Genomic DNA, 51242 nt, shown 5'->3' on the forward strand with positions numbered 1-51242 from the left:
CAGTTCCCGGGCGATGGCCAGTGGCTTCTCGTGCATATCCACTGCGATGATCTCGCTGGCACCGGCACGCTTGAGCACTGCCACCGCGAGCGCGCCGATGGGGCCGGCGCCAATGACCAGGGCCTTTTTGCCTGAGACATCTCCGGCACGCGAGACTGCATGCCACGCCACCGCTGCCGGTTCGGCCAGTGCGGCGTCGCGCAGCGAGAGTCCCCCAGGCAGTTCGCGCAGCATGCGCGTTGGCAGGTTCACTTCACGGGCAAAAGCGCCTTCGGTATGCGGGTAGCGGGCGGCCGAGCCGAGGTAGGTGCAGCCCGGGGAAAGGTTCGGGCGATCTGCCGGGTATGGTTCCCCGGTGTCCACGGGGGTTGCCGGGTATGGTTCCCCGGTGTCCCCGGGGGTTGCCGGGTGCACGGCGATCTTGGTTCCGGCCGCTGGTCCGCTGCCATCGGCGGCGGCTTCGATGACGGTTCCCACAATCTCGTGTCCGAGCACCATGGGCGCCTTGAGGATGGATTCCCCGGCGGCGCCATGGCTCCAGTAGTGCAGGTCCGATCCGCAGATGCCGCCGTAGGCGATGGCGATGCGCGCTTGGTCGGTCTTCGGAGCTGGCACATCGATCTGCTCGATGCGCAGGTCCCCGGCGGCGTGGGCGACCACGGCCAGGGCCTTGGTGGAAAGGCTGCTAGACGACAACGCTCATGCCTCCGTCGATGAAAATGGTTTGCCCGTTCACATAGTTGGACCCGTCGGATGCCAGCCAGACGGCCGGGCCGGCCAGGTCCTCGACGGTGCCCCAGCGGGCGGCCGGCGTGCGTCCGAGGATCCACGAGTTGAACTTCTCGTCGTCCACCAGGTTCTGGGTCATCTCGGTGTGGATGTAGCCCGGGGCGATGCCGTTGATCTGCAGACCTGCGCCAGCCCACTCGGCGGTCATGGCGCGGGTGAGGTTGCGCAGGCCACCCTTGGCTGCGGTGTAGGCGGAGATGGTCGGGCGGGCCAGGTCTGTTTGCACCGAGCAGATGTTGATGATCTTGCCTTCGCCGCGTTGCACCATGCCGCGGGCAACTTCGCGCCCCACCAGGAAGGCGCTGGTCAGGTTGGTATCGATCACGCGCTGCCAGTCGGCAACTTCTAGCTCCAGCATGGGAACTCGGTGCTGGATGCCGGCGTTGTTCACCAGGATTCGGATGGCGCCAATATTCTTTTCGATGGCTGCGATGTTCTCGCGTACGGAGGCGTCATCGGTGACGTCAAAGCAGACGCTGTGGATTTTTTCGGCGCCGTAGCGGGTGGCGAATTCAGCGGCGGTTTCGGCCAGACGCTGCTCATCGCGGCCATGCAGGATGATCGTGGCGCCGGCATCGGCCAGGGCGCGGGCAAGTTCGCGGCCGATGCCGCGGGAGGACCCGGTGACCAGGGCCAGTCGTCCGGACAGGTCAAAAAGTTGGCTCATGAATTCCCTCGCATGAAAAGTCGATGGTACATCGACGGGAACTCATCACCGGTGAAAACCAGCTGTGGTATCCGAATTTCAGCCCCGTCGCTTCTCCAAAACATATCAGATATATGGGGTGCAATGGGCAATAAAGTCCGACTTATTATGTTGTTACTTCTACTTCTGCTTCTATATCTACCGGGTCTGCGAGTAGAACCAGGTGATGTGCTCTTCGAGCAGCTGGGCGGCGCGCTCGCGCTGCCCCGTGGCAAAGGCATGGTGGATGGCCTTGTGCTGGCGGCGCAGCACCTTGACCACCGGTTGCCAGGATTCGTCGTCCGGGATCGACGCGGCAACATATTCGCTAATCGAGTTGCGCAGGGATTCCATCATGGATTCGACCACCGCGTTGCCCGCCATGGATGCAAGCAAAACGTGGAATTCGGCATCGATGCGGTGGAAGGATTCGCGGGAGAGCTGCGCATCATCCATGCGCATGATCAGCACCGCGGTCCGGTCAATGACCTGCTGGGCATGGATGGGGTCACGCGGCGTCATCTGGGCCGCCCAGGTTTCCAGCAGGATGCGGGATTCGACAATCTCGCGGACGTTGATGCCCTTGGCCGCCAGGTGCAGGCGCAGCGCCTGGGAAATCCCGGCCGAGGGGTTGGAGATGATCACGGCCCCGGAGTTGGGTCCGGAGCCCGTGGAGGTCTTGATAATGCCCATCACGTCAAGGATGCGGATGGCATCGCGCACCGAGGCGCGGGAAATCCCATGCTGCTCCGCGAGCGCACGTTCGCCGGGAAGCTGGTCCCCCACGGACAACTTCTCGGTACGCAGATCTTCCTCAATGGCCTGAAGCACGATCTGGTACGCACGCGGAGCTGGGTTAATTGGCATCGGAACTATTTTAGCTGTTTAGCACCCTATGGAAGCATCCATGAAAGCACCGGGGTGGACTGCAGGTAGACCAGGGCGCACAGCACCAGCAGCATGCCCACCGACCATCCGGCGACCTTCTTCAGGATCACCGACTCCTGGCCTTCCATCTTCACGCTGGTTGCGGCGATGGCCAGGTTCTGCGGGGAAATCAGCTTGCCGACCACGCCACCAGAGGTATTGGCGGCCACCAGCAAATTGGGATCGATTCCGGCATTCACCCCGGCGGTCTGCTGCAGCTTGGCGAACAGCGCGTTGGCCGAGGTATCCGAACCGGTCACCGCGGTGCCGATCCAGCCGAGGATTGGCGAGAGGAAAGCGAAGAACCCTCCGGTGCCAGCCAGCCAGGTTCCCACGGTGATGGTCTGGCCAGACAGGTTCATCACATAGGCCAGGCCGAGCACCGAGAGGATGGTCAGCGCGGCGAAGCGCATGCTGTAGATGGTCTTGCCGACCTCGGACAGGCCCTCGCTGAAGGTCATCGCGTACTTGCCGCCGGCGGTGTTGCGCGAGTAGACGAAGGCCACGATCACGCCGGTGATCAACAGCAAGGTGCCCGGCGAGGACAGCCAGGAGAAGGTGTACATGGTCGAGGAAACGGCCTTGCCGCTGGCATCCACCACCTGCCCGTGCAGGCCGGGCCACCCGAACTTGATGTCGGTGCTCGCCAGCCATGCCGGGATATCAATGCCCAGCTTCCACAGCTTGGCCAGGCCGAAGATCAGGATCACCAGCAGGTAAGGGAACAGCGCCATCCAGGTGTTGGCCTTGTCCAGCTTGGTACCGGTCTCGACCGGCAATGCGGCGGCTTCGGCGGTCAGCACGCGTTTGCGGGCCTCGGCAGCGCCCTTGGGAGTCCAGAAGCGCAGCAGTATCACGGCGGCGGCCAGGCCAACCAGCGAAGCGACGATGTCGGTGAGTTCGTAGGAGAAGTAGGTGGAGCACAGCCACTGGGCAATACCGAAGGAAATGCCGATGGTCACCGTAGCCGGCAGCACCTGGCGCACACCGCGCCAGCCATCGAGGATCAGCACCAGGATGGTGGGAACGAACAAGGCCAACAGCGGGGACTGGTGGCCGACCACGGCGCCGATTTCCTTGGCAGGGATGCCGGTCAGCGCGCCTGCGGTGGTGATCGGGATGGCCACTGCGCCAAACGCTACCGGTGCGGTATTGGCAATCAGCACGGCGCAGGCCGCGCGCAGCGGCGAGAGGCCCAGGGCCAAAAGCATGGTCGCGGTAATGGCTACCGGAGCGCCGAATCCAGCCAGCGCCTCGAGCAGCCCGCCGAAGCAGAACGCAATCAAGACGGCCTGGATGCGCACGTCTCCGCCGCCGATCACGTCGAAGACGCGGCGCAGGTCTTCAAAGCGTCCGGACTTGACGGTGACCTGGTAGAGGAAGATGGCCATCACCACGATCCAGACGATCGGGAAGGCACCAAAAACCATGCCCATGGCCCCGGCGTTCAGGGCCATGGCCACCGGCATCTTCCAGCCGAGAATGGCGACAATGATGGCTACTGCCAGCGATCCCAACCCGGCCCAGTGGGCCTTGGTCTTGATCACTGCCAGCAGCACAAAAAAGGTGACAAGAGGAATGAGCGCGATCAGCGCAGAGATCGCAACACTTCCTGCTATCGGTTCAGTAGAGGGAGTAAACACGGTGTGGGCGTCCTTGCTCGAGTATTGGTCTGACCATATGTGGTCCGACCACCAAGGGTACAAGGGTGAGTGGCATCACAACAAGTCTTGACTATTGCAAAATTTTTCGCATAGTATGGTCAGACCACACATGAAAGAGTCTTTTATCATGCGAATCGCCCTCTTTGCCACGTGCATAGTCGATGCCATGTATCCGGAAACGGCCAAGTCGACAGTGAGAATCCTGGAACGCTTGGGCCACGAGGTCATTTTCCCCAAGGCGCAAGCCTGCTGCGGGCAAATGCACATGAATTCCGGCTATATGCCAGAAGCGCTGCCCGTCGTCGAAAACCACATCAATGCCTTCGACACCGACGACTACGACGTCGCGGTCGCCCCTTCCGGCTCCTGCGTCGCGTCCATCAAGCACCAGCACCCATACCTGGCGCAGCGCCTGGGCAAACCGGAATTGAAGAACCGCGCCAAGGCTGTTGGCGCCCGCACCTATGAGCTGACCCAGCTGCTGGTGGACGTTCTGGGCATCAGCAACGCGGCCGAGCAGCTGGGCAGCTACTTCCCCGAAACCATCACCTACCATCCCTCCTGCCACGGCATGCGCTCGCTGGGCCTGGGCGACCGCCACCTGGATCTGCTCAAAACCGTCGGCGGCATCACCGTCAACGAGCTTCCCGAAGCAGACCAGTGCTGCGGTTTCGGCGGCACCTTCTCGATCAAGAACGCAGACGTCTCCTCGGCCATGCTCGAAGACAAGGTCAAGAACATCTGCTCCACCGGCGCCTCGGCCTGCTCCGGCGGGGATGCCTCCTGCCTGATGCACATCGGCGGCGGCCTCTCGCGCACCGGCGCCAAGCCGAAAACCCTGCACCTGGCCGACATCCTGGCCAGCACCATGGAAGAGACGGTGTCACTGTGACCCAGGTATTCCTCGGCATGCCCGCCGGAGGACAGGGCAACCTGTTCGAGACCGAGCCCTTCCCCCAGGCGGCGCACCGCGAGCTGGGCAACACCCAGATGCGCAAGAACCTGCGCCATGCCACCCACACCATCCGAGACAAGCGCTTGAAGGTCGTGGGTGAGCTTCCCGACTGGGAGGCGCTGCGCGATGCCGGCAGCGCCATCAAGAACAATTCCATGGCCACCCTTGCAGAGCGGCTCGAAGAGTTCGAGAAGAACTTCACCGCCCGCGGAGGCGTGGTCCACTGGGCCCGCGACGCTGGCGAAGCGAACAGGATCGTCACCGATCTGGTCAAGGCCACCGGGTCGACAGAGGTGGTCAAGGTCAAGTCCATGGCCACCCAGGAGATCGGCCTGAACGAGCACCTGGAAACCGAGGGCATCGATGCCTTCGAAACCGACCTCGCCGAGCTGATCGTCCAGCTGGGCCATGACAAGCCAAGCCACATCCTGGTTCCTGCCATCCACAAGAACCGCACCGAGGTGCGCGACATTTTCCTCAGCCAAATGCCGGTCGTGGATCCGAACCTCACCGATGAGCCGGCCAAGCTGGCCGAAGCGGCCCGTTCCCACCTGCGCAAGAAGTTCCTGGCCGCCAAGGTCGCGATCTCCGGAGCAAACTTCGCCCTGGCCGATACCGGCACCCTGGGCGTGGTGGAATCCGAAGGCAACGGCCGGATGTGCCTGACCCTGCCCGAAACCCTGATCACCGTCATGGGCATCGAGAAGGTTCTGCCGCACTGGGAGGACATCGAGGTTTTCATGCAGCTGCTTCCCCGCTCCTCCACCGGCGAGCGCATGAACCCGTACACCTCCTTGTGGACCGGTGTCACCGAGGACGATGGCCCGCAGAACGTGCACATCGTCCTGCTGGATAACGGGCGCACCCGCGCGCTGGCCGACCGCTTCGGGCGCACCGCGCTGAATTGCATTCGCTGCTCGGCCTGCATGAACGTCTGCCCGGTCTACGAGCGCACCGGCGGCCATGCCTACGGCTCCACCTACCCGGGCCCGATCGGCGCGATCCTCTCCCCGCTGCTCACCGGCATCGAGGTCGAGGAAAACGGCTCCCTTCCCTACGCCTCCTCGCTGTGCGGGGCTTGCTATGAAGCTTGCCCGGTGAAGATCAACATCCCGGAAATCCTCGTGCACCTGCGTGGCGAAGATGTGGATGCCAAGCGCGCCAAGCACAAGCTGCCAACCCAGATGGACCTGCTGATGAAGGGCGGCTCCTGGGCCTTGGGCAAAGGAAAGAACCTTGGCCTGCTCGAAAAGGCGCTGCCGCTGGGCCGGCTGGCTGCGGGCAAGGACAAGAAGATCAAGAAGCTGCCGGGCATCGCTGCCGGGTGGACCCAGAGCCGCGACATTCCAGCCCCGCCGCAAAAGTCCTTCCGCGACTGGTGGAGCGACGAAAAGGAGTCCAAGTGAGCGCGAAAGAAGAAATCCTCTCCCGCATCCGTTCGGCCCTGGCCGATACCCCGGCGACCGAAGAGGTTCCCCGCGGCTACCGCACGGCCTCGACGCTGGGCGAAGAGCAGCTCATCGAATTGCTGGTGGACCGCTTGGTGGACTACAAGGCAGGCGTTGAGGTGATCGAGGCGGGGCAGATTCCGCAATTCGTTGCCGCCAAGCTCAAGGATGCCTCCAGCGTGGTCTACCCGCAGGGACTGGATGCCAACTGGCTTTCGGCGCTGGGCCAGAACGTGGAACAGCGCGTTGATGCCCCCGGCGCCCGGTTGAGCGTCGCCGAATTGGATGCCACCAGTGCCGTGGTGACTTCTTCGGCGGTTTCCGTCGCCGAATCGGGAACGATCATCCTTAATGGCCAGCCCGACCAGGGGCGCCGCGCCATTTCGCTGGTTCCCGATCACCACGTGTGCATTGTGCCGATCTCCACGATCGTGCAACTGCTGCCCGAGGCCATGCCGCGCCTGTCCATCACCCGGCCGCTGACCTGGATCTCCGGCCCTTCGGCGACCAGCGACATCGAGCTGGAACGTGTTGAAGGGGTGCACGGGCCGCGCACCTTGGATGTTCTGATGGTTCGCGGCCTGTAGCAACTCGCGCATGGCATTATGGCCGGTTCCCCACCTGGAAAAGCCCGGGGAACCGGCCACAAGTTTTCATCAGGCTGGCGCTACTTGGTAGTCACGGCCATTTCGTTGTGCTCGGCATCCAGGAGCACGGAGGCGGTCTTCTTGCCGGACTCCAGGTCGATGGCGTAAACCGACTTCTTGGCTGGCTCGCTAACGTAGGCGGTGTTGCCGTCGATCCGCAAGGACGGGTGGGTTTCCTTCCACTGGCCAGGTCCTTCCCACACGTCGATAGCATCGAGATCCCGGGTGATCTTGCCGGTGCCCGGGTCAATAACATGGATCTTGCCGCCGGTGCCCGACAGGGAGCCAAGGTCTTCAGGTGCGCGAAGTGGCATCTCCATTGGTGGTCAACAAGGACCCATTTTCCAGGGCCGCAGATGCCCCGTGGCAGGCCGGCGATTCAAGGGTTTCAAGCTCCGGCAATTTCCCATCGGCCTCTGCCAGCGTGCGGAACCAACCGTCCAGCAGCGACGGCGGCAAAGGCAGTTTCGGGTAATTCCGGGGTGTGCAGCATCGGAGGTCCAGCGGAACCACGGAGGTGCAGCGCAACCATCAGATCGCCGCGTGCGTTTGGCTCAAGGCCCAGCCCCGCTCTACCTCCCACAAGTCCTGCTCTATGCGCCGGGTACTGCCGTCATCGATAACAGCACATTCGGGATGAGTCTGCTTACATGAGTGGATAGGCTGAAGCATTTTCCGAAAGACATCCATGGCTGAGCAGCACCCACCAGTGCCGGCGCACTCCGTTCCCGATTCCGCCCTGCGCTTCATCGGATTCCTTTCGTTTTTTGACCGCTACGGCACTCCGCCGATGCTGCTGGCGCTCTCGCTGAGCACGTCTTTGGACTTCTCCCAAGCGGTTCAGCTTGTCGCCGCCTACTCGTTGTTCTACGCCATCGGGCAACCGCTGTGGGGACTAGCCAGCGATCGCTTCGGACGACTTCTCGTCCTGCGTTCAGCGCTCATTGGTGCCGGGGCCGGCGCCCTGGCAAGTGTCATGTTCAGTGAATATGCACCTTTGCTCATTGCACGAAGCTTCACCCGACTGATGTTCGGCGCGCTCTATCCGACGCTCCTGACCTTGCTCGGCGACACTCGCCACGGTGTTGAACGGGCACGCGGGCTATCGGATCTTCAGATCTATTCTTCCTTGGGCACCACCTTGGCCACGCTCTCGGCAGGAGCGCTCGCTACCTATCTGGATTGGCGCCTGGTCTTCGCGCTTCCAGCGCTAGGGAGTCTCGCAGCGCTGTATTCCTTGCGTCGTTTGCGAGAGCCACAGCACTCGCGCAGCAGTTTTAGCCTTGCAGCGGCATTGCGTCCAATGAATTTAGCCTTGTACACCATCGTCTTCCTGGAAGGCGCGCTGCTGATGGGCCTGCTGACCTACGTTGTACCCGCCTTGCAGCGCTCGGGTGCATCCATTGAAGTAGCGGGCGTCTTGGGGTGCGGCTTTGCAGTGGGAGTAATTTTGGGTGCCCGGCTAATGCGACGGCTGTTGGCGCGATTCTCGCGGACCTGGCTTATCGGTGTCGGCGGATTGCTGCTCTGTGGAGCTTTCCTGCCATCCGCGCTCTGGCCTTCAGCCGGTTCCTATGCCGCCACTGCCCTGCTCCTGGGGGCCACGAATGCCATCATGCACTCTTCGATGCAGGGCTGGGCCACCGACATCGCACCGGATGCACGGGCAACCACGGTATCGTTCTTCGTATTTTCGCTTTTCGGCGGCGCCTCGGTGGCCACTTATGTCAGTGCCGCCACCGCAGAACAGGGACGCTACGCGCAGATTTTCGGCTACGGCCTGGTCTTCAGCCTCGTGTTAACTGCTCTCGCGACCATTACCCATGCGCTATGGCGCAAGAAGACCCCAGGCAACTAAACTGTCCGCGACTTGGCAGCACAAACGGCCTCTGAATGGGCAACGCCTTACTGCACTTTGAGCGGAGCCTATTTGAACGCGCTGATGATCACGCCTGCACCCATCAGGAACAGCGCCGCACAAGCCGCCCACTCCAAACGCAGAGCGATCTCTGGTCGCTTGAACCAGTGCATTGCCTTGGACGCAGCAGTACTCAAAATCAGCATGTAGCTGAAGCCTACGGAAGCGAAAATTGCACCTAGCCCCATCCCCCAGAGGAAAGTATTGGAATCTTTCGGGATGAAACTTGGCATCATGGCGAGAAACAGCAAGCCCAGCTTTGGATTTAATGCAGCAGAAAGCATGCCAGCGGCAAAGGTCTTTCCCAATGAGTGAACCTCTCGACGATGCCCCTCACGAGTTTCAGTGCGAGCGATCGCGCTATCGGCCTTGGCAACCGCTCGCGATTTCAGGAAGCCGCTGAGCCCCAGATACGCCAGATACAGTCCGCCGAGAATGGCGATAATGGTTTCGACCATGGGAAACCGTTGAATTACCGAAGCCGCGCCAGCTCCCGCCAAGGTAGCCCAAGCGAAAATGGCGACCATCATTCCCAGCGCTGCAATAATTCCGTGCATCTGCCGCACTAGCGAATAGCGCAGCACGAGGAAAGTATCTGGTCCAGGTGAAAGTGTCACCATCACGCACACGCCAAGGTATGCGCAGAACGAAGCCCAAGTCATAATGCACCAGTTTAGAAACGAAATGGCTTCATCGGCTAAACGGTGACGATGGCATCAACCAGTTTCACGGTTGGCAGCCGCCCTTGTCCACAAGGGCTTCTGGGGCTCGAGCAGAACATTTTCGCCAGTTTGTACGAGAATTGACCCAAGCATTGATTTAATAGACTCACCATCAAGTTTGAAAGCAGGCGGCAATGTCTACTCCGAATGGCGAACCGCAGAATCCATACACTGCGGGGCAGCCAAACCAGGGCCAGAATCAGCGGTTCGGGCAGCAAGGGCAATACCAGCAGTCGCAGTATCAACAGTCCCAGTACCAGCAGTCTCCATACCAGCAGACTCCTTACCAGGCTGGCTATCCGGGATATCCAACGCAGGCTCAGTTCGAGGGAAGCCAGCTGGCCCAGACCTCCATGATCCTTGGCATTCTTTCGATCTTTATCTTGAATGTCATTTTGGGTCCCATAGCAATCGTCAAGGCCAACCGGGCCGAGCGCGAATTTAATACCGCGGCAACCGTGGGCAAGGTGACTGGCTGGATTGGCACCATTATCGGCTTGTTCTGGGTTCTTGGCTTCGTGGGCATGATGGCTCTGGCAATCTTCGCGCCAGAAATGTCCTACGACACCTACGACAACGGCTTCTAGGCTCACTAGAAAATCCGCTTAACGACAAAAGCCTCCGAACCATAACTGGTTCGGAGGCTTTGCCGGTATCGGCCCTCATACCGCCAACCCCATGGCGGTTCTCGGGAAGCTATTTAGGCTGCGGCAGGCAGTACGAAAGAAGCATCGAGCTCGATCTTGACCTTGTCGCTGACCAGAACGCCACCGGCTTCCAGTGCTGCGTTCCAGGTGATACCGAATTCCTTGCGGGAGATGGTGGTGGAGGCGAAGAAGCCAGCGCGGGTAGCACTGAAGGCGTCGACAGCCTGGCCGCCAACCTCAACTTCGAATTCAACTTCCTTGGATACGCCACGGATGGTCAGGTCGCCAACCAAGATGAACTCGTCGGCGCCGCCCTTGAGGCCGGTCGACTTGAAGGTCATGGTTGGGAACTGCTCGGCGTCGAAGAAGTCAGCGCTCTTAAGGTGGCCGTCGCGGTTTGCATCCTTGGTGTTGACCGAGCTGATCTGAACGGAGGCTTCAACGCTGGAGGCTTCCAGGGTTTCTGCGATGTTCAGGGTGGCATCGAATTCGGTGAAGCTACCGCGCACCTTGGAGATGCCAGCGTGGCGGACCGAGAAGCCAACCTCTGAGTGCGATGCGTCGAGGTTCCAGGTACCAGCGGTCAATGCAGTTGCAGTCATGTCTAAATCCCTTCGTTACGCCAACAAGTAGTTGACGTTTCAATTTGTTTCGATGACACCAGTATTGCACCAATTAAGTTGAAGCGTCAATGAGTTTTCTCAAAAATCTCCCCAGAGCGCACGAATGAGACCAGGATTCGCATGTTGACCTCAATCTTTAGGCTACAAAATTCTTTTTGAACTACTTGCGCTCTCGATCGATTTTGACTCAATCCGGCGAATTGGGTGCAACCTAGCTCATTCATTCTGCAACCACGGCGGAACCGGGGAAACCAACCCGGGATGAACCTTCAATGGCAAAAGCTGGACCCCGACTTCCAAAGAAGTCGAAGCCCAGCTTGCGAGGTCATCCACTATCGAACGCTATATCAAGGGTTGGAAACCAGCCCTTGATCAACCATCCATTCAAAGGCAACATCTGCTGGCTCGCGGCCAACGACATCCACCTGGTAGTTCAGTTCCATCAGGACTTCATCGGTGAGCAGTGGAGCGATCTGAGCCATGATGCCTTCGACTTCCGGATGCTCTTTCAAGAATTCGCCATTAAAAGCTGGAGCGGCATTGTAGCTCGGGAAGTACTTCTTGTCGTCTTCCAATACCGTCAAGTTCAAAGCCTTGATTCGGCCATCGGTGGTGAACACTTCGCCGAAGTTGCAAGCACCGTCGGCTGTTGCCTGATAGATAGCGCCAACGTCATAGAGGCCAATATTGCTCTCTGGAACTTCAGCCCCGCGGTCAATGCCATAGTGCTCCAGCATTGGCGTCAGGCCATCCCGGCGCGAATTGAATTCAGGGTCGACGCAGAAGGTCAGATCCTTCGGATCCACATCCTTCAGCTCTGAAAGCTTGGTAACCCCCAGGCGTTTTGCCGTCTCTTCATTCATTGCCATGGCATAGGTGTTATTCAGTGGTGCCGGGTCGCCCCAGTCGATGCCATTGGGAATGTCGTCATTTTTCACCGCTTCCCATTGTGCTTGTTCCCCATCGACCGGTTCTTCATGGCCAAGATAGGTCAGCCAAGCGGTGCCGGTGTATTCCCAAAGCACACTAGCGTCCCCGGAGAGCAATAGCTGCCGGGCTGGCTGAGAACCTGGCACGTTGGTCAAGTCGGTGACGTCGTAGCCGGCGGCTTCCAGAGCGATCACGGTGATCTTGCCCAAGAGCAACTGCTCGGTGAACGACTTGGAAGTCACCGTCACCTTCGACTTTTCCTGTCCATCGGCGACCGGCTGGATTTTCCCGGGCCCCACCGCGGGGACGGTACCCGTTGACGGGCTCAGGCCGCAACCGGCTAAACCGATCACCGCAGCGATCGAGACCAGGGACAGTTTCATTGCGTTTTTCATGACAGTCCCTTCGGCCGTGCAACCTGTTCGACGACGCGTCCCAGCCAATCAATGGTCAAGGCCAGCAGCGCAACCAGAAGCGAACCGGTAATCAGTACGACGTTGAGGTTGAGGTTCACCCCGGTGGTGATCAAGATGCCCAATCCGCCACCGTTGATGAAGGTCGCCAAAGTGGCAGTACCCACCAGGAGAACCAGCGCGGTGCGAATGCCGGAAAGCATCACGGGCACGGCCAAGGGCAGCTCCACCTTGAACAGCACTGCCATCAAGCTCATGCCAATGCCTCGCCCGGCCTCTACGATGCGCTGGTCTACCTGTTGCAAGCCCACGATGGTATTGGACAGCACCGGCAGAATGGCATAGATCACCAAAGAGACGATGGCGGTCTTGGCGCCGAATCCAAGCCAGAACGCCAACAGCACGACAACGCCAATTGCTGGAGCTGCCTGGCCGAAGTTGGCAATGGCCCGCACGACCGGCGCCGCACGGCGCAAGCCCGGACGGGTCAGCACAATGCCCAGGGGAATGGCGATGATCAGGACGATCACCGTGGAAGTCACCGTCAGCTTCAGGTGCTCCAGGGTGTACCCCCAGATCGTGGCCGGATCCAATGTCTGGCGTTCGGTCTCGGTCAGGTCAGCGGTCAGCAGCCACGCCATGAGCACCGCGAAAGCCGCGGCGATGGCCACGATTTGCCATATAAGAGTTCGTTTTTCTGCGCTCATACAGGTTCACCATCCGGATTGGCGGCCCCGCTATCGATGTCCACGATGTTGATAGCTCCAGAATTCAACCCGACCGGTGCCGAGCGGTCCCCGTCTTGGGCGCCATTGGCCGCTGCGATCGCTTCCATCACCGTCTGGACGGTGATGGTGCCCAGCAGCACGTCGCGCCGGCCGGTGACCAGCGCCGATTCGGAACTGGCCACCAGCATCGTGTCCAGGGCATCGTTGAGCGTTGCCTGCTCGCCAACGACCGGAAGGCTCTGGTCAAAGGTGCCGTCGATGATCTCCGCACGCGAGAGCTGCCGTCGATCCAACCGGCGCAAGGGACGCCCGCGTGAATCCAAGACCACGGCGTACTTGCGGCCAGCGCCTTGCACTTGCGAGAGCACATCGGAAGCCCGCTTGCCCGGCGATGTCGTGATCGCTTCTTCCAGGTCCACCTCGTTGACCCGGGTCAGCGTCAGCTGCTTCAAACCTGCGCCGGAGCCAATGAAGTTCTCCACGAATTCGCTGGCCGGATTGGCCAGGATCCTTTCGGGAGAATCGTATTGCTCCAGCTGCGCGCCTTCGTTGAAGATGGCGATCCAGTCCCCCAGCTTCACCGCTTCGTCAAAGTCGTGGGTGACGCAGACAATGGTCTTCTGGACCTCGGACTGGATGTTGAGCAGCTCATCTTGCAAGCGCTGGCGGGTGATCGGATCAACCGCGCCGAAGGGCTCGTCCATGAGCAAAACCGGAGGGTCAGCCGCCAAGGCACGGGCCACTCCAACGCGCTGCTGCTGGCCACCGGAAAGCTCCTTCGGGAAGCGGTCCCGGTACAGCTCGGGATCCAGTGATACCAGCTCCAGCAGCTCATCGACACGTGCCGCGATCTTTTCCTTGGACCACCCCAGCATCTTGGGAACCATGGCGATATTGGTTGCCACGGTCATATGCGGGAAGAGCCCGCCAGCCTGGATGACGTAGCCAATACGCCGGCGCAGCTCGTCGCCATTCATGCCGGTGACGTCTTCACCGTTGATCACAATTTTTCCGCTGGTAGGCTCGATCAGCCGGTTGATCATTTTCAGGGTCGTCGTCTTGCCGCAGCCCGACGGGCCAACGAACATCACGATGGATCCGGCGGGGATTTCCAAAGTGAGGCCGCCAACTGCGGATTTCTTCTGCCCGGGGTACGTCTTGGTCACTTCTTCGAGCATGATCGACGCGCCAGTGACATCCTGTGCGGTCATGGTTTCGGAATTCTTATTTTCAGACACGGATACCTCGCGGGGTAGTCAGTCGGCCGATGCCGAGCAAAATCAAGTCAAGAATGAGCGCAAGAATCACGACGCCGGCCACGCCGGTCACGACAGATTCCAGGGAGTTGGCTCCGCCAAGGCGGGAAAGGCCCTGGAAAATGAAGCCACCGAGGCCCGGGCCCAGCGCATAGGAGACGACCGCGGCTACGCCCATGACCATTTGGGCCGAAACTCGCACGCCGGTCAGGATGACGGGCCAGGCGATGGGCAGTTCCACGGCGATGAGGGTTTTGAGCCGGCTCATTCCGATGCCCTTGGCGGATTCGACGATGGACGGTTCGATATTATTCAGGCCCACGATGGCATTGCGCAGAATTGGCAGTGCCGCGAAGAATGTCACCACGATCACCGCTGGTGCAACACCAAAGCCAAAGGGAACAATCAGCAAGCCGATCAACGCGAAGGACGGGATGGTCAGCCCGATGGCGCTGACGGAGTTGGCGATGCCGGAAAGGGGCTTATTGCGGTACACCAGTACGGCAATAAGAACAGCAATGATAGTTGCCAGGATCAGGCACTGAGCTACCAGCGAAAAGTGCTGCCACGAGGCGAAGAAAATATGGCGATATCGCTCGCCAAAATAGTCACCCACATTAAAACCTACTTCACTTTAGTTACGTATCCAGATCGATCTCGGGGCAGCAAGACTGCCCCGTTCATGCCTAGAGCTTACCGGGGGTAACTCAGGTCACCAAGATTATTGGGGCGGGGCAGGGCGTCCCGCACCATGATTTACTGGGCACAACAATCCTTGTGGGGAGCTGAAACAGGGTGTGAATTCGACCCGAAATGTAGTGAGATAGGAACATGAAACTTGCTACGCTCCGCCTCGCCAGCGAACCCGGCCATACCACGGCAGCTCTCATCGACGATGGCAGGGCCTACTATCTGGACAATCTAGACACCGTGCAGCGTTTCCTTCGGCTCGATCCCGAAACCCAGCAGGAAGTCATCGCCCGCGCGCTAGTCGGCGAGTCCATTGCAGAGGGCGAAGCCGACTACGCCCCCTTGATTCCCCAGCCGTCGAAGATCTATTGCATCGGCTTGAACTACAAGTCGCATGCGGCAGAGGTCGGCGAGGAATTGCCCAAGTACCCCACCGTATTTGCCAAGTTTGCCTCATCGCTCTGCGGTGCCAACGACGCGGTGGAGATCCCGGTAGAAGACCATCGAGTTGATTATGAGGCCGAATTGGCCATCATCATCGGTGCACCGGGCCGCCGAATCAGCGAGGAGTCCGCCCCGGAACATATTGCCGGCTATGCCGTTTCCAGCGACGTTTCCATGCGCGGATACCAGGGGCGCACGCAGGAGTGGTTGCAGGGAAAGATCTGGGATCGTTCCACACCCCTTGGTCCGTGGCTGGTGACTCCGGACGAATTGGATCCAGCAGCAAAAATCACCAGTTCCGTCAACGGCATGGTAGTCCAGGAGGCCCGGATCGACGATTTGATCTTCTCCGCGAGCGAGCTGGTCTCCTACCTCTCGACCTTCAACGAGCTGCAGCCCGGTGATGTCATTCTGACCGGCACCCCTGCAGGTGTAGCCCTGGGACGACGCGACGAAAATGGGCGTCACCCGTGGCTCAAGCACGGCGATGTGCTGGAGACCCGGATTGAGGGTCTTGGAATGGCCCGGACAACGTTCCACGCACCACAGAACTAGCCATTTAGCTGCAATGGGTCTGCCGGTTGGTCCGGTGGGCCCTTTGCCTTGCGATCGCCTCTACGCTTGTTATTGAGAACGATTCTCATATAAGCTGAATGGTGTGAAAGTCATAGTTCTCTCTTCCCTCGACACTTCCTGCCGTGATGCAGGGCTTAAACACCTGCTGGGCCACCATCCGCAGGCCGTGGTGCTTTCCTACGACTTCGTCGAAGGCAACCGCCTGGTGCGCACCGTCTCAGGAAATGCCTCCGCAGAATACGGCGAGGCAGTTCTCGAGCATCCGTGCATCGGCTGCGCGGTCAAATACGAGATTTTCCCTGCCATCCAGCGGCTGGCACCACGACATGCCGACGCCACAATGCTCCTGGGACTGCCAGCAACTTGGCACAGCGGATCCGTGCTTGAAACCCTTGCCGAAAAGCTGGAGCTGGCAGGCATCAGCGTGGGCAGCAATGTCCTGTCTTTGGATCCGGTCGAACTTGAAGACCAGATGTGGGATCGGCACACGCTCTGGGAATCGGGTTTCAGCTCCATGCAGCAAGACCAGCGGACCCCCGGGGAGTATTTCTTCACCGAGCTCATGCAAGCTGACACCCTGGTTCCGGTGGAGGGGATGCAGACTCAGCTTCTTGAAGCACCGGACAGCCCCCGCCGCGATGGCGGAAAAGACTTCATCGCAGGGTTAGAGCTTGCCCAGCATCTGGCCCCGCATGCCGCGTTGTGCCGCCATGGCAGCGAACTCGGCTCCTTCAGCTACGAGGCCGTCCAATGGCGAACCCGGGCAGGCCACGTTCCGATGGCCCGCCACCTCGCCCCTTCTGGCCGGACTCCCCTTCACTTGCACGCTGAACGCCCGTTGCACCCGCAGCGATTCCGCGAAGCGCTCTCCGAGCTTGCCGCGTCCTGCACTTGCCTTCGGGGCCGGCTTTGGGTGGCCAGCGCGCTCAGTGAGCGAGTGGCTATTGGCGGCGCCGGGCCACGCATCTGGATGGAAAATACAGGTTCATGGTCGACAGAAATTGCCGCCTCTGAACTGATGCTCTATGGCTCGGAACATGAAGCCGGACAGATCTCCAAGATCTTCGAGAACTGCCAAGTCACCGAGGACGAGCTCCAAGACCTGCTGGCAACTGCTCCTGCTCCGGCCAACAACCCTGATCTGCAAGGAGGTGAATGAAATGAAGGTTCGCAACTCACTGCGCTCGCTGAAAAACGAGCCAGGTTCCCAAGTTGTCCGCCGCCGCGGACGCGTCTTTGTCATCAACAAGAAAAATCCTCGGCTCAAGGCCCGCCAAGGATAGCGGCTTGTCCTGCCAGCAAGTCCGTGCAACTTGCTGGCAGGAGGACCGCCCAACGCGTGATTCACGCCACTCACCTGCGCATTCAGTGACATGGGTCGCACTCTGGCCTAGGATGTGAGCTATGAAAGCTTGGGCTTTCGTGTCATCACCCACTCGCGCAAAGGATTGTTGAGCTTATGGAAGCGCTGGGAACACTCTTCGGAGATATTTCCTCATTTATTTGGGGGCCTTTTTGCCTCATTCCGCTATTGCTGGGCACCGGCCTGTACCTGACCATCAGGCTCGGCGGACTGCAATTCGTCAAACTTGCAGCTTCCCTTCGCCTCGGGCTGCTCAAGCGCAAGGACGACGGCGCTGAAGGCGACGTCTCCCAGTTCCAGGCCCTAACCACTGCACTGGCTGCCACCGTGGGAACAGGCAACATTGTCGGTGTTGCCACCGCTATTGGCATCGGCGGCCCCGGCGCCCTGTTCTGGATGTGGGTAACCGGCCTGCTGGGCATGGCTTCGAAGTATTCTGAAGCATTCCTCGGAGTCCGGTATCGCGGCACCGACGCGGCCGGCGAAAAATCCGGCGGCCCGCAGTACTACCTGCAACGCGGTATCCGCGGCCCGCTGGGCAAGTTCCTTGCCCTGTTCTTTGCCATCGCCGCCACCCTGGCCAGCTTCGGCATCGGAAACATGACCCAGGGCAATTCCATCGCGGCCAACCTGGACAACTCCTTCGGGGTCACGCCTTGGGTTACCGGCCTCGTCTTGACCGTCCTGTCCTTGGCCGTGCTTGTTGGCGGCATCAAGTCCATCGGCAAGGTCACCGCAGGCTTCGTGCCAGTCATGATCGTTTTCTACGTTGCAGCTTCGATCTTCATCCTGGTCTCCAACGTTGCTGGCATTCCGGCAGCCTTCGCCGAGATCTTCTCCGATGCCTTCACCGGCACCTCGGCAGTTGGCGGATTCACCGGCTCGGCCATTATCATCGCCGTTCAGTACGGTGTGGCTCGCGGTATTTTCTCCAATGAATCCGGCATGGGCTCGGCAGCTATCGCAGCGGCCGCAGCGCGGACCACCCACCCGGTTCGCCAGGGCCTGGTATCGATGACCCAGACCTTCATCGACACCATCATCGTTGTTACCTGCACCGGCCTGGTCATCATCACCACCGGCACATGGAACAAGATTGATGAAGCCACCGGCGAGCAGGTTTCGGCCGCGCTGATGACCGGCGAAGCCTTCACCCACGGCCTGCCCGGCCAGTGGGGCCACTGGATTGTCACCATCGGACTGGTGATGTTCGCCTTCTCGACCATCCTGGGCTGGTGCTACTACGGTGAACGCAATATCGAGCGCCTGATCGGCCGCAAGGCAGTCATGCCGTTCCGCGTGCTGTTCTCGCTGATCGTGTACGTAGGTTGCACCACCGAGCTGACCGCCGTATGGAACTTCTCCGACATGATGAATGGCTTGATGGCCCTACCGAACCTGATCGGCTTGCTGATCATGTCCGGCCTGATCGCCCGCGAAACACGCTGGTACCTGAAGAACGATCCCCAGCTGGAAGCCGGCAAGGCCCAGATCGAGGACTTCATGAGAGACCGCGATGGCTGGAGCGAATGGAAGTCCGGCGATGTCGTGGGTTCGTCCCACAGGCGCTAGGACTTCAGCGCACCCCTCATAAAAATCATCCCAGCGAGACCCTTGATTCAGGGTTTCGCTGGGATGATTTCTATGTTCAGCGCAGTGCGGTATCTACCGCGCTGCGGCTACGCGTTCCACAGGCCGTAGGAGTCTGCCAAATCCGCGATCTTCTGTGCACGGGCCAGGCGCGGCAAGTACGAGCCATCGCCCACCGAGGCGCCAGCTGCGTGGGCTTCGAGCAGTTCCATTGCCCAGGACAGCTCGTCCTCGCTGGGAGCCAGGGCGGCATTGATGCCATCAACGTGATCTGGTGAGAGCGAGAGCTTGCCGGTCATGCCCATGGATGCGGTGACCCGGGTTTCCTCGGTGACCTTGGCAGCATCGGAACCTGCTGGCGGCGGGCCGTCAATGGCGCCGGGCAGCTTTCCGACGCGGGATGCGATGACCAGCTTGCCCCGGGCATAGGCCAAGGCCAGCGGGTCGTCGGAGACACCGGTGTCCTTGCGGAAGTCGTTGACACCGAAGGCCAGGCGGAAGGTGCCCGGGGCTGAAGCGATGGACGTCGCATTCTCGATGCCCAGTGCGGTTTCAATCAAGGCAAGGACCGGAGTACCTGCGCGCAGGCGCATGGCGCTGTAGGTCACCTGCTCTGGCTGCTCGGTCATGGCGAGCATGATTCCGCGAAGGCCCGGAGCCTCGGACAGAGCTGCGAGATCGTCAGCCCAGAAGTCGGTATCAATTCCATTAACACGCACCCATGCGGTCATGCCATTGGACAGCGCGCGGACGACATTGTCGCGGGCTTGAAGCTTCTTGTCATCCGGAACGGCAGCTTCCATATCGAAGATGACCGAGTCCGCTTCACAGGCAAGAGCCGGAGCGAAATCCTCCTCTTTTGCTGCGTTCACCAAAAGCCAGGAACGGGACAGTTTTGCTGGGAGAGCCGCTGCTCGACGATTTCGAAATGCCATAGTTCCCAGACTACTCACTCGTGCCATGGTGCTTCCACTAGGCATGTACACTATTTGCCTCAAATCGGCTGGAATTGACTCCCAGTGTGAGAGCAATTACAAGTTGTCGGCGCATTTCCGGTAATGTCACACGACGGCGGTCTTTTGTGACCGTTCACCATCGAGTTTTACGCTTCAGTGGAAGCCGCACGACAAAGGACCTGCGTGGAAACAAAAGAATCAATTGCCCCCGCAGAGACTGGACCCAAGCTGAAAAGGGCATTGTCCAATCGACATATCCAGCTCCTAGCCATCGGCGGTGCCATTGGCACTGGCCTGTTCATGGGCTCGGGAAAAACCATCTCTGTTGCAGGACCATCGGTCATCCTGGTCTACATGGTCATCGGATTCATGCTCTACTTCGTGATGCGAGCTATGGGCGAATTGCTGCTTAGCCGTACCGATTACCGCAACTTCTCCGATTTTGCCGGGGATATCCTTGGCCCCTGGGCCTCCTTCTTTACCGGCTGGACTTACTGGTTCTGCTGGATCGTGACCGGCGTTGCCGATGTCATCGTCATCGCCTCGGTGTATGTCACCTATTGGCTGCCGCTCATCCCGCTGTGGATTCCGGCCTTGGCCGTCATTGTGCTGCTGGTCCTGCTTAATCTCCCGTCAGTGCGCGGATTTGGCGAGACCGAGTTCTGGTTCGCGCTGATCAAGATCGTCGCTATCGTGCTCTTGATTGTCATTGGGCTGATCCTGATTTTCACCGGCTTCGAACATGACGGCGCCCAGGCGTCGTTCCTGAACTTGTTCAACGTCGAGGGCGGGTTCTTTGGCGGCGGAGTCATGGGCTTTGTCATGGGCTTCCAAATTGCCGTATTCGCCTTTGTCGGCATCGAGCTCGTGGGCACGGCTGCTGCCGAAACCAAGAACCCGGAGCACAACCTGCCGAAGGCCATCAACGCCATCCCGGTCCGCATCCTGTTGTTCTATGTCGGCTCGCTGGCCATCTTGATGGCCGTCGTTCCATGGAATCGCTTCACTGCTGACGAATCGCCGTTCGTGATGCTGTTCTCGCTCGCCGGCTTGGGAGCCGCTGCCCATCTGGTCAACGCGGTTGTGCTCACGTCAGCCACCTCGTCGGCAAATTCGGGAATCTACTCGACTTCGCGCATGATCTTCGGACTGTCCACCGAGGGCAATGCGCCGAAAATCTTCAGCAAGCTCACGAGCCGACAGGTTCCCCGCAACGCGCTATTCCTCTCCGGAGTGGTGTTGCTCAGCTCGATTGTCCTGCTGATTTTTGGTCTGGATAAGTCGACCGGATTCTCGATTGTTACGACGATTTCCTCGCTGTGCTTCATGTTCGTCTGGACGATCATTCTGGTGAGCTACCTGGTGTATCGCAAGCGACGCCCAGAAGCGCACGATCAGTCGGTGTTCAAAATGCCTGGCGGCACCTTCATGCCGTACGTGGTGATGGCGTTCTTCATGTTCCTGCTTTGGGCATTCACCCGCGATGCAGACACCTTGGCGGGCTTGATCGCGACGCCTATCTGGTTTGTCATTGTAGGCATTGGATACCTGTTGCTGCGCAACAATCCCCAGCACCACAAGCTGCGCCAAGCGCATGAGGCACGTGTAGCCGAAGAGAAGCGCGAGGCGGCTGCCTACCTGGCTTCCAAGCAGGGCTAAGAGCTGCCTGCATCTGTACGCCGGCAAACCGGGGCGATCCATCAATATGAAGATCGCCCCGGTTTTCTGCACCCCGGCCGGCTCTTCAGTTAATGCGCCGCGACAGGCAGCTGTAGGGAAGGTCCCTGCCAAGAAAAAGTACTTCCAGCAAGCTCATGCTCTCGCCGTAGCGGCTGTAGGCCCACGGTGCCTCGTGGCCAATCCGGGATGAGATCTTCGCGAAATGCAAGATCGTATCCTCATCCCAGCGGCATGTATGCCCATGGGCAAACACTTCGTTGTGCTCCAGCACTGCTCCGGAGAGCCCGTTCAGCATTTGCACGCTTTCCTGGTTGTCCAACCCCCGAACCAGGAATTCCGGATGTCCTACGAGGCTTAGCCCGATGGTGTACGCGAAGGGCTGGTCATATCGGCCAGGCTCCACGAACAGCACCTGCCGCCCGTAGTCCCGGATGCATTGATCGGTTCTCGCATCGGCTTCTTCGATGCTCATCCCGTCACAGATATCGCACATGGTCCGTCTCCTCTCCCTGGCCCGCGACTGCCGAAAGCCGCTAGGCGGCGCTGCGGAAATCCTGGTCTTGCTCATTGGCATTTATCGAACCCACGTTCACCGGTGCCTCGCAAAGGATCCATTCCGGATCCAGGCCCTGAAGCGCCTGATCGAAAAAGCCCAAAAAGTTCAGGTCCAAGTCCAATTCGCGGAAATTCAGTTCCTTGAAAAAGGGCGTTTCACCCCGCCCTATGTCGAAGGACTGCTGATGGGCGGTCACCTGTTCCGCCAAGTGCCGCAAGAGCGCGAGCACCTCTTCCACCGTGCCGGTCGTGCTGGCAATTTCAGGATGGCCCAGCCAGCTCAATCCCAGCGTTGTCCCGATGACTCGCTGGGAGTGCGGCAAGCGAAAAGCGGTCAGAGCATAGCCATTTTGCTCGATTTCAGCGTTGAGGCTCAGAGCAATTCGATCCTCAGCAGATAGAGTCCACTTGATCCAGAACTCCATGTTCTCGAAGTCTTCCACGGCATTCCTCCTAGGATGCTTTGCTATGGGCTAGTCTCACGGCAAATCAACTCATCGGAGTCTCGGATTCAGCGAAGTGTGGAAAACAAAGAACGCGCCGCCTGCAACCACAATTGGTTGCAGGCAGCGCGTTCAGTGCAACACCGCCAAGCGGTGCGCCGGAAGCTACTGGGCGGACTGCGCCTCAGCAGCCACGGCAGCAGCCACAGCTGGCATCACTCGCTCATCGAGAGCAGAAGGCACGATGTAATCTTCTCCAAGATCCTCACCGACCAGATCAGCAATAGCGTGAGCAGCAGCGATCTTCATGCCTTCGGTGATCTTCGTGGCACCCGAGTCCAAAGCGCCGCGGAAAATGCCCGGGAAAGCCAGAACATTGTTGATCTGGTTGGGGAAGTCGCTACGTCCGGTAGCAACCACCGCAGCGAACTTCTTCGCATCCTCCGGCATGATCTCAGGAGTTGGGTTGGACAGCGCAAAGATGATCGCGTCCTTGTTCATCTTTGCCACGGCTGCCTCGTCAAACTTCGACGAGGACAAGCCAACAACCACGTCAGCTCCGTCCAAGGCCTCAGCCAGTCCGCCCATGACGTCGTCGCGGTTGGTGCGGCCGGCAAGTTCAGCCTTGATCGGGTTCAAATCATCACGTTCGCGGTTGATGGTTCCCCGCGAGTCGAGCACAATCACATCGGCGACGCCGGCCTTGAGCAACAAGTTCGTGACCGCAACCCCGGCCGATCCTGCGCCGGAAACTACAACCTTCAGCGAGCTGATATCGCGCTTGGTCTGGCGTGCAGCACCAATCAGCGCTGCCAGCACCACAACTGCGGTGCCATGCTGATCATCGTGCATCACTGGGATATCCAGCGCTTCGATCAGCTTCTGCTCAATTTCAAAGCATCGCGGCGCTGAGATATCTTCAAGGTTTACCGCGCCAAAGCTTGGGCGCAATCGCACAATCGTCTCAACGATTTCATCAACATCAGTCGTGTCCAGCACCAGCGGGATGGAATCCAGCCCGCCAAACTCCTTGAACAGTGCGCACTTGCCTTCCATCACGGGCAGCGACGCTGCTGCCCCGATGTTTCCCAGGCCCAGGACTGCAGTTCCGTCCGAAACTACGGCTACCAGGCGCGATGCCCAGGTGTGGGTGGAGTGCTTGGCTGGATCATCGGCGATCGCTTGGGAAACCTTGGCTACTCCGGGGGTGTACGCAATCGACAGATCGCGCTTGGTGTTCAGGGGCATCTGCGACTGGACAGTGAGCTTGCCGCCAATGTGGGCGTCAAAAATTTCTGCGTCGGTGATGGTGGACAGGTCTTTGGTGGATTCAACAGACATTGAATAGCTCTTCTTTCAAGAAAGTTCTGAATGACGAAAACGCAGTACCCACGAATTGGGTGGCAGAGCGTAGGAACGCGCATGACCATTCATCCGACCGCAATGGAGCTTGACCCGCACGCAATTAAGGAGGGCATCAGGCTTCCATGTACACAGTTCCCAGATGGGCTCCGCCGGGTAAGGCTGAAGACTCCCTCGTGGTGTGCCGGAAGATGGCTGGTCAGTACTTTCTTTAGACCTACAATTTCCACCATACGGGAAATGTTTGTCGCAAATCAACCCCTTTTCTTCCATTTGGGCCAATATGACCTCCGTAGCAATGCATCCAGATCACCAGCGTTATGTGCGGTTATCCTCCATCTCGGGCAAAATAAACCTCATGGCATCACCGACTTCAGCTCTGGGCAGGGTCCGTACCTTCGAAGCGCTCGACGACAAGACCACAGCACGGTTGCGGCGCGCGCTGGATGAATCGAATGACACCACTGTATTTGTGAACGGAACTGCACTGCAGCTGCCAGAGGAAGCGCACGAAGCGCTGATCGAGGTGCTCTCGCGCTTTGCCGATGGAGAATCAGTCAGCATCGGCACCCCGGAATTGCTTCTGAACACTTCCCAAGCGGCCCAGATGGCTGGCATCTCCAACAGCTACCTGCGCAAGCTCGCCGATGCAGGAACCATTCCAGTGGAATACCGCGGAACGCACCGCCGAATTCGTCCCAGCGCCATCCAGGCTTGGCTAGATTCCCGAGCCGATAACAGCTAAGAGCCAACAGGATGAGTAGGACTGCGGGCGTTCCACAAGAAATAGCCTGGTGGGATCGAATGCTCATCCGGTTCCCCGGCTATTCGCTGATCGCTTGGGCAGGGTGCTACGGGCTTCATCAGCAGGGGCTGCCCCTGAAATCAGCGGTGCTGATTTTCTTCCTGCTCGCCGTGCCGCTGTTGGCTGCATGGCAAATTCTCCATGTTTGGCAAAGCCGCAAACGCCTGCGCGCTTGGCGCAAGGAACAAGTGCTGTCCCAGCCAGAGCTGGGTGTTCCATATATTCCGCAGATCCGCGGAAAACTCGCTCAAATTGCCGCGGAGAAGACGCTGAGCCCGGAGCCGAAGAAGCCCCGCTTTGGAGCATGGAGCATCTTCCTCCTGGCAACGCTCATCGCTGCCATAGCCATCGCTGCCGGAATTTTCCTTGCCAAAGCGGGGGCGCCGAAGATCGCCGCCTTCGCCATCATTACGCTGCTCTTGGGCGGGCTGGGCCCCTTGCAGATCATGGGCGTGCAAAACCGTGCCTACCGCGCCATAGCCAGGATGCCCAAGAAGCTATCGGAGATTCAGGATTTGGTGACTGCTGAGCGGCATATGCCCAGTTCCCAGCGCTCCACGCAATCCACCGACAGCACTTTGGATGCCGCGGTGCTGATCATCAATGAAGCGCTCGGCCACGCTCAAGATGGTTGCCAACGGGCCGCCGTCGATTGCATCGACCTCTTGGCAGTGCTGGCCAGGGACAGCTGGCCGGCGTCAAGCAAACCCCGGACCTTGGCCGAGAACCTGCATCGGCGGATCAATGGTGCACTGGCCCAGCTCAGTGTTGAAGAGCGTAAATCGAGGAAACGGGGCATGAGGTTCTGAGGCTGGGAACATTGGTTCTTGCCAAGCACTGGATTTCCTGTTGGAATACCAAAGTATTCTATTTGAAAACATGCCTTCACGCGGAGCCTGAACGCGAGGAGCACGCTCCGGCAACGCCTGGAGCCTTGGCCAAGGAGGACCATGACCACCGCACCGCAATCCCTCGCCACCGCCCACGAGGCACTGCTCTCCGACCGCGCTTCCGGCATCAAGCAGTCCGCCGTCCGCGATGTCTTCGAGCTCTCCTTGGATCCATCCCTGGTCTCCTTGGCCGGCGGCAACCCGTACTTGCAATTGCTTCCCCTGGAAAAAATCGGTGAAATCAGCCGGCGCATCATTACCGAGCATGGGCCCGAGGCCTTGCAATACGGTTCCGGCCTGGGCACCGTGGAATTGCGCGAGCAAATCATCGATGTCATGGCAGCCGAGGGAATCAACAACGTCAAGGTAGAAGACGTCGTGGTCACCAACGGATCCCAATCCGCGCAGGACATGGCCTGCAAGGTGTTCTGCAACCCCGGCGATACCGTGCTGTGCGAAGACCCCACCTATGTGGGCGCGCTGAACACTTTCGAAGCCTACCAAGTCACTGCACAGCCAGTGGGCACCGACGAAAAAGGGCTTATTCCCGGAGCCTTGCGCGAGCGCATCAGGCAGCTTCGCGCGGCCGGAGAGCGCATCAAATTCCTCTACACCATCCCGAACTTCAATAATCCGTCGGGCATCACGCTGGCGGCTGAGCGACGCCAGGAAATCGTGGATATTTGCCGCGAAGAAGGCATCCTGATCCTGGAAGACAATCCCTACGGGATGCTGCGCTATGAGGGCCAGGCAGCACCGACCCTGCGCAGCCTGGATCCGGAGAATGTCATCTACATGGGCTCCTTCTCCAAGATCTTCGCCCCGGGATTGCGCATCGGCTGGGCGGCAGTCCCCACGCATCTCTTCCGCCGTTTCTATTTGGCTGGCGAAGCTGTGGCGCTGTGCCCGCCCACCTTGAACCAGATGATCATCAGCGCCTACCTCAATGAGCATGATTGGAAGGGGCAGATCGCTAAGTACAACGACCTCTACCGCTCTCGTCGCGACGCGATGCTCGAAGCGCTGGCGACGTACCTGCCCGCTGAGGTCAGCTACACGCGGCCCGAAGGCGGCTTCTTCATCTGGCTGACGCTGCCGGCGGGAATCGACACCTACAAGCTGCTGCAGCTCGGAGTGAAGGCTGGAGTCATCTTCATCCCTGGCGCGGCCTTCAGCCCTGGCGGACAAGCCGATAACAAGCTCCGGTTGGCCTTCTGCTCCGTCGACGAGGCAACCATCAGCGAAGGCGTCCAGCGCCTGTCGGGATTACTGGCGACCGCCATCGAGTCCAACGGCGCCTAGGTTGCCGCTGGCTGCTTAGCCCAGGCGTCCGCCAAAGTCATCGGCGATGGCTTTGGCGGCGCCTTGAAGCTTCGGCAGGAGCTGATCATGGATATATGCGGGATTATTCCTGCTGGTCTGCACCGAGACGTTCAAGGCGCCCAGCAGCTTGCCGCCACGGATCACCGGAACCGCCAAGCCGCGTAGCCCTTCGTCCAGTTCCTGGTTGACCAGGGACCATTCCTGCTGGCGCACCGTCGCCAATTCCTTTTTCAATTCCTCGATGCTCGATACCGTGTGCTCGGTGTACTTCTGCAGCTCAACGCGCTGCAGGAAGGCTTCCTGCTCGGCGGGCTCCAGGTAGGCGATGAGCACGCGGCCCATAGAGGTCACCCAGGCCGGAAGCCTGTTTCCAATGGACACATTCAACGCATGCAGTCGTGGCGCGGCGACGCGTTCCACGTACAAAATGTCCTGGCCTTCGAGCACGCACAAGGACGCAGTCTCTTCCAACTCGCGCGCCAATGACTGCAGGTGGCCCACGGCCGCCTGTGGAAGGGTCAGACCCGACAGGTAGGCAGCCCCGACATCCAGGACCCGCGGAGTCATCCGGTAGGCATTGCCATGGGCCTGCAGATACCCGAGGTCAACGAGCGTGAGCAGGAATCGGCGCGCCGAGGCCCTGGTTTGATCTGTCGCCGCAGCAACCTGGGATACCGTCAGCTCGGAATTGCCTGCCGAAAATGCCAGCAGCACGGCCAAGGTCTTTTCCGCTGACTTAACGAAATAATCCGGCCGCTCTGCCACTGTTTGCTCTCCCAGCTTTACAAGTTTCTGCTCCAGCGATTGCTCTCGAATTGAGAGGCAAGCCTGACCGGCGCATTGGGCGCCCCATACCCATCGTAGCCAGAACGCCGTTCAACTACCTCCAAGAACATGTTGCCAAGGGTCTTGGTGTAGAAATGCAAGAACTCGCCGGCCTCATCGCGGTCGTACAACAGCTGCAGTTCCTTGAGGGTATCGAGCAATTGCGCCTCAAGGTCGAAGCGGGCCGCCAGGTCCTCGTAGTAGTTGTCGGGGACCTGCAGGAACTCCATGCCGCGTGCGCGCGCATTGCATGCCACCTCGATGATGTCGTCGGCCCGCAGGGCCACATGTTCCGGGTACTCGTGGTTGCGCTCGATGATGCTTTCCAGTCCCTGCGGAACAATGTTCAGCGCCAGCCGAACACCGGAATCCGCCGTGGACAGAACCTGTGAACGCACCAGTCCCATCGGGCTGGGGACCTCTGTTCCGGGTCGTGCCTTAAGGTTCAGGACACTGCTGTAGAACAGTACGGATTCGTCGAAGCATTGCCATGGCTGGGCGATGTTGATGTGGTCGATGCCCAGGATCGGCCCGCTCGGCACCGCGGATGCCGCAGGCCCGGCATCTTCGAATTCCAGGACCCAGTTCCGGGTATTGGCCGGTGAGCTGAAGAATACTTCGGTGCTATCGGGCGCCACGAAGCCAGGCAGGTCTTGTTCATTGTTGGTTTGCTGGCGGGGCACTCGCGTCGCGAGCAGGGCCCCACCGCGTTCGCCGCTGGCCACCGGGTCCGGCACCAGCACCCCGAAGCCGGAGACGGCGGCTTCCACTCCTCGGCTTCGCTGCGAATTGATGATGATCTTCGCCTCGCCCGAGCTCCACAGCTGCACCGGCTTGCGGCGGTGCTGCCCGCTGAAGCTGAAACCGAGTTGTGCCAGCATCCCTGCCACGCGCTCTGGGTCCTCGGTCCGGATCTCGGCAAAGTCGAACCCGGTGGCGTCTTGGTCTCCGGGCAGGGCCTTGAGGTCCAAGGCGTATTGCTCCCCTGTCGAGCTCAACAGCTGTGCCGTTTTGGACTGCAGCCATTGCAAGGACCGCAGCCCGTCGATGGCGGTGCGTTCCACGTTTGATTGGCGGAAAACATCATTGAAGATTTCCAAGGAAATGATGCCGTCGTAGCCTGAGCGCACGAGTTCTGCCAGGAATTGGTCCAGCGCGAAGCCGCCCTGTCCCGGGAAGAGCCGATAGTGGCGGGACCAGGAAAGGATGTCCATGGAGAGCACCGGCGCATCGGCCAGCTGGACAAAGAAGATCTTCTCTCCGGGAATTGCGGCAATCTCCGAGGGATCATCGCCGCGCGAGAGGATGTGGAAGCTGTCGATGCACAATCCCACGTTGGCTCGGTCTACCCGCTTCACGATCTCCCACGAATGCTGGTAGGTATCAACATACTTGCCCCAAGCCAACGCTTCATAAGCAATGCGCACATCGTATTGGGCGGCAAGATCCGAAAGCTGCCGGATTTGATCCACAAACAGGCCATCGTCGTTGATGGTGGCGGTGCCGACATTCGAGCACAGCAGCATCAGGTCCATGCCCAGCCGCTGCATGAGCTGGAACTTGGCTTCTGCGCGGTGCAGGTTGGCCGGCAGCTGTTCTTCGGTGACGCCTTCAAAATCGCGGAAGGGCTGGAACAAATCCAAGGTCAGCCCCAGCCGATGTGCCATGGCCTTGACTTCCTCGGGCGACATCGGGCTCACCAGGAGATCCTGCTCAAAGATCTCGATGCCGTCAAAGCCGGCTTTGGCGCAGGCCAGCAGTTTTTCTTCCAGGGTTCCGGACAGGCATACCGTAGCGATAGAGGTGCGCATTACAGTCCTTTTTCCAGCAGTTCCAGCAAGTGTCCACGCACCTGCTGTGTTTCCGGCCTGATGCCGGTGATGATTTCGAAGGCGTCCACCGCTTGGCCAACGGCCATGTATCCGCCGTCCAGCACCTGGCATCCAAGGTTGCGGGCGGCAACGATCAGTTCGGTGTCCACCGGGCGGTAGATGCAGTCCGCGACCCAGTGCCGTGATTCCAGTGCTGCGATATCCAGCGGAACACCGGGATGGTGGTGCATGCCGATCGGGGTGGCATTCAATAATCCATCGACCTCGCCCAAAAGCTGCGGAACCTGGGCAGGGGTTGCGGCATGGACCAGGACTTGCGGGAAGTTCTTGCGCAGCTCTTGGACCCGGTGGTTGACTCGATCCTCGTCGAGATCAACGATGTGCAGCTGCTCGGTCCCGGAAGCCAGCAAGGCGTAGGCCACCGCGGCGCCGGCGCCGCCAGCGCCCAGCTGGAGCACTTTCTGCTTCTTGGCTCCGGGAAGCCCCTCGGCCAGGCCGCGGGAGAATCCGGAAGCGTCGGTGTTGTGCCCGATGAATTTCCCGTCCTGGATCACCACGGTGTTCACCGCGCCAATGGCCCTCGCCGTTGGCGAGATGTCATCTAGGTGGTCCAGAACAAGTTGTTTGCAAGGATGGGTTACATTGAAGGCGTTAAATCCCAGCTTGGCTCCTGCTTGGAGCAATTCCCCGATGCCGCTTGCCGGAAGTTCCAGTTCGGTGAGGTCAATCGGCCGATACAGGTAGCGCAGCCCGTGCACCTCGGCGGCGCGTTCGTGCATCGGCGGGGTCAGCGATGGCATGACGCCGTCACCGATCAGACCGACCAGATAAGACTCAGCACGTGTACTCATGTTCTCCCGCAGCTCTTCTTGATGACGTCAGGTATTGCCTGAGTTGTGATTTACATCTACTGTAATCCAATGAACACATTCCGAACAAGTGTACGCATAGCGAACATCTAGGGCGGATTGTCACCTTCAAAACACTCGACGAGGAGTCACCCGATGCCATCGCCACACAACTCCGACACATCTGGCGGCACTGCCAGCACAGGACGAACACCGGTCAAGGCGGCCGTCGCCAGCTTCATGGGCAGCGCTGTTGAATACTACGATTTCTTCATCTTCGGCTCAGCTGCGGCCCTGATTTTTCCGCATATCTTCTTCCCCGACACCGATGCCAACGCTGCGGTCATGTCGCTGGCCACCTTCGGCTTTGCCTACGTAGCCCGCCCCGTGGGAGCCATCTTCGTGGGGCACTTTGGCGACCGCATCGGCCGGCAAAAAGTCCTGATGTTCACTTTGATCCTGATGGGCGCATCCACCTTCCTCATCGGTTGCCTGCCCACCTTCGAGCAGGTAGGCTGGCTGGCCCCGATCCTGCTGGTCCTGGCCCGGCTATGCCAGGGACTCTCGGCGGCCGGCGAGCAGGCCGGAGCCTCATCGATGTCGCTGGAGCATGCCCCGGATCACCGCCGCAGCTTTTTCACCTCGTGGACGCTCACCGGCACCCAGGGCGGCCAGATTCTTGCCGCGATGATCTTCATTCCAGTGGTTGCCCTTCCGGATGAGATCAAGTTCGGCATCGGCTGGCGCATCCCGTTCTGGCTCTCGGCAGTCGTAGTGGTTGTCACCTTCTTCATCCGCCGTTCGCTGCACGAAACCCCGGAGTTCGAAGAAGCCAAGAAGAACAATGAGATTGCAAAGCTGCCGCTGGCAGTTCTGCTGCGCTTCCATTGGAAGGACGTGCTGCGCGTAGTGCTGTGCGCATTCATCGCCGCCGTCTCCACGGTGTACGGAACCCTGGCGATCTCCTACGGCAAGGTCATTGGAAACATGGATGAGTCGATCACCCTTTGGCTTGTTGTTGCCGGCAACATCGGCGCTTTGATCTCGCAGCCGCTCTTCGGCATGCTGGCTGACAAGATCGGCCGCAAGCCGGTCTTCATCTACGGCGCGCTGGGCTCGGCGGCCATCATGCCGTTCTATCTGCGGTCCATGGAATCCAGCAACGCGTTGCTGCAATTCACCCTGTCGGTCCTGGTCTTCTCCTGCGCCTACGCCGCGGCGAACGCCGTTTGGCCAAGCTTCTACGCTGAAATGTTCTCCTCGCAGGTGCGCTTCTCCGGCTTGGCCATCGGCACCCAGCTTGGCTTCCTCATGGCAGGTTTTGCCCCGTCCATCGTGGCCGCTTTGGGCGGGCTAGAAGCCAACGGCTGGGTCCAGATCAGCCTCTTCACAGCGGTGATCGCGGTCATCGCTTCGCTCTCGGCACTGACCGCACGCGAAACCTATCGTGTCCCGACCAAGCAGCTGGGCCACGCCGTCGAGAAGGTCTCCTAGCCGGCCTCGCAAGCATCCCGGCCCGTTTGGCCTGCCTTCCCTTCAAGGAAAGCCAAACGTGCCGGGATTTCGCTTTTAAGAGGACGCAAGAGTGCCGCTCGGGACCGCCTGGATCTCAAGCGCTGGGCGACTGGATGATGGCGATGCCAAGGAGCATCCGCTCATTGGCATTCAGCGCACGCTCTTCACGCCAAATGGCGCGCAGCTCGCGCATTAGCGCCGGGCCGGCAAACGGTACTTCAACCAACGACCCTTGCTTGAGCTGGCTCTCCACCGCCAGCTGGCTGAGTACTGCCGGCCCCATGCCTCCGGCTACCAGCTGGCAGATGGTCGCATTGCTATTGAATTCTGCAATCGGCTTGGCCCGCTCGACGGCGGACAAGGAGTTCAAAAAGGCCCTGGTCCCCGAGCCTTCCTCGCGCTCGATGAGCGCGGTTTCCTGCAGCTCTTCCAAGGTCACCGGGTCCTTCCGCGCGGCCCAGGGGTGGGCAGGCGAAACCACGACCAGCATTTCATCGCGGAACACTTCACGGCTCCTGAGCGACGCGGGCAGCTGTGGCGTTTCAACAAATCCGAAGCTGAGCTGTTCCTGTTCCACCGCCTGGATCACGTCGTGGGAATTCATGATCCTCATTCGCGGAATGACGCTGGGCAGCTTCTCATGCAGCTGCCCGATCCATGACGGGGCCAGGTATTCTGCCACCGTCATGCTGGCCCCGAATTCCAGCTCCTTGTTGCCATGTTCGGCCAGCGAGCGCACACCGGCGGAAAATGCGTTCAACCCGGCGAGCGCCTCACGCGCCCACTGGACGGTCAAGACTCCTTCTGCGGTCAGAGTTGATCCGCTGGTTTTCCTGGTCACCAGCGCATATCCCAATCGGCGCTCGAGGGTTTTCAGCGCCCGCGAGGCGTTGGATTGCGCCATGCCGGCCGCCCGGGCGCCTGCGCTGAGGCTCCCGTGATCGGCAATGCCAACCAGCAACTCCAATGATGAGAATTGCAGCCAATGAGACAGGCTCTGCCCTGCTGGCGAATCGCTATCCATATCATGATCATATGCCCGCGATAGCCAGGAGGCGAATACCGCTGGCTAGCGCATCGGCGGAGAATGGTGAGCATGAACCACCTCTCGGGCTCGACCAGCACTGCTTCTGCTTCCGATGCCGGCATGGCCAGCAGAACGCCGCTGGCCACCCGGCTGCTCTCCGGCCCGGTCCCTGGAGTGCTGCTGTGCCTGGCCGTCGGCGTGCTGTGCATTCTCGCCAGCCATTTCACCCGTTCCGTGAGCGCGTTGCTCATCGCCATTGTGCTTGGCGCCCTGTGGCGCAACCTGGCGCCCGTGCCTCATGTTGTTGATTCCGGGGTAGCCCTTTCGGCAAAGAAGCTGTTGCGGTGGGGAATCGTCTTTCTGGGATTCCAATTGTCCTTGGAATCCATCCTTGCTCTTGGTCCTGGCGTGCTGCTGGTGGTGGTTTCATCGGTGACCGTCACGTTCCTGCTCACCGCCTGGATCGGCAAGCTGATGGGCATGGACCTGGAGCAACGGCTGTTGATTGCCATTGGCTTTTCCATCTGCGGTGCGGCAGCTGTGGCTGGGGCTGAAGGAACAATCAAGGCCAAGGAGCATCAAGTAGCCACAGCAGTTGGCCTGGTGGTGCTTTTCGGAACACTGATGATTCCGGCCATGCCCGCGCTGGGTCTGCTTTTGGGTTTGGATGAACGCGGCATCGGCATGCTCGTGGGCGCTTCGACCCACGAGGTGGCACAGGTTGTTGCCGGTGCTGGCTCGGTGTCGGCAGCCGCCTTGGCCGTGGCCGTCACCGTGAAACTGGCCAGGGTTCTCCTGCTCGCTCCGGTGGTTGCCGGAGTCGGAATCTATATGCGGCGCAAGCACAGCGTTCGCGGCGACAAGAATCCGCCGCTGGTGCCCCTGTTCATTATTGGTTTCCTGGCCACCATGCTGGTGCGCACCACCATGGATCTCCCAGAGGTGTTCATCGACGGCGCTTCCACCATGCAAACCCTGCTCTTGTCTGCGGCCATGTTTGCCCTGGGGCTCGGGGTCCACCTGCGCAGCATCTTCACCTCCGGGATCAAGGCATTGCTCTTGGGACTGGTTGCAACGCTGATCATCGCAGCCGTGGCCGCCAGCGGAACAGTTCTTTTCCCTCCTGCATAGTGCCCGGCGGTGGCTACCGCGCGCTCCAGCCTCCATCCATGGTGTACGAGGCACCGGTGACCATTCCCGCCGATGATGAGCTGAGCCAGGCCACGAGGGAGGCGACTTCTTCTGGCTCAACCAGCCGCTTGATGGCCGCCTCGGTCAGCATGATCTTTTGCACTACCTGTGATTCGGGGATCTGATGCAGCTTGGCCTGATCGGCAATCTGCTGTTCCACCAATGCCGTACGGACATATCCCGGGTTGATGCAATTGCTTGTGATTCCGTGCTCAGCACCCTCCAGCGCGGTGACCTTGGACAGGCCTTCCAGCCCGTGCTTGGCCGAGACGTAGGCGCTCTTGAAGGCGCTGGCGCGCAAGCCGTGGATCGAGGAAATATTGATGATCCGACCGAAGCCGCGTTCGCGCATGCCGGGCAGGGCAGCACGGATGAGCAGAAATGGCGCTTCCAGCATGAGCCGGTGGATCAGCCGCCACGCCTCGGGATCAAATTCATCGATGGCTGCCACCCTCTGGATGCCGGCATTGTTGACCAGGATGTCGGTGTCGACGCTGCACTGTTCAAGGGCCTTGGTCTGCGAAAGATCCACCGCCCAGGCGCTCCCGTCCAGGCGGGCCGCGGCCTCGCGGGCAGCCTGCTCATCCCTGTCCGCGATCGTGACTGCGGCACCTGCCTGGGCCAGTGCTTGCGCGCAGGCGAATCCAATTCCGCTGGCACCCCCGGTGACCAATGCGCGCCGGCCGCGCAAGCCGTCATTGCTGGTGGCCGGCAATTCTGTTTCCTGGGTCATGGCCCGTGATATCCCTTCTTGCGCACCGTTGCGGCAAGGGCCCGAATCTCGGATGCCCACTGCCAAGCTATGGCCAATTTCCAACTCGGGTCAACGATTCGCGCTGTGCAGATTCCGCAGGTCAATGTGCGTTCATGCACAACTCCCGGAGGATGCTGGCACGCGCTGGGCAGGCGCTGGCAGTTATGCTGGCAGAAGATCCACCATTCCTTTCCGCTAGCCACCAGGGCGGCAGCCAATGGCGCAACAATCAAGGACCCGGAAGACAATGACGACTTCACCGATCAGCAATGCCCCACTTGACGTCCCGATCCGCCGTGCGGCCAGCGTGCTGATGCTGCGCGAAAACAATGGCGGCTTCGAAGTCTTCGTCCAGCATCGGGTGTCCACCATGGACTTCGCGGCTGGCATGGTCGTGTATCCCGGGGGCCGCGTTGATCCCAAGGACAGCGCAACGGCAGCCAGCGGACATCTTGGCGACACGATCATCAGCGCACACTGCAAGCAGTGGGCCGGCACTGCCGTGTGGGACGAAGGCGAAGCGGCAGCCCCGCAGAAAGCCGGGGAAATCCTGGCAGCCGCCCTGCGCGAGGTGCATGAGGAAACCGGGCTGTCCCTTGAGCCCGGGCAGCTTTTCCCGTGGGCCAACTGGGTGACTCCCACCGGCTTCCCGCGCCGATTTGATACCTACTTTTTTGTCGCGGCATTGGCCGCGGGCCAGGAGCCGGCGCACCAAACCACCGAGGCCGTGCGATCCCACTGGGCCAAGCCCGAGGAGCTTTTTGCGGCGCTGGAACGCGGCGAGCTGAAGATGATGCGGCCAACCCAGCGCACCTTGCTTGATGCCATGGCGCTGGGCACCATCGAGCAGATTGCCGCCGGCCGTCCGGTCATCAAGGCGGTGCATCCTGATCCGCGCGATTCCCACTCGTCGCACCCGGTGCGCTCCACCGAAATCAGCGCTCCGCGATCCTGATCGCCGCTCAGTCTTCCAGCAGGATCCGTCCCACGATCAGCGACATGATCTCGTTGGTTCCTTCCAGGATTTGATGCACCCGCAGGTCCCGGAAGATCTTCTCCATGCCGTAGTCCGCCAAGTAGCCGTAGCCTCCATGCAGCTGGATGGCGCTGTTGGCGACGTTGAAACCGGCATCGGTGGCGACCTTTTTGGCCATGGCACAAAGCCGCACCGTATCCGGGCTCTTTGCATCCAGGGCACTGGCCGCGCGGCGCAGCAAAGAACGGGCCGCTTCAAGCTCCATATCCATGTCGGCCAGCTTGAACACCAGGGCTTCCTGCTTGGCCAGGGGCCCGCCGAAGGCCTGGCGCTCCTTGAGGTAGGCGGCCGATTTGTCCAAAGCCAGCTGGCCGCCGCCCAGCGAGCAGGCGGCAATATTCAGCCGCCCGCCATTGAGTGCCTTCATGGCCATGGAGAATCCCTGGCCTTCCTCGCCCAGCAGGTTTTCGGCGGGAATGCGCACGCCTTCCATGATGACCTGGCGGGTGGGCTGGGCCTTCCACCCCATCTTCTTTTCATTGGCGCCAAAGCTGAGTCCCGGCAGATCGGCGGGGACCAGGAATGCGCTGATCCCCCGGGCTCCGGTATCCGCGGTGCGAGCCATGACGATATACAGTCCCGAGCTTCCGGCCCCGGAGATGAATTGCTTGACGCCGCTGAGCACATATTCGTCGCCATCCCTGCGGGCGCGGGTGCTCAATGCCGCGGCGTCGGAGCCGATGCCTGGTTCGGTCAGGCAATAGGAGCCCAGCTGTTCCATGCTGATCAATTCCGGCAGCCAGGCGGCCCGCTGCTCTTCATTGCCGAAGCTGTCCACCATCCACACCACCATGTTGTGAATGGAAATGTAGGCGGCCAGCGTGGGGTCCGCCTTGGCCAGCTCTTCAAAGACGAGTACCGCGTCGCTGCGGGTGAGCGCCGAGCCGCCGTGCTCCTCTGAGGCGTAGATGCCGCCCATGCCCAGCTGGCCGGCTTGGGCGAGCACATCAATGGGGAAATGCTGTTCCTCATCCCATTTTTGGGCCATCGGTGCGATCTTCGTTTCCGCGAAATCGTGGACCATGCCGATCAGCGACTTCTGGTCTTCGCTTATTTCAAACACCACCGGCTCCTTTGCCCGTTATTGCTCCATGTGAGCTCAGTCTATGTGACCGGCGCTACAACTCAAGTTCCGCCGCTTGCCCCCACCATCACCTCCAGCAACTAGGCTGGCCGGTATGCAGATCCGAACAGCCACCGCCGACGACTGGCCGGCCATCTACGCGTTCTACCGCGAAATCATGGCCGATGGGCAGAGCTATGCCTTCCCCGAGGACCAGAGCATGGACGACGCCGAACCCTGGTGGATGGAACTCCCGCCAGGGCAGAGCGTGGTGGCCGTGGACGACGGGAGAATTATCGGTTCGGCCAAGATGGGGCCCAATAGGCCCGGGCGCGGTGCACATCTTGCCACGGCCTCCTTCCTGGTTGACCCCGGCTACCGGAACCTCGGCACTGGCCGGCTGCTAGGCGAGCATGTCATCGCCTGGGCAAGACAGCAACAGTATCGCGGCATCCAGTTCAACGCCGTGGTTGAAACGAATTACGCCGCGGTGCACCTGTGGCAATCTCTGGGCTTCCAGATTCTGGGCACGGTGCCCGGAGCCTACAACCACCGGGCGGACGGACTGGTGGGCCTGCACTTCATGCTCAAAGAGCTGTCCTAGCCGGCCTCGCGGCTGGCCGCTCGTCGCGGGCGTCGAACTCATCGCGGGCCTTCAGCACCTTGGATGCATGGTTCTCGGACCATTTGCGCAGCGTTTCCATGGGGCCCAGCAGGCTGTGGCCAACCTCGGTGAGCTCATAGTCTACGCGGACCGGGACCTGGGCAAAGACCGTGCGCTCCACCAGCCCGTCGCGCTCAAGGGTGCGCAGGGTGCTGGTGAGCACTTTTGGAGTGACGCTGCCGATGCGCTGGCGTAACTCGGAGAAACGTTGCGGCCCGCCAGCTAGGCCAAGCAGGACCAGCGGTGTCCATTTATCCCCGAGGCGCTGCATAATTTCACGTGAAGGACAGTTCTGCACGAAGACATTAAATGACTCATGGCTATCCATTAGGAAACCTAGTTTCGTTGTAGTAGTCGGTATCTAAAAGATATCATCGTGTTGTACGTCAACCAATCAACAGGAGAATCACCATGAAGATCGCAGTCTATGGAGCCACCGGCATGGTCGGCACTGAAGTTGTTGCCGAAGCCATTTCCCGCGGCCACGAAGTCACCGCGGTAACCCGTTCCGGCACCGAGGTTGCCGGCACCACCGCCGTCAAAGCAGAACTGAATGACGCCGCCACCTACCGCGAGCTCGGCAAGAACAATGACGTCATCGTCATCTCCGTTCCGCCATCGCGCACCGGCGGAGACCACCAGGAATACCTGGACGCATTCGAGGAAATCACCGAAACCCTCACTCCGGCGCGCCTGATCGTCGTTGGCGGCGCGGGAGCCACCGAAGTCAACGGTGTCCGCCTGGTCGACAGCCCGGATTTCCCCGAAGCGTACAAGGCCGAAGCACTCACCGCAGCTGCCGTCTACGACATGTTCACCTCCGTCTCCGGAATCACCTGGACCGTCGTTGCACCAGCCCCGGTAATCGCACCGGGACGCCGCACCGGAAGCTACGCCAAGGGCACCGATTCACCGGCCGGCGACTTCGTTTCCAGCCAGGACTTCGCGGTGGCAATCCTCGACGAAATCGATACCCCGGCACACGAAAACCGCCGGCTGACCGTAGCCAGCGAAAAGTAGATACTCGACGCCCGCAGCAGTGCAGTGCATTCGTCGGATCCGCGCCACAGGGCGCCGATCTGACGAATGCAACGTACATGGCTAAAGTTGGAGTGGTCATTCCACTAGCACACCGAGGTAAGTTCCTTCCCATGCAACGCAACTCGCGCTCTTCGCGTATTCTGGCCGGCGCCTTCGCACTGCCATTAATCGGCGCCCTCTTGGCCGGCTGCTCGACAACAGGCAGCTCCGACTCCACGGCACAAGGCAAAGAACCGGTCACCGGCGGCACCATGGTCTACGCCTCGGGCGACGCAGAGCCAAGCTGCCTGGACCCGCACGTTGGCGGCAATTACCCGCAGGCGCTGGTGGCCAGCCAATATCTGGAATCCCTGTTTACCAAGGATGCCAACGGCGAGATCATCCCATGGCTGGCCGAGAGCACGGAAGTCTCCAAGGACGGATTGACCCGTACCATCAAGCTGCGGGAGGGCATCAAGTTCACCGATGGGACCAAGCTCACCGCGAACGCCATCAAGGCCAACGTCAAGCACCTCAAGGACCCCAATACCGCTTCCTCCACCGGATACCTCGCCGTGGGCAAGGTAGTCAGTGTCGAGGCCAAAGATGAGCTGACCGCCGTCCTCAAGCTGTCAGCTCCAGATAACGCCCTGCTCGAATCCCTCTCGATGCCGTGGACCGCCATCGAATCTCCCAAGGCCCTGGAAAGAGATCAGGCCACGAACTGCGCTGCCCCAGTGGGCACCGGACCGTTCAAGGTCGAGTCCTGGGAGCATCAGAAGGCCGTGAACCTGGTCCGCAACGATGGCTACGTCCTGCCGGTCGCTGATGAAAAGCGCACCAGCAGCACCGCCTACCTGGATGGCATTACCTGGCGGTTCATCCCAGAAGCCGCCACCCGCTACGCGGCGTTGCAATCCGGCGAAGTCGACGTGATCGATAACGCCCAGCCTGACACCATTGCCTCGGCCTCCGATGCCGGATTGGGCCACCTCGATGCACCGCGCCCCGGCGCCTCGAACCGCATCGAGCTCAACAGCTCCAAAGCGCCATTTGACGACCAGCGAGTCCGCGAAGCCTTCATCCGCGCCGTCGATGCGAACACCGGGGTCTCCGCGTTGTTCTTCGGCACCGCCAAGCGCAGCAATTCGCTGCTATCCTCGGTGGAGCTGCTGGCATACTCGGATGAATCGCTGTTCACCACCGATACCGCCAAGGCCAACCAGCTGCTCGATGATGCCGGCTGGAGCGAACGCGATGCCCAGGGTTACCGCGTGAAGAATGGCAAGCGCTTGAGCTTGGTTTTCCCGGTCTCCACCAACCAGTCGGTCCCGGCCGAGCAGTCCCTCTTCGAGCAGTTCCAGGCCCAGGCCAAGGCCGTGGGCTTCGAGGTGAAGATCGACCTACTGGATCTGTCCAGCTGGTATGGCGCGCTGGCCAAGCACGAGTACAACCTGGTCTCCGCTCCGTACACCAAGGTTGGCCCGTCGGTGCTGCGCGTGCTCTACCACTCCGATTCAACGGTTCCTGCTCCTTCGGGCTACTTCGCCAATAATGCACAGGTGAAGAACAAGCAGCTCGACCAGCTGCTGAACAAGGCCGAAGAGACCGAGGACGGCGCGCGCCGCGCCTCGCTCTACGAGCAGGCGCAGAAGATCGTGCTCGAGGGCTACTACGTGCTGCCGCTGTATGACCAGCAGAATCATTTCCTCTACGGCAAGAACGTGCACGGCGTCGGAACCACCACGGCGGTGTCCTCCCCGATCTACTTCGACACCTTCCTGGATCAGTAGCCTCTGATGGGCACAGTTGCTTGGGCTGGGCGCAAGATCTGCGGTGCCCTGGTGGTGCTATGGCTGGTGGCCACGGCCATCTTCCTCGCCATCCGGCTGATCCCCGGCGACCCGGCTGAAGCAATTATGGGCGGCCCGGGCTCTCAGGCTTCGGCCGAATCCCTGGCCGCTGCCCGGGCAGAATACGCGTTGGACCAGCCGCTCTTCGCGCAATACCTGCTGTATCTGGGCAAGCTGCTGGCACTGGACTTCGGCACCTCCTACTCCCTGAAACAGCCGGTCACCCAGGTCATGGGCGAGGTTCTGCCCAATACCCTGTGGCTCTCGCTGCTGGCCCTGGCCGCCGCCTGGCTGATGGCCCTATGCTTCGCCGCGGCCGCTATCCGGTCCAGCCGCTTTGGCAGCCAACTGGGCAGCCTGATGGAAATCATCGCCGCTGCGGTCCCGCATTTCTGGCTCGGCGCGGTGCTGATCATGCTCTTCTCTTCCGCATTGGGCTGGCTGCCTGCCGTGGACAATGGCTCCGCCCAGGGCCTGGTGCTCCCGGTGCTGACCCTGGCGCTGCCGCTGGCTGGTTTCCTCGCCCAATTGATGCGCGATTCCCTGGGCGAGGCGATGGGCAGCCAGTTCGCCCTGGCAGCCCGGGCCCGCGGCGAAAGCCGGCTCAAGCTCTTCTGGCGCCATGGCCTGCGCCATGCGGCCCTGCCTGCGTTGGGCCTGACCGGCTGGGCGTTTTCTTCGCTGCTCTCCGGAGCCGTGGTGGTTGAAGCAATTTTCGCCCGCCCTGGCCTTGGCCGCTCCCTGCTCTCCGCGGTCTTGGCCCGCGATATTCCGATGGTTACCGGCATCGCCTTGTTCTCCGCGCTGGTCTACATCGTGGTCATGGCCTTGGCCGAAGGTATCGAACGGCTCATCAACCCGGCAGGCGGGCAGCGATGAGCCGCACCGCAAAAATCCTCTCCGCCATCGTCGTCGGCCTCTGGCTGCTGATGGCCCTGGCGCCCTCGGTCCTGGCTCCCGGGGACCCGCTGGCCATCAGCCCGGTGCAAGCCTTCCAGAAACCAGGGGCGGCGCACTTCTTCGGCACCGACGAATCGGGCCGCGATATCTACACCCGCGTCATCCATGGCACTTCGGACTCGCTATCCATCGGCTTGGCCGCCACGGCCCTGGGCATGGGGCTGGCCATTATCCTGGGCACCGTTGCCGCGCTATCTCCGCGCTGGATCGATGACATCATCTTGCGCGTGCTCGAAGCGCTCTATGCCATTCCTTCCTTGCTGATGGCACTGCTGATCATTGCCTTCACCGGTCCGGGCGTGGGCCCGGCCATCGTGGCCGTCGGCCTATCCACGGCTCCCGGCTATGCGCGGCTGGTGCGCAGCCAAATCCGCAGCCTGAAGAATTCCGAAATGCTGGAGGCCGCCACCGTGCTCGGCCGCGGCAGCTGGCTCAAGGTCCGCAACCACCTGGTGCCCAATGCGCTCAAGCCGCTGCTGGCGCTGGTGACCCTGGGCATCGGCCAGGCCGTCATTTGGGCCGCTGCCCTCTCCTTCCTCGGCTTGGGCGCCGCCCCGCCCGCTCCGGAATGGGGTGCCATGCTTTCGGCCGGCCGCACCTACCTGCACTTGGCATGGTGGATGAGCCTTTTCCCCGGGCTGGCCATCGTGGCCGTGGCGGTGTCCGCAACCCTGATCGGCCGCGCCCTAGGCGGAAAGGTGAAGTCGCTATGAGTGAACAAGAGCTCATCACCGTCAAGGACCTGTCGGTCAGCTTCGACGGAGCACCCGCGGTGAAGAACATCTCCCTGGCCATCCGCTCTGGCCGGGTGCTGGCGCTGGTCGGCGAATCCGGATCCGGCAAATCCGTGACCGCGCGCAGCCTCTTGGGTCTCTCCGGAGGGAGAGTCAGCGCCAGCGAACTGGCCATTTGCGGCCAGGATGCGCTGGACCTGGATGACCGGGCGTGGCAGAAGATTCGCGGCAATTCGATCTCGATGATTCTGCAAGATGCGCTGATGGCCTTGGACCCGCTGCGACCGGTGGGCCGGGAAATCGCTGACGGACTCAAGGATCATGGCTCGCTGTCCAAGCCAGAACGTGAGCAGCGGGTGCACGACGTGCTCGAAGCGGTAGGAATGCCCGACCCCGGACTGCGCGCCAAGCAGCGCTCCCCCGAGCTTTCCGGAGGCATGCGCCAGCGCGCCCTCATTGCCCAGGCGCTGGCCGGCAACCCGCAGGTGGTGATCGCCGATGAGGCGACCACCGCGCTGGACTCGGCACTGACCGCCCTGGTCCTTTCGCAGCTGCGCAAGCTCAAGGAGCAGGGCCGCGGCGTGCTGATGATCAGCCACGATCTGGCGCAGGTGGCCCACCTGGCCGATGACATCGCAGTGATGCGCCACGGGGAAATCGTCGAAGCTGGACCGGCCGAACGGGTCTTGAACCATCCACAGCATGACTACACCCGCAAGCTACTGCAAGCGGTGCCCACGGGCGTCGCGCGCTTCGCGCCGCTCTCGGCAGCTGGCGCTGTGCCGCCGCCAGCACCCGCTCCGAAAATTGTTGCTGGCCCACCGGCCCTTTCGGCCACCAACCTGTCGAAGAGCTTTGGAAAGCACGCGGCCGTGGACGCGGTGAGCTTCGACTTGCCGCGGGGGAAAACCTTGGGCATCGTGGGTGAATCCGGGTCCGGGAAAACCACCACCGCGCGCATGGTGCTGGGTTTGCAGAAACCGGATTCTGGCACCCTGGACCTGCTCGGCGAACGCTTCGCCCCCATGGCCGAGGGGCAACGCCGAAAGCTTCGCGAGCAGATGGGCGCGATCTACCAGAACCCCCTGGGCTCCTTTGATCCGCGCTATTCCGTCGGCCAGCTGCTGGCCGATGCGCTCAGCGGCGGCAAGACCAAGCGGACCGCTGGCTACCGCAACGAGGTGGCTGGATTGCTGGAACAGGTGGAACTTTCCACCAGCCTGCTCCCGCGCTCTCCTCGCGAGCTCTCCGGCGGACAGCGCCAGCGCCTGGCCATTGCCCGCGCCCTGGCGCCAAGGCCTTCGGTGCTGGTCCTCGATGAGCCGGTGTCGGCGTTGGACGTGTCCATCCAGGCCACCGTGCTGGATCTTTTAGACCAGATCCAGCTCGAGACCGGCACCAGTTATCTATTCATCAGCCACGATCTGTCGGTCATCGAGCATATGAGCGATACCGTGGCGGTCATGCACCAGGGCAAAATCATTGAACAGGGCGACACTGCGTCCGTCTTCGCCTCCCCGCAGCATGAATACACCCGGATGCTGCTCTCGGCGATGCCCCGGCTGCGCTGAGTTCGTGTGCCGGGACAAGCCCTGGCCCGGACGCCCTAAATGGTTTCTGCCAGTTCGTCCTTGACCTGCTTGCGCAGGATCTTGCCGAGCAATGAACGCGGCAGTTCTTCGACCTGGACCACGCGCTTGGGCACCTTGTAGGCGGCGAGCAGCTCTCGGCAATGGGCACGCAGCCCGTCTTCGTTGAGTTCAACGCCGGGTTCCAGCTGCACCGCGGCGACCACCATCTCTCCGCCTCTGGCCAGCGGCTTGCCGAAGACCGCGGCGTCAACCACGTTGGCGTGCTGGCGCAACGCGATTTCCACTTCGGTCGGCGAGACGTTGAAACCGCCGGTGATGATCAGTTCCTTGGCCCGGTCCACGACCTGGGTGAATCCGTCCTCGTCTACGGTGACCACATCGCCCGAACGCAACCAGCCATCGACGGTTTTCGCCTTGGCGGTCTCTTCGGGATTGTTCCAATAGCCTTGGAACACCTGGGGGCCCTTGATCAGCAGTTCACCGGCCTCGCCTTGGGGTACTTCCTTGGACGGATCATCCACCTCGACAACCTTCATCAAGGTCGAGGGAAAAGGCACGCCGATGGTTCCGGTGCGGCGGCTGGGGTGGAAGGGATTGCCCAGCGCCACCGGCGAGGATTCGGTCATGCCATAGCCTTCGACCAGCAGCCCGCCGGACATGGATTCCCACAGTTCCACGACATGGTCTGGCAGGTTCATGGCCCCGGAAATGCAGTACTTGGCGCTCTTGAGCGACATGCCGCGCTCCTTGGCGGCCAGCACGGTGCGTTCGTAGATCGGTGGCACGGCGCAGTACACCGTGGCGGGCGACTTTTTCCACGCGTCCAGGATCATCTGGGCATCAAACTTCGGGAAGAGCACCAGCAGGCCCTGCTTTTTCACGCCAAAGGTCAGGTACAGCGTCATGCCGAAGGCATGGAACATCGGGAGGATCGCGTAGAGGATTTCCTCGCGCTCCTTGGCGCCGAGCATCCAGGCCTCGCCTTGCAGCGCGTTGGAGTACAGGTTGAAGTGGGTGAGCATGGCCCCCTTGGGATGGCCCGTGGTGCCGGAGGTGTACTGGATGACGGCCAAGTCATCCACATCGGGGTGCGGGTGATTGGCATCAAGCCGGCCGCCTCCGAGCAAGTCTTTCCACGCTGTGGTTCCCGAGGTGCCGGTGGTCAGCGAGGCCTTGGTCTCGCGCAGCTTCTTCACCGGGAGGTTCAGCGCCATCTTCTTCAGCGCAGGGAAGGCATCCAGCAGGTTAACCGCTACCACCGCGTCCAGCTGCACGGCCTTGGGGAACTCCTGCAAGGAGCCCACTACCTTGTCCCAGACGATGGCCACGCGCGCCTGGTGGTCTTCGAACTGGTGGCGCAGCTCTCGGGCCGTGTACAGCGGATTGTGCTCCACCACCACGGCCCCCAGCCGCAGGACAGCGTAGAAAGCCACCACATGCTGCGGGCAGTTGGGCAGGATCAGGGCCACCCGGTCCCCGGCACGCACCCCGAGCTTGCGCAGCCCTTCGGCCGCCTGCTCCACCTGTTCGCCGAGCTGCGCATAGCTGGTGCGCCGCCCGAAGAATTCTGTAGCCGGGCTCTGGCCTGCTTCAGCCACCGAGCGTTCGAACATGCGGCTGAGCGCTTCGGCAGGCAGGTCAATACTTGCAGGGACGCCGGGCTGGTAATTGGCCACCCAGGCGGGTGCAGCGCTGTTCTCCATAGCTCCCATCATGCCCTACGCGCCGGTAGCAAAGCGATTCTACTGGCCGCCAAGACCACTATGAGAACGGGCCTGCTCGATACGGAGCATTGGCCAGCTTTCCATGCTCGCGAGAATGAATTCTATGGCCATGTGCTTGGGTTCAAGGGGCTGGAGAGAAGCGTGGTCCTTCTTTGCGTTAGGGGCTTCAAGGACATGAACCGAGCCGCCGAGCAGCTGTATCTCGGATTCTCCCGGGCGCGCAGCCTCCTAGTGGTGGTTGGCGGACGCCAGCTGGCGGATGAAGCAAGCGGAGCGAACCTGCAGATTTCCCTGAAGGATGCCACCGTTTGGACCGTGCCGGATGCCTTGGCAGGTTAGAAATTCAGCCCGCGAGCAGCCACATCCCACAGCTCAGAACTTCCATCGGGATGCACTGCGAGCACCGAATCAACCAGGTTCACCGCTTGGCACACGTGATTCGGGATCACCTGCAGTTGCGTGCCGTGCGCGGGCAGCTCGAGGTTTTCTGGCCACAGCACCGTGGCGTGATGTTCCGAGAGCGCGCTGATCCGCGCGTCAAGGCACTCGGCAATGCGGCCATAGCCGGTAGCCCATGCGGGACGATCGCTTCCCAGTATTTTGCTTCCAGCATCCAGCACTACGCGGCGCGGAATCTGCTCATTGCCTTCATGGCGGCTGACCACGGTCGCGGCCACGGTCAAGGCGATCTCGTCAAAGCTGGTGCGGCCGAGCTCATACTGCTGGGCATCGCCGAAAACATAGACCCCCGGGCGCACCTCGGTCAGCACCGAATTATCACTGAGCGCCGCGGTGGGAGTTGATCCGCCACTGATCCGCTTGATGGTGAACCCGGCCGCGCGCAGAATCCTGGTCGCTTCGGCCAGCGTCTTGTGCTCATCATTGACGGCGCAGTCGATGCCGTCAGGGTTGTAGCTGTGCCCGGGGAAGGTGAAGACTCCATGCACGCGCATGCCGGCGGCACGCGCCGCTTCGGCGATAGCCAGCGCATCGTGCGGGCTGACGCCACTGCGATGATGACCGCTGTCGATTTCGATCATGAGGCGGATCTTGGCTGCCTGTGGCCCGAGCATCCGGGCCATTTGTTCCACAGCCTCCACCGAATCGGTGCCAATGCTGAGCTTGGCACGCTTCATCAATTCCTGGATCCGTTGCGCCTGGGACTCATCGACCCATAGCGGATAGGCGATGAAGATCTTGGCCACGCCTTGCAGGGCAAAACTCAATGCTTCGCCCACGGTGGCCACGGTGAGCCCGACCGCCCCGGCCTCCAGCTGGCGGCCGGCGACTTCGAGCATCTTGTGAGTTTTGGCATGAGGACGCATTTTCAGGCCTTGGCTGGCGACCCGATGGGCCATTTTTTCGATGTTCTTCTCCAGCTGCTCCACATCGATCATGATGTGCGGCGTACTGGTTCCAGCCGGGATTGTGGCCACGTCTACCGTTCCTTAGTGCTTGTTGTGCATCGCGGTGACGGTCCTGCCCGAAGTTGAATCCGCCGAACAGAGAGATTACCGCAGGTACCTATCAACACGCCAAGTGCTCACTGGCGCTGAGCTGGGCCGGTACGCGCAGCCAGCTTGGTGGACAGCTCATGGGCATGATGCAGCAACAGCTCGCCGAGTTCTTTTCTCCGTTCGGCCTCGAACCGCGTATGGATGCCGGTCAGGCTCAAGGCCCAAGCTGGCTGCCCGGAACTGTCGAAGACCGCCGCGCCCATTCCCCAGCTTCCCTCGACGATCAGTCCCGGATTGACCGAATAGCCAAGTTTCCTGGTTTCAGCGATCTTCTTGCGCAGTTCCCTGGCGCTATGGGCTGGCCCGTATTCGGCTTCCAAGCAGCTGCCAGCCAGATAGCGCTTCATGCTTTCTTCCGGCAAGAAAGCCAAAATTGCCATTCCCGCTGAAGCCACTCCCAGTGGGAAGCGCCGGCCTTCATAGAGCACAAAGGACCGGATCGGGAAGGCTCCGTCCTGGCGAAGCAAGCAGACGGTTTCATCGGAGCGCCGCGCGGAGAGGAAGGCGCTCTCTCCGGTCTGTTCGGCCAGCGCCGTGACGTGCTCGCGCGCCAGCTCGCTGACGTCGTAGCGTTCGGCGGCTACGGCTCCCATGAGGTACAGCTCCGGGCCCAGCAGCCATTTGCCGGTGCGATGATCGTGATCGCAGAATCCTTCGGTGACCAATGCCGAGAGCAGCCGGTGCACCGTTGGCCGGGCCAGTGAGGTGGCGCGGGCCGCTTCGGTGGTCGTAATGCCAGCGGGCATTGAGGTGCTCACGGTTCGCAGCACGGCAGCCAGCCGGCCGACAACCTGCGCTCCTGCCGGTAAATTGCTCATGGCCATATTATGGACGAAGTTTGTCCATTGCCCTGTATTTGTCCGAGCAGGGGCGCATAATGTGGGGCATGGAGAATTCATGGCAATTAGTCATTGACTGCACCGACCCGCGAACCATGGTGGAATTCTGGTCCCAGGCAATGCGCTACATTCCCGAGCCGCCTCCGGCACCCCACGCAACGTGGCGCGAGCATTGGCAAGCCATGGGCGTTCCGGAAGATGAATTGGGCCCCGGGGTTGGCGACCTGCCAGAGTCACTGGTCGACCCGCAAGGCAACGGCCCGCGCTGGTGGTTCCAGCAGGTGCCCGAGTCCAAAAGCATCAAGAACCGGCTGCATGTTGATCTCCTCGTTGGCGGCGGACGCAGCGTCGAATTCGAGACGCGCAAGGAGCGGGTGACTCAGGAGGCGCAGCGGTTGGCGGACCTCGGCGCCACCATCCGAGAGGTGATGGACCTGCCCGAGATGGACCATTTTGCAGTGTGCATGGCCGATCCCGAAGGCAACGAATTCGATGTCGTCTAGCTCCTAGTAAAAGCGTTCATATTATGGACAGAGAATCTGTTTTTCCTCACCATCCGATCAATAAGCAGGCAATGTCCCGTTCGCTATTGAATGCTCATCTGCGACTACGTAACTTTGGAAGTAGACACATCCGCACTCCACATAGTGGACGCAGGGAGATATCGATGACAACGAAGTTTCGAGAAGACGCGGCCGCAGAACTAGCCGCCGTCGTCAAGGATGGCATGACCATCGCCGTGGGAGGCTTCGGCCTCTCAGGAATCCCCAACAGGCTGATCACCGCCTTGCGGGACTCCAAAGCCACCAACTTGACCATCGTGTCCAACAATATGGGCGTGGATGGAAAAGGCCTGGGCATCCTCTTGGAAAACCGGCAGGTCTCCAAGGTCCTGGCCTCCTACGTGGGAGAAAACAAGCTATTCGCCCAACAGTTCCTCGACGGGGACCTTGACGTGGAATTCTGCCCCCAAGGCACCCTCGCGGAACGCTTGCGCGCAGGCGGTGTAGGCATTCCAGCCTTCTTCACTCCCACCGGCGTGGGCACTCCAGTGGCCGAAGGCAAGGAAGTCATGGAGTTCAACGGCAAGCCAGCGATCCTGGAACGCGGAATCTTCGCAGACATCGCGCTGGTCAAGGCCTACCAATCCGACTCCGAAGGCAACCTGCGCTATCGGATGACCTCCAGGAACTTCAACCCATTGGTTGCCATGTCCGGACGCCACACCTTCGCCGAAGCCGAGCACATCCTCGATGGCTACCTTGACCCGTCCCTGGTCGAGACCCCGGGCATTTTCGTGCAGACCCTGGTGCAGGCCGACGAGGTCAAGGACATTGAACAGCGCACCGTACGCAGCAGGCAGGAGGCCTAGGCATGTGGACTCGTGATGAAATGGCGGCGATTGCCGCCAGCGAACTGACCGACGGGCAATACGTCAACCTCGGCATCGGCATCCCCACCCTGGTGGCCAATCACCTTCCCGAGGGCGTCTCGGTGAAGCTCCAAAGCGAGAACGGCCTGCTTGGCATGGGTCCCTTCCCCTATGAGGGCGAGGAAGATGCCGACCTGATCAATGCAGGCAAGCAGACAGTCACCATCCTGCCCGGTGGAAGCTTCTTCGACTCGGCAACGTCCTTCGGCATGATTCGAGGCGGCCACGTGCAAACAGCCATCCTCGGTGCGTTGCAGGTAGCCGCAAACGGCGACCTCGCCAACTGGACCATCCCGGGCAAGCTCGTCAAGGGCATGGGCGGAGCCATGGACCTGGTTGCCGGCACGCCCCGGGTGATTGTCCTGACCGACCACACCGCCAAAGACGGAACGAGCAAGATTGTGGAGTCCTGCGACTTGCCCCTGACCGGTGTTGGCGTGGTTGACCGCATCATCACCGACCGCGCGGTTTTCGACATCGAGCAAGGGCGAATGACCTTGCGTGCCGTAGCCCCGGGCGAAAGCCTAGAAACCATTAAAGAGATCACGGCAGCAGAATTTGCCGTCGGCATCGTGGAGGACCCGAAAGCATGAGCGTCAAAATTGTGGGCTACGCCCGCACCCCCTTTGTGAAATTCAATGGCGTCTTCGCCAGCGTTCCAGCCTCCGAGCTGGGCGCCCATGCCGCCAAGTCGGCGCTGGAGCGTGCCGGTGTTGACCCCAGCCAAGTAGAGCAGGTCATCGTTGGACAGGTGCTTCAAGGCGGAGCAGGCCAGAACCCCGCTCGCCAGTCGGCCGTCAGTGCGGGCATTCCGCTGAATGTTCCGGCCATCGCGGTCAACGCCGTCTGCCTTTCCGGAGCCGAAGCTGTAGTTGCGGGCACTCGCCTCATCAACAATGGCGAAGCCGATATCGTCCTGGCCATCGGCCAGGAATCCATGTCCCTGGCACCTCACGTTCAGCGGGCCCGTGCCGGAACCAAGTACGGCGCCATTGAAATGATCGACACTCTGGAATACGACGGCTTGACCGATGCCGCAGAAAAGCGCTCGATGGGTGCTTCCACCGAAGAGCACAACGCCAAGCTGTCATTAACCCGAGAAGAGCAGGACAAGGTGGCCGCCGCGTCGCATCAGCGCGCCGCCGCCTCCCGGGACTTCGCCGCCGGGGAGATCGCCCCGTTCACCATCTCTACTCGCAAGGGTGAAACCACCTATTCCGAGGATGACGGCATCCGCGAGTCAACCACTGTTGAAACACTGTCTGCCTTGCGCCCAGCGTTCTCGAAAGATGGCAGCATTACCGCGGGCAACTCCTCGCAAATCACCGATGGCGCTGCAGCTGTGGTGCTGGCCAGCGACGCTGCGATTGCGCGACTGGGCCTGAGCCCGATGGCTGAAGTCGTTTCGCACGCGTTTGTCGCCGGACCGGACCGCACCTTGCACGAACAGCCATCAAACGCCATCGCCGCTGCGCTGCAGAAGGCTGGCGTACAAGCTGCAGATTTGAAGGCAGTCGAAATCAATGAGGCTTTCGCCGCGGTGGTCGTCCAGTCTGCCAAGGTTCTGGGCTTGGATGAGAAGATCGTGAACCAGCACGGCGGGGCCACCGCCTTGGGCCACCCTATCGGCGCTTCGGGCGCACGCATTATCGGAACGCTGGCCCGCCAGCTGCAGGACTTGCCGGCAGGCTCGCTGGGTGCCATCGGCATCTGCGGTGGCGGCGGACAGGGCACCGCCGTGGTGCTTCGCTCGCTGTAACTCGAACAACCCAAAAGGCTGCCGGCGA

52 protein-coding genes (1 of these 52 only partly in view) are annotated in these 51242 nt (G+C 60.9%); 27 read left to right on the forward strand and 25 right to left on the reverse strand.

Annotation, left to right across the window (positions count from 1 at the left end):
* From AC6CHO_RS15020 to AC6CHO_RS15035, 4 genes are all read right to left on the reverse strand, one after another.
* Positions 1-696: the 5' portion of an L-idonate 5-dehydrogenase gene (locus AC6CHO_RS15020; RefSeq protein WP_498216134.1), read on the reverse strand. Its footprint begins 393 nt before the window's first position; only the first 696 of its 1089 coding nucleotides appear in the window; it begins with the start codon at positions 694-696; its stop codon lies off the left edge, out of view.
* Positions 686-1456 carry an SDR family oxidoreductase gene (locus AC6CHO_RS15025; protein ID WP_444662013.1) on the reverse strand — a complete coding sequence of 257 codons (771 nt, stop codon included), beginning with the start codon at positions 1454-1456 and terminating at the stop codon, positions 686-688. Before AC6CHO_RS15025 ends, AC6CHO_RS15020 begins: the two co-directional genes overlap by 11 nt.
* A 177-nt stretch (positions 1457-1633) precedes the next feature.
* Entirely contained in the window at positions 1634-2341 is a 708-nt protein-coding gene (locus tag AC6CHO_RS15030; protein WP_498216135.1) for a FadR/GntR family transcriptional regulator, read from the reverse strand.
* A 26-nt stretch (positions 2342-2367) separates the two neighbouring features.
* Positions 2368-4044, reverse strand: coding sequence for an L-lactate permease (locus AC6CHO_RS15035; RefSeq protein ID WP_498216137.1), 1677 nt, complete (start codon positions 4042-4044; stop codon positions 2368-2370).
* A gap of 148 nt (positions 4045-4192) precedes the next feature.
* On the opposite strand from AC6CHO_RS15035, the gene AC6CHO_RS15040 reads away from it, so the two are divergent.
* From AC6CHO_RS15040 to AC6CHO_RS15050, 3 genes are read left to right on the forward strand one after another with little or no spacing between them, the layout of a single operon-like run.
* Positions 4193-4957, forward strand: a complete 765-nt coding sequence (locus AC6CHO_RS15040; RefSeq protein WP_498216139.1) for a (Fe-S)-binding protein — start codon at positions 4193-4195, stop codon at positions 4955-4957.
* Positions 4958-4974: 17 nt separating this feature from the next.
* Entirely contained in the window at positions 4975-6426 is a 1452-nt protein-coding gene (locus tag AC6CHO_RS15045; RefSeq protein WP_498216232.1) for a LutB/LldF family L-lactate oxidation iron-sulfur protein, read from the forward strand.
* Positions 6423-7055 carry a LutC/YkgG family protein gene (locus AC6CHO_RS15050; RefSeq protein ID WP_498216141.1) on the forward strand — a complete coding sequence of 211 codons (633 nt, stop codon included), beginning with the start codon at positions 6423-6425 and terminating at the stop codon, positions 7053-7055. Before AC6CHO_RS15045 ends, AC6CHO_RS15050 begins: the two co-directional genes overlap by 4 nt.
* Positions 7056-7135: 80 nt before the next feature.
* Here AC6CHO_RS15050 and AC6CHO_RS15055 read toward each other — a convergent pair whose 3' ends face one another.
* The gene (locus AC6CHO_RS15055; RefSeq protein WP_498216143.1) at positions 7136-7429 is read right to left on the reverse strand and encodes a YncE family protein; all 294 of its coding nucleotides are present in this window, start codon (positions 7427-7429) and stop codon (positions 7136-7138) included.
* A gap of 374 nt (positions 7430-7803) precedes the next feature.
* Between AC6CHO_RS15055 and AC6CHO_RS15060 the strand changes: the two genes are divergently transcribed.
* On the forward strand, positions 7804-8973 hold the full coding sequence (locus tag AC6CHO_RS15060) for an MFS transporter (protein ID WP_498216145.1): 1170 nt from the start codon (positions 7804-7806) through the stop codon (positions 8971-8973).
* Between the two features lie 68 nt (positions 8974-9041).
* Here AC6CHO_RS15060 and AC6CHO_RS15065 read toward each other — a convergent pair whose 3' ends face one another.
* Positions 9042-9695, reverse strand: coding sequence for a LysE family translocator (locus tag AC6CHO_RS15065; RefSeq protein ID WP_498216147.1), 654 nt, complete (start codon positions 9693-9695; stop codon positions 9042-9044).
* Positions 9696-9889: 194 nt separating this feature from the next.
* Here AC6CHO_RS15065 and AC6CHO_RS15070 point away from each other — a divergent pair, with 194 nt between their 5' ends.
* Entirely contained in the window at positions 9890-10342 is a 453-nt protein-coding gene (locus AC6CHO_RS15070; RefSeq protein ID WP_498216148.1) for a hypothetical protein, read from the forward strand.
* Between the two features lie 113 nt (positions 10343-10455).
* On the opposite strand, the gene AC6CHO_RS15075 is transcribed toward AC6CHO_RS15070, so the two are convergent.
* The 5 genes from AC6CHO_RS15075 to AC6CHO_RS15095 all read right to left on the reverse strand — a co-directional run bounded on the left by AC6CHO_RS15075 (position 10456) and on the right by AC6CHO_RS15095 (position 14968).
* Positions 10456-11004, reverse strand: a complete 549-nt coding sequence (locus AC6CHO_RS15075; protein ID WP_498216150.1) for a YceI family protein — start codon at positions 11002-11004, stop codon at positions 10456-10458.
* A gap of 368 nt (positions 11005-11372) precedes the next feature.
* A complete protein-coding gene (locus AC6CHO_RS15080; RefSeq protein WP_498216151.1) occupies positions 11373-12350 on the reverse strand; it encodes a glycine betaine ABC transporter substrate-binding protein in 978 nt (325 codons plus the stop codon).
* The gene (locus tag AC6CHO_RS15085; protein WP_498216153.1) at positions 12347-13075 is read right to left on the reverse strand and encodes an ABC transporter permease; all 729 of its coding nucleotides are present in this window, start codon (positions 13073-13075) and stop codon (positions 12347-12349) included. Before AC6CHO_RS15085 ends, AC6CHO_RS15080 begins: the two co-directional genes overlap by 4 nt.
* Entirely contained in the window at positions 13072-14307 is a 1236-nt protein-coding gene (locus AC6CHO_RS15090; RefSeq protein WP_498216155.1) for a betaine/proline/choline family ABC transporter ATP-binding protein, read from the reverse strand. The genes AC6CHO_RS15085 and AC6CHO_RS15090 overlap by 4 nt, the downstream gene beginning before the upstream one ends.
* A 19-nt stretch (positions 14308-14326) precedes the next feature.
* Complete coding sequence (locus AC6CHO_RS15095) at positions 14327-14968, reverse strand: ABC transporter permease (RefSeq protein ID WP_498216157.1); 642 nt, start codon at positions 14966-14968, stop codon at positions 14327-14329.
* 215 nt (positions 14969-15183) lie between these two features.
* On the opposite strand from AC6CHO_RS15095, the gene AC6CHO_RS15100 reads away from it, so the two are divergent.
* The 4 genes from AC6CHO_RS15100 (at position 15184) to AC6CHO_RS15115 (ending at position 18997) form a co-directional block, all read left to right on the forward strand.
* On the forward strand, positions 15184-16041 hold the full coding sequence (locus AC6CHO_RS15100; protein ID WP_498216159.1) for a fumarylacetoacetate hydrolase family protein: 858 nt from the start codon (positions 15184-15186) through the stop codon (positions 16039-16041).
* A 103-nt stretch (positions 16042-16144) separates the two neighbouring features.
* Positions 16145-17221, forward strand: coding sequence for a GTP-binding protein (locus AC6CHO_RS15105; RefSeq protein ID WP_498216161.1), 1077 nt, complete (start codon positions 16145-16147; stop codon positions 17219-17221).
* A gap of 1 nt (position 17222) precedes the next feature.
* Positions 17223-17345, forward strand: a complete 123-nt coding sequence (gene ykgO, locus AC6CHO_RS15110) for a type B 50S ribosomal protein L36 (protein WP_060702636.1) — start codon at positions 17223-17225, stop codon at positions 17343-17345.
* A gap of 176 nt (positions 17346-17521) precedes the next feature.
* Positions 17522-18997: an alanine/glycine:cation symporter family protein gene (locus tag AC6CHO_RS15115; protein ID WP_498216163.1), complete on the forward strand. Its 1476-nt coding sequence runs from the start codon at positions 17522-17524 to the stop codon at positions 18995-18997.
* Positions 18998-19104: 107 nt separating this feature from the next.
* Here the strand turns inward: AC6CHO_RS15115 and AC6CHO_RS15120 are convergent, their stop codons facing one another.
* Positions 19105-19950, reverse strand: a complete 846-nt coding sequence (locus AC6CHO_RS15120; protein ID WP_498216165.1) for an HpcH/HpaI aldolase/citrate lyase family protein — start codon at positions 19948-19950, stop codon at positions 19105-19107.
* 204 nt (positions 19951-20154) lie between these two features.
* On the opposite strand from AC6CHO_RS15120, the gene AC6CHO_RS15125 reads away from it, so the two are divergent.
* Positions 20155-21630 (forward strand): amino acid permease, encoded by a 1476-nt coding sequence (locus AC6CHO_RS15125; RefSeq protein ID WP_498216167.1) that lies wholly within the window; start codon positions 20155-20157, stop codon positions 21628-21630.
* An 85-nt stretch (positions 21631-21715) separates the two neighbouring features.
* On the opposite strand, the gene AC6CHO_RS15130 is transcribed toward AC6CHO_RS15125, so the two are convergent.
* The 3 genes from AC6CHO_RS15130 to AC6CHO_RS15140 all read right to left on the reverse strand — a co-directional run bounded on the left by AC6CHO_RS15130 (position 21716) and on the right by AC6CHO_RS15140 (position 23990).
* Entirely contained in the window at positions 21716-22144 is a 429-nt protein-coding gene (locus AC6CHO_RS15130; RefSeq protein ID WP_498216169.1) for a DUF4262 domain-containing protein, read from the reverse strand.
* 40 nt (positions 22145-22184) lie between these two features.
* On the reverse strand, positions 22185-22649 hold the full coding sequence (locus AC6CHO_RS15135) for a hypothetical protein (protein WP_498216171.1): 465 nt from the start codon (positions 22647-22649) through the stop codon (positions 22185-22187).
* 165 nt (positions 22650-22814) lie between these two features.
* Complete coding sequence (locus AC6CHO_RS15140; protein WP_498216173.1) at positions 22815-23990, reverse strand: NAD(P)-dependent malic enzyme; 1176 nt, start codon at positions 23988-23990, stop codon at positions 22815-22817.
* A 379-nt stretch (positions 23991-24369) separates the two neighbouring features.
* On the opposite strand from AC6CHO_RS15140, the gene AC6CHO_RS15145 reads away from it, so the two are divergent.
* The 3 genes from AC6CHO_RS15145 (at position 24370) to AC6CHO_RS15155 (ending at position 27008) form a co-directional block, all read left to right on the forward strand.
* A complete protein-coding gene (locus AC6CHO_RS15145; RefSeq protein WP_498216175.1) occupies positions 24370-24756 on the forward strand; it encodes a helix-turn-helix domain-containing protein in 387 nt (128 codons plus the stop codon).
* 11 nt (positions 24757-24767) lie between these two features.
* Entirely contained in the window at positions 24768-25625 is an 858-nt protein-coding gene (locus tag AC6CHO_RS15150; protein WP_498216177.1) for a hypothetical protein, read from the forward strand.
* A gap of 141 nt (positions 25626-25766) precedes the next feature.
* Positions 25767-27008, forward strand: coding sequence for an aminotransferase-like domain-containing protein (locus AC6CHO_RS15155; protein WP_498216179.1), 1242 nt, complete (start codon positions 25767-25769; stop codon positions 27006-27008).
* Positions 27009-27023: 15 nt separating this feature from the next.
* Here the strand turns inward: AC6CHO_RS15155 and AC6CHO_RS15160 are convergent, their stop codons facing one another.
* Genes AC6CHO_RS15160 through AC6CHO_RS15170 form a run of 3 tightly spaced genes read right to left on the reverse strand, consistent with a single transcriptional unit; the run spans position 27024 to position 30537 of the window.
* Positions 27024-27794 carry an IclR family transcriptional regulator domain-containing protein gene (locus AC6CHO_RS15160; RefSeq protein ID WP_498216181.1) on the reverse strand — a complete coding sequence of 257 codons (771 nt, stop codon included), beginning with the start codon at positions 27792-27794 and terminating at the stop codon, positions 27024-27026.
* Between the two features lie 17 nt (positions 27795-27811).
* Positions 27812-29665 carry a bifunctional sugar phosphate isomerase/epimerase/4-hydroxyphenylpyruvate dioxygenase family protein gene (locus tag AC6CHO_RS15165; protein ID WP_498216183.1) on the reverse strand — a complete coding sequence of 618 codons (1854 nt, stop codon included), beginning with the start codon at positions 29663-29665 and terminating at the stop codon, positions 27812-27814.
* A complete protein-coding gene (locus AC6CHO_RS15170) occupies positions 29665-30537 on the reverse strand; it encodes a shikimate dehydrogenase (protein WP_498216185.1) in 873 nt (290 codons plus the stop codon). The genes AC6CHO_RS15165 and AC6CHO_RS15170 overlap by 1 nt, the downstream gene beginning before the upstream one ends.
* 153 nt (positions 30538-30690) lie before the next feature.
* Between AC6CHO_RS15170 and AC6CHO_RS15175 the strand changes: the two genes are divergently transcribed.
* Positions 30691-32028: an MFS transporter gene (locus AC6CHO_RS15175; protein ID WP_498216187.1), complete on the forward strand. Its 1338-nt coding sequence runs from the start codon at positions 30691-30693 to the stop codon at positions 32026-32028.
* A gap of 115 nt (positions 32029-32143) precedes the next feature.
* Here the strand turns inward: AC6CHO_RS15175 and AC6CHO_RS15180 are convergent, their stop codons facing one another.
* The gene (locus AC6CHO_RS15180; RefSeq protein ID WP_498216189.1) at positions 32144-33073 is read right to left on the reverse strand and encodes a LysR family transcriptional regulator; all 930 of its coding nucleotides are present in this window, start codon (positions 33071-33073) and stop codon (positions 32144-32146) included.
* 72 nt (positions 33074-33145) lie between these two features.
* Here AC6CHO_RS15180 and AC6CHO_RS15185 point away from each other — a divergent pair, with 72 nt between their 5' ends.
* The gene (locus tag AC6CHO_RS15185; protein WP_498216191.1) at positions 33146-34207 is read left to right on the forward strand and encodes a YeiH family protein; all 1062 of its coding nucleotides are present in this window, start codon (positions 33146-33148) and stop codon (positions 34205-34207) included.
* Between the two features lie 13 nt (positions 34208-34220).
* Here the strand turns inward: AC6CHO_RS15185 and AC6CHO_RS15190 are convergent, their stop codons facing one another.
* Positions 34221-35000, reverse strand: coding sequence for a 3-hydroxybutyrate dehydrogenase (locus AC6CHO_RS15190; protein WP_498216193.1), 780 nt, complete (start codon positions 34998-35000; stop codon positions 34221-34223).
* Between the two features lie 268 nt (positions 35001-35268).
* On the opposite strand from AC6CHO_RS15190, the gene AC6CHO_RS15195 reads away from it, so the two are divergent.
* Positions 35269-35976, forward strand: a complete 708-nt coding sequence (locus AC6CHO_RS15195) for an NUDIX hydrolase (RefSeq protein WP_498216195.1) — start codon at positions 35269-35271, stop codon at positions 35974-35976.
* A 7-nt stretch (positions 35977-35983) separates the two neighbouring features.
* Here the strand turns inward: AC6CHO_RS15195 and AC6CHO_RS15200 are convergent, their stop codons facing one another.
* Complete coding sequence (locus tag AC6CHO_RS15200; RefSeq protein ID WP_498216197.1) at positions 35984-37120, reverse strand: acyl-CoA dehydrogenase family protein; 1137 nt, start codon at positions 37118-37120, stop codon at positions 35984-35986.
* A gap of 115 nt (positions 37121-37235) precedes the next feature.
* Here AC6CHO_RS15200 and AC6CHO_RS15205 point away from each other — a divergent pair, with 115 nt between their 5' ends.
* Positions 37236-37724, forward strand: coding sequence for a GNAT family N-acetyltransferase (locus AC6CHO_RS15205; protein ID WP_498216199.1), 489 nt, complete (start codon positions 37236-37238; stop codon positions 37722-37724).
* Here AC6CHO_RS15205 and AC6CHO_RS15210 read toward each other — a convergent pair.
* Positions 37708-38112, reverse strand: a complete 405-nt coding sequence (locus tag AC6CHO_RS15210; RefSeq protein WP_498216201.1) for a winged helix-turn-helix transcriptional regulator — start codon at positions 38110-38112, stop codon at positions 37708-37710. The genes AC6CHO_RS15205 and AC6CHO_RS15210 overlap by 17 nt on opposite strands.
* 83 nt (positions 38113-38195) lie before the next feature.
* Here AC6CHO_RS15210 and AC6CHO_RS15215 point away from each other — a divergent pair, with 83 nt between their 5' ends.
* The 5 genes from AC6CHO_RS15215 (at position 38196) to AC6CHO_RS15235 (ending at position 43922) form a co-directional block, all read left to right on the forward strand.
* A complete protein-coding gene (locus AC6CHO_RS15215) occupies positions 38196-38804 on the forward strand; it encodes an NAD(P)-dependent oxidoreductase (protein ID WP_498216202.1) in 609 nt (202 codons plus the stop codon).
* Positions 38805-38935: 131 nt separating this feature from the next.
* Positions 38936-40597: an ABC transporter substrate-binding protein gene (locus tag AC6CHO_RS15220; protein WP_498216203.1), complete on the forward strand. Its 1662-nt coding sequence runs from the start codon at positions 38936-38938 to the stop codon at positions 40595-40597.
* A gap of 6 nt (positions 40598-40603) precedes the next feature.
* Positions 40604-41536: an ABC transporter permease gene (locus AC6CHO_RS15225; protein ID WP_498216205.1), complete on the forward strand. Its 933-nt coding sequence runs from the start codon at positions 40604-40606 to the stop codon at positions 41534-41536.
* Positions 41533-42330, forward strand: coding sequence for an ABC transporter permease (locus AC6CHO_RS15230; RefSeq protein ID WP_498216207.1), 798 nt, complete (start codon positions 41533-41535; stop codon positions 42328-42330). The genes AC6CHO_RS15225 and AC6CHO_RS15230 overlap by 4 nt, the downstream gene beginning before the upstream one ends.
* The gene (locus AC6CHO_RS15235; RefSeq protein ID WP_498216209.1) at positions 42327-43922 is read left to right on the forward strand and encodes a dipeptide ABC transporter ATP-binding protein; all 1596 of its coding nucleotides are present in this window, start codon (positions 42327-42329) and stop codon (positions 43920-43922) included. The genes AC6CHO_RS15230 and AC6CHO_RS15235 overlap by 4 nt, the downstream gene beginning before the upstream one ends.
* Before the next feature lie 35 nt (positions 43923-43957).
* Here the strand turns inward: AC6CHO_RS15235 and AC6CHO_RS15240 are convergent, their stop codons facing one another.
* On the reverse strand, positions 43958-45646 hold the full coding sequence (locus AC6CHO_RS15240; RefSeq protein WP_498216211.1) for a long-chain-fatty-acid--CoA ligase: 1689 nt from the start codon (positions 45644-45646) through the stop codon (positions 43958-43960).
* A 195-nt stretch (positions 45647-45841) separates the two neighbouring features.
* Here AC6CHO_RS15240 and AC6CHO_RS15245 point away from each other — a divergent pair, with 195 nt between their 5' ends.
* Positions 45842-46006, forward strand: coding sequence for a hypothetical protein (locus tag AC6CHO_RS15245; RefSeq protein WP_498216213.1), 165 nt, complete (start codon positions 45842-45844; stop codon positions 46004-46006).
* Here the strand turns inward: AC6CHO_RS15245 and AC6CHO_RS15250 are convergent.
* Positions 46003-47103, reverse strand: a complete 1101-nt coding sequence (locus AC6CHO_RS15250) for an alanine racemase (protein ID WP_498216215.1) — start codon at positions 47101-47103, stop codon at positions 46003-46005. The two genes, AC6CHO_RS15245 and AC6CHO_RS15250, sit on opposite strands and share 4 nt — an antisense overlap.
* A 107-nt stretch (positions 47104-47210) precedes the next feature.
* Complete coding sequence (locus AC6CHO_RS15255) at positions 47211-48002, reverse strand: IclR family transcriptional regulator (RefSeq protein WP_498216217.1); 792 nt, start codon at positions 48000-48002, stop codon at positions 47211-47213.
* Between the two features lie 68 nt (positions 48003-48070).
* On the opposite strand from AC6CHO_RS15255, the gene AC6CHO_RS15260 reads away from it, so the two are divergent.
* The 4 genes from AC6CHO_RS15260 (at position 48071) to AC6CHO_RS15275 (ending at position 51214) form a co-directional block, all read left to right on the forward strand.
* The gene (locus AC6CHO_RS15260; RefSeq protein WP_444661933.1) at positions 48071-48526 is read left to right on the forward strand and encodes a VOC family protein; all 456 of its coding nucleotides are present in this window, start codon (positions 48071-48073) and stop codon (positions 48524-48526) included.
* Between the two features lie 164 nt (positions 48527-48690).
* Entirely contained in the window at positions 48691-49395 is a 705-nt protein-coding gene (locus AC6CHO_RS15265) for a CoA transferase subunit A (RefSeq protein WP_498216219.1), read from the forward strand.
* 2 nt (positions 49396-49397) lie between these two features.
* Positions 49398-50048: a CoA transferase subunit B gene (locus AC6CHO_RS15270; RefSeq protein WP_498216221.1), complete on the forward strand. Its 651-nt coding sequence runs from the start codon at positions 49398-49400 to the stop codon at positions 50046-50048.
* On the forward strand, positions 50045-51214 hold the full coding sequence (locus tag AC6CHO_RS15275; RefSeq protein WP_498216223.1) for an acetyl-CoA C-acyltransferase: 1170 nt from the start codon (positions 50045-50047) through the stop codon (positions 51212-51214). Before AC6CHO_RS15270 ends, AC6CHO_RS15275 begins: the two co-directional genes overlap by 4 nt.
* The last annotated feature ends 28 nt before the right edge of the window (positions 51215-51242 follow it).

The organism is Glutamicibacter sp. GQ173 (assembly GCF_059759215.1).

Excerpts from the sequence above, each read along its gene's own strand:
- AC6CHO_RS15025 (WP_444662013.1), bottom strand. The coding sequence starts at position 1,456 with ATGAGCCAACTTTTTGACCTGTCCGGACGACTGGCCCTGGTCACCGGG.
- AC6CHO_RS15030 (WP_498216135.1), bottom strand. The coding sequence starts at position 2,341 with ATGCCAATTAACCCAGCTCCGCGTGCGTACCAGATCGTGCTTCAGGCC.
- AC6CHO_RS15040 (WP_498216139.1), top strand. The coding sequence starts at position 4,193 with ATGCGAATCGCCCTCTTTGCCACGTGCATAGTCGATGCCATGTATCCG.
- AC6CHO_RS15045 (WP_498216232.1), top strand. The coding sequence starts at position 4,975 with ATGCCCGCCGGAGGACAGGGCAACCTGTTCGAGACCGAGCCCTTCCCC.
- AC6CHO_RS15055 (WP_498216143.1), bottom strand. The coding sequence starts at position 7,429 with ATGCCACTTCGCGCACCTGAAGACCTTGGCTCCCTGTCGGGCACCGGC.
- AC6CHO_RS15060 (WP_498216145.1), top strand. The coding sequence starts at position 7,804 with ATGGCTGAGCAGCACCCACCAGTGCCGGCGCACTCCGTTCCCGATTCC.
- AC6CHO_RS15065 (WP_498216147.1), bottom strand. The coding sequence starts at position 9,695 with ATGACTTGGGCTTCGTTCTGCGCATACCTTGGCGTGTGCGTGATGGTG.
- AC6CHO_RS15070 (WP_498216148.1), top strand. The coding sequence starts at position 9,890 with ATGTCTACTCCGAATGGCGAACCGCAGAATCCATACACTGCGGGGCAG.
- AC6CHO_RS15075 (WP_498216150.1), bottom strand. The coding sequence starts at position 11,004 with ATGACTGCAACTGCATTGACCGCTGGTACCTGGAACCTCGACGCATCG.
- AC6CHO_RS15080 (WP_498216151.1), bottom strand. The coding sequence starts at position 12,350 with ATGAAAAACGCAATGAAACTGTCCCTGGTCTCGATCGCTGCGGTGATC.
- AC6CHO_RS15085 (WP_498216153.1), bottom strand. The coding sequence starts at position 13,075 with ATGAGCGCAGAAAAACGAACTCTTATATGGCAAATCGTGGCCATCGCC.
- AC6CHO_RS15090 (WP_498216155.1), bottom strand. The coding sequence starts at position 14,307 with ATGACCGCACAGGATGTCACTGGCGCGTCGATCATGCTCGAAGAAGTG.
- AC6CHO_RS15100 (WP_498216159.1), top strand. The coding sequence starts at position 15,184 with ATGAAACTTGCTACGCTCCGCCTCGCCAGCGAACCCGGCCATACCACG.
- ykgO (WP_060702636.1), top strand. The coding sequence starts at position 17,223 with ATGAAGGTTCGCAACTCACTGCGCTCGCTGAAAAACGAGCCAGGTTCC.
- AC6CHO_RS15115 (WP_498216163.1), top strand. The coding sequence starts at position 17,522 with ATGGAAGCGCTGGGAACACTCTTCGGAGATATTTCCTCATTTATTTGG.
- AC6CHO_RS15120 (WP_498216165.1), bottom strand. The coding sequence starts at position 19,950 with ATGGCATTTCGAAATCGTCGAGCAGCGGCTCTCCCAGCAAAACTGTCC.
- AC6CHO_RS15130 (WP_498216169.1), bottom strand. The coding sequence starts at position 22,144 with ATGTGCGATATCTGTGACGGGATGAGCATCGAAGAAGCCGATGCGAGA.
- AC6CHO_RS15140 (WP_498216173.1), bottom strand. The coding sequence starts at position 23,990 with ATGTCTGTTGAATCCACCAAAGACCTGTCCACCATCACCGACGCAGAA.
- AC6CHO_RS15145 (WP_498216175.1), top strand. The coding sequence starts at position 24,370 with ATGGCATCACCGACTTCAGCTCTGGGCAGGGTCCGTACCTTCGAAGCG.
- AC6CHO_RS15150 (WP_498216177.1), top strand. The coding sequence starts at position 24,768 with ATGAGTAGGACTGCGGGCGTTCCACAAGAAATAGCCTGGTGGGATCGA.
- AC6CHO_RS15155 (WP_498216179.1), top strand. The coding sequence starts at position 25,767 with ATGACCACCGCACCGCAATCCCTCGCCACCGCCCACGAGGCACTGCTC.
- AC6CHO_RS15165 (WP_498216183.1), bottom strand. The coding sequence starts at position 29,665 with ATGCGCACCTCTATCGCTACGGTATGCCTGTCCGGAACCCTGGAAGAA.
- AC6CHO_RS15170 (WP_498216185.1), bottom strand. The coding sequence starts at position 30,537 with ATGAGTACACGTGCTGAGTCTTATCTGGTCGGTCTGATCGGTGACGGC.
- AC6CHO_RS15175 (WP_498216187.1), top strand. The coding sequence starts at position 30,691 with ATGCCATCGCCACACAACTCCGACACATCTGGCGGCACTGCCAGCACA.
- AC6CHO_RS15180 (WP_498216189.1), bottom strand. The coding sequence starts at position 33,073 with ATGGATAGCGATTCGCCAGCAGGGCAGAGCCTGTCTCATTGGCTGCAA.
- AC6CHO_RS15185 (WP_498216191.1), top strand. The coding sequence starts at position 33,146 with ATGAACCACCTCTCGGGCTCGACCAGCACTGCTTCTGCTTCCGATGCC.
- AC6CHO_RS15190 (WP_498216193.1), bottom strand. The coding sequence starts at position 35,000 with ATGACCCAGGAAACAGAATTGCCGGCCACCAGCAATGACGGCTTGCGC.
- AC6CHO_RS15195 (WP_498216195.1), top strand. The coding sequence starts at position 35,269 with ATGACGACTTCACCGATCAGCAATGCCCCACTTGACGTCCCGATCCGC.
- AC6CHO_RS15205 (WP_498216199.1), top strand. The coding sequence starts at position 37,236 with ATGCAGATCCGAACAGCCACCGCCGACGACTGGCCGGCCATCTACGCG.
- AC6CHO_RS15210 (WP_498216201.1), bottom strand. The coding sequence starts at position 38,112 with ATGGATAGCCATGAGTCATTTAATGTCTTCGTGCAGAACTGTCCTTCA.
- AC6CHO_RS15215 (WP_498216202.1), top strand. The coding sequence starts at position 38,196 with ATGAAGATCGCAGTCTATGGAGCCACCGGCATGGTCGGCACTGAAGTT.
- AC6CHO_RS15220 (WP_498216203.1), top strand. The coding sequence starts at position 38,936 with ATGCAACGCAACTCGCGCTCTTCGCGTATTCTGGCCGGCGCCTTCGCA.
- AC6CHO_RS15225 (WP_498216205.1), top strand. The coding sequence starts at position 40,604 with ATGGGCACAGTTGCTTGGGCTGGGCGCAAGATCTGCGGTGCCCTGGTG.
- AC6CHO_RS15230 (WP_498216207.1), top strand. The coding sequence starts at position 41,533 with ATGAGCCGCACCGCAAAAATCCTCTCCGCCATCGTCGTCGGCCTCTGG.
- AC6CHO_RS15235 (WP_498216209.1), top strand. The coding sequence starts at position 42,327 with ATGAGTGAACAAGAGCTCATCACCGTCAAGGACCTGTCGGTCAGCTTC.
- AC6CHO_RS15240 (WP_498216211.1), bottom strand. The coding sequence starts at position 45,646 with ATGGAGAACAGCGCTGCACCCGCCTGGGTGGCCAATTACCAGCCCGGC.
- AC6CHO_RS15245 (WP_498216213.1), top strand. The coding sequence starts at position 45,842 with ATGAACCGAGCCGCCGAGCAGCTGTATCTCGGATTCTCCCGGGCGCGC.
- AC6CHO_RS15255 (WP_498216217.1), bottom strand. The coding sequence starts at position 48,002 with ATGAGCAATTTACCGGCAGGAGCGCAGGTTGTCGGCCGGCTGGCTGCC.
- AC6CHO_RS15260 (WP_444661933.1), top strand. The coding sequence starts at position 48,071 with ATGGAGAATTCATGGCAATTAGTCATTGACTGCACCGACCCGCGAACC.
- AC6CHO_RS15265 (WP_498216219.1), top strand. The coding sequence starts at position 48,691 with ATGACAACGAAGTTTCGAGAAGACGCGGCCGCAGAACTAGCCGCCGTC.
- AC6CHO_RS15270 (WP_498216221.1), top strand. The coding sequence starts at position 49,398 with ATGTGGACTCGTGATGAAATGGCGGCGATTGCCGCCAGCGAACTGACC.
- AC6CHO_RS15275 (WP_498216223.1), top strand. The coding sequence starts at position 50,045 with ATGAGCGTCAAAATTGTGGGCTACGCCCGCACCCCCTTTGTGAAATTC.